The sequence below is a fragment of the Sulfolobus sp. E5-1-F genome (assembly GCF_009601705.1).
GTDB lineage: Archaea > Thermoproteota > Thermoprotei_A > Sulfolobales > Sulfolobaceae > Saccharolobus.
Window position 1 is genome coordinate 1,798,912 of record NZ_CP045687.1, and the last position, 54,482, is coordinate 1,853,393.

The following is a 54,482-nucleotide window of genomic DNA, read 5'->3' on the forward strand; positions in this document are numbered from 1 at the left end:
CTATCACTGCTTCAAAACGAGTCTGTAGCGGAATTAATCCCAGAAGTTTTGAGCAATTTAGCCTTTGCAAAAGCTAACGCTAAGAAGGAAGAAGATGTACTTGCAATTCCAGGGAGAATAACTAAAATTAGAAACTTACCAACACCCGCCTCTAAACCGATGTGGGGAGGAAGTAAACATTTAGCAAAGGTACTATTATCAGTGATGAAAAATCATCCCACTGTGAGATCGGTTATGAATATCAAGTATAATGAGAAAGTGGAAATGGTATTGAAGGAAATTGGTTATAAATTTAAGAAAGTAGGTCCTCAGAACGATATAGGTAATGATAGAATAGCTGAAACAATAGCCACAGTATTTGATGAAGGTACAGATGCGGTAATACATTTAGGCGGTACTGGTATTGAGGCCAACACTTACGTTTTTGGCAAAGATCCGTTAGAAGTTGTAAGGAAGATCATAAATATTGCAGTTAGGTATAAAGAAATTTCCTCGCCTTAAATGGCCAGAAATTGTATTTTTTCAAAATTGAGATAATTGCAGGTACTAATATAGGTCTAACTACAAAAGTGTCAAACAGAATTGAGACTCCTACACCTAGACCTATTTCTTGTAAAAATCTCATATTGGCTACCATTAAGGAGAAAAAAGCTCCAGCTAAAATCAAACCACAAGTAGTTACTACTAATCCAGTATTTTCTACCGATCTTATTACAGCGTTATTTATATCATCTTCATTTTTCATCTCGTCAAATAATCTTATAATTATGAACATATCATAGTCTATACCCAAACTGAAAAGAAGCGCGAAAATTACAAGCGGAGATAGCCAGTAAGGTGAGGTATAAACTAGTGTCACTGTAAATACTCCTAAAAACGAGCTTAAAGCAATAGTTAATGACAATCTTAAAGGAAGTAAAATAGAGCCGAGAATTATGAAAAGGTAAATTACGATTAAAGCTATAGTAAGTGGCAAGGTATAGCTAAAATATACATTAACAGTGTTGTTAACAATATCTATCCTTTGTGCATTGTCTCCTCCAACTAGGAATCCTTTACTTATAAGCCAATCTGTTAAATTTATAGCACCATCACTAAATACTGGATACTTTAGGTAAACTATCAACAAAGTGTAATTCCCTTGATGAAAGTGATCATACAAGTTAGTATTATTGGCAATAATCTGAGTACCAAAGGACATCGGGCCGTAAACTAAGTTACCTTGATCTATAAGGCTTTTAGATAAATTATAAATAAGAGTATAGTTAGCCCTAGGGTTTCCATACAATATTACATAGTCTATACTATAATTGTAAAGTTGATTAAGAATCTTAGTACCTGCAAGTGAATTAGCATAGGGCGGTAATATTTCATCAATATTAACATTAGTGTGTATCGTAGGAAAATAAAAGATAAAGATAACAATAGAAACTAACATTAGAATAACTAATAACTTATTGTGCCTTACTGCAAAGCTCGAAAGCTTATATAAGTATCTTTGCCTTATATCTGCAACACTCGGTAATTTTTTTCTAGGAAAACTAATATATCTTTGAGGAATTAGAAGCAATAACGTGTACGTAAAGAAAACTGCTGGTATTAACGCTGAAATAGAAGATGTTACTAGCGCTATTCCTATGTTTTGAAGCAATGGAGAAGGAGAAAGTATAAAGCTGGAGAATCCAATGGTGATACTAATACCACTTAATAGTATACCTTTTATTGAATTTTTAAGTGCATATAAGAGTGGGTCTGAGTTATTTTTACTAATTTCCTCAAAATATCTATATATGAATAATATACCATAATCGATGTTAAGACCAAATACTATTGGAGGTGCCACTAAACCTGAAATATAATATATCTTATAACCAAGAAGTGTTTCCACGTACATGAGACTATAAGCTAACAAAAGACTAGTTCCAGCACTAGATACTAAAATCAAAATTGGAATGATTGATCTAACTAACAGTATTAGTAATATCATTACAAGAATAATTGTAGTTATATCTATAATTTCAACGTTACTTTGAGTATAATATGCCGATTGAGCATAGTACGCCAGATGACCTACGACATAAGCGTTCTTGAGACTTTCAATAAATTGATTAATATTTGTTAGGCTCTCATTGCTAGGGACATTTATAATGAAAAACCATAAGGTACCCTTATGAAAGGACGAATTAAATACTGTTGTCATATTATAAATTATATTACTCTCACTAAAAGATGTTTTATTTTCAGTTTTAAGTATCCTCTCGATTAAACTAGTGTAATTACTAAACTGTATCAAAAACTTTAATGCCAAAGTATAGTTAGTATAATTATTAAATCCGAAATAGAAAAGAAATGGGTCTTTAAAAGTTAAGTACCCAGCATACCTAGCTTTATCTAGTAAACTTCCATTAATTTTGTTAAAATTTTCCTTATAAGTAGGGCATATGTTACTAGTGAAATTATGAAGTGGGAGTCCGAACGTAATATTTAACTGATATTCGAAGTACTGAAAATTTGAAAGTAAGTAAAGTTTCAAACGAGTAAGATTCTCATATATCTGACTTATTGTAGATGACAGATTCTTCTCATTTAAGCCAAGATAGCTGATGTATTCTGCCTTAAGCATGTTAATGTAATCGTTTGGAGTTATCACTGTAGCGTTTTTAAGAAGATATAAATTAGAATAAATTTCTTGTAAAGCTTGATCATAAGATGACGAATTGATAATAACATATAAATTGTCAACGTTTCCAATTTGGAAGTAATTGGTAACGATTTTATCAGCCCTTACACTTTGTATACTGTTCGATAAAAATGGGGAATCCGAATACGTAAATAGACCAGGAGTTTTGACTGCAAAGTGCAATAGTATTATAATCAATAGTAACCATAATACCAACGAGACAAGCCCATTTTTCACATTAATCCTAGACCTTATATAGAGTAAAAAGTACTGTGGAAATACCAATTTTACATTGGTAATCATTTTTTAGATTAAGCATTAACTAGAAATCATGGAAAGCATACAAGAGGTATTAAAGCTGTTAGAACAAATAGAGCGTATCATAAAGAATTATAATCCATCCGCTGAAGATAAACAAGTACTGGAAAAAGTATTGGCAAAGAACATGGAATTGAATGCTGAGATATACGCAAAATATATAAAAGTTTAATTCACAACAATTTATTTTTGTGAGATTCGAAGTTACTATAGATTATCTACAAGGTATAGGGAGAAAGATACTTACAAGTGAAGGGCATGTAATAGAGTTAAATCCATTGCTTGAAACAGAATTGTCCTTAATAGGAGTTTCGCCGAAACTTTTTGCAGAGGGAATAACAGATGCTGTAATTCAAAATGACGGAACTTATTCTTTTTTCCTGCCGGCTAAAAAGTTAAGTGACGACTGTGAAAATATCTTAAGAATATTTGAGATATGGATAACCACTATTAATCTGGCCAGAAAAATGCTAGTTATAGTTATAAATGTTGAAGGAAATGCACAAATAACGTTATTGAAACCTGAACTCTATAACAATTTCTCTAAAGATTTAATTGAAATCTTCGCGAAAAAATACATTTGTCTAAAAATTACGATGCCATTTATGTATAGATCAGTAATCTTTGATACTTTTAATTCCTTCAAAAGATTATTTGACATAATATTTGAAGGAATAATAAACTTAAGTGGAAATAATTACATGGCTACCATTAGTAATGACAAAAAAGCGTTATTATGGAAAATAGATAGCACAAACATTCAATACGTAAGCAATAATTTAATACCCTCAGAGTTGTTAAGATTAATAAGATAAGGTATGTCTTGGGATATAAGATACTTAGAATGGAAATTCGCTAATCTAAATGAGATCACTTCCTTTTTGCTTGCTGCCCTATCCTTAGCTGTGGCTTATATACGCCCAACCTCCATACTTTCAGATCCAATAGGTAGCGTTGTCATACCATATGTAGTAGCATTATTAGCTATAATACCACATGAAATAGGACACAGACAAGCTGCGAGAAGATATGGTTGTTTTTCAAGATTCACTTTAAGTTTTTCAGGGTTTTGGACAACGTTAATACTCAATATAATTGGTAGTTTCATAGGTATCTTAGTTTTCTTTTCGGGATACACATCAATATCTTGTGGATTTCTTAATAGAGATGTTGAAGGAAAAACAGCTTTAGCCGGACCTTTAACTAACATAATATTAGGATTTATTGGGCTTATTGGTGCATCATTAATGCCCTTTAGCCTTGTTGGCTTATTTTTCTTTGAGTTGGCCAGGTTTAACTTCTGGGTAGCGTTCTTTAACTTGCTTCCATTCTGGGTTTTAGACGGATTGAAGATCTTTAGATGGAACGTAATAGTTTGGGCAATATTAATAATCATTGCATTCGCATTAACATTTCTATAATGGTGAATAAAGTGATAATAAAAAAGATAATAAGTGCACCAACTTTTTTATTAATGTTTCTTGTTACTTTAGGTTTTATTATCGGTTTAACAGCGACTTTTATAAATTCAACTTCAGTGTATTATCTGGAACAATTAAATTACCTAGTACTTAAAGGATATTATTATGAACTATTTTCATCAATATTTGTAACTAATAGCTTTGTTGATTTTATATTTAATTTTATTTCATTATATTTCATATATCTAATTTTTGGTAGTAGAGCAGGAAAACATGAATATGTCATATTCATGCTAGCTGGTATTCTAGGAAATATACTAACTGTAATATTTTATAATCCTTTTACACTAAGCTCAGGAGCTTCTGGAGGAATATTTGGTTTATTAAGTTATTACACGTTTTACGATTTCTTAAAAAAGGATAATCTAGGGGTTTATGGTCTTATATTTTTAATATCAGTATTTGGAGTTAGTGGTCTAATATTCCCTAATGTAAATGTTATTGCTCATATTGGAGGTATTTTGGGAGGTATTATATACGCAGTAGTCCATTATCTTATAAGGAGTGGTAGAGCAATAAAATAATCATGATACTAGTAGAGGAAATACTATTAATTATCGGATTCTTGATGCTACCATATGGTTTATACGAAATTATTAGAAGCGAGGCAGATAGAACTGTGAAAATAACCCTTGTTGGGATTTCAATAGTTTTATTTGCAATTGAAACGATACTAGCAGTGAAGCAATGATAATAGTAGTAACTGGTACACCCGGTGTAGGAAAAACAATAGTCTCAAAGAAACTTTCTGAGATGCTTAACCTAAACTATCTTTCTCTTTCTCAGTTTGTAATGGAAAATAGACTTTATACGGAATATGATGAACTAAGGCAAAGTTATATAATAGATGAGGATAAAGTAAGGGAGGAATTAGAGAAGGTTATTTCCACTAACCATCTCGTAATCGAAACTATATATCCTTCCTTAGTATCTACTGCAGATTTAGTAGTTGTCCTTAGAAAGAATCCTTTTTCTTTATACAGTGAACTAAAAGGAAGGGGTTGGAGTAACATAAAGGTGGCTGAAAACGTAGAGGCCGAAATTCTAGGTGTAATCTCACAAGAGGCTAGGGAAGCCTTTAAGGATAAGATATGTGAAGTAGATACCACAGAAAAGAGCATAGAACAAATAGTAAATAAAATACTAAATAAACAATGTGATGGGTTAATAGAATGGCTGGTTGATACAAAAGTGCAACGATTTTTGGAGGAATTAGATAAGATTATTAGCTCCTATGAGAATGATATCTAGATGAGCAGTAATCCTTTTAGAATTCAAAATCCTCAGCCACAACCTCAAAGACAGCCCCGTGACTTAAGAAAAGTCAACCAGCAAATTCAGGCTGTTGATCTAAAAGTACAAATGAAGATGAAAAATATAAAATATAAGATTGGAGTAGTTAGTGGAAAAGGCGGAGTTGGTAAATCATTTGTTTCATCTAACCTAGCAATGGCTATAGCTGCGAGTGGTAGAAAAGTAGGTATAGTTGATGTTGATTTCCATGGTCCATCAGTGCCAAAAATGTTAGGAGTTAGAGGACAAATGTTAACTGCTGATGATAAGGGAATAAATCCAGTTATAGGGCCCTTCGGAATAAAAGTTGTTTCCATTGATTTTCTATTACCTAGAGACGATACACCAGTAGTTTGGAGGGGAGCCATAAAACATTCAGCAATTAAGCAATTCTTAGGTGATGTTAATTGGGGAGAATTAGACTACCTAATAATAGATATGCCTCCCGGGACTGGAGATGAAGCCCTATCCATTGCCCAATTAGTTCCAGGTATTACCGGATTTGTTATCGTTACAATACCATCTGAAGTTTCAACATTAGCTGTTAAGAAATCAATAAATTTCGCTAGAACTGTAAATACGAAAATATTAGGCGTAATTGAGAATATGAGTCATTTTGTATGCCCGAGTGATGGAAAAGTCTATTATATATTTGGAGAAGGTAAAGGTAAGAAAATGGCGGAGGAAATGGGAGTAGATCTTTTAGGTCAAGTTCCCCTTGATCCTTCCATAGCAGAAGCTAATGATGCTGGAGAACCTTTCTTTTTGAAATATCCTGATAGTCCAACTTCTAAAGAATTTCTGAATATAGCAGATAAAATAATTAAAATTGTTGAATCTAGTCAATAACTTTTAGACTTAAGTCGAAAATAAAATTTCTTTTCGTCATAAACTGGATATTTTTCTAACACTCCTTCTCTAACTAAATCCGCTAGAACTTTTCTAAATTCCAATAAATTAATCTCCTCTCCCATTTGAATTAGTTCATCCCTAATCTGTGTAGAAGTTTTATCACCTTTAGACAATATGTCAATTATTTTGCGTTTTAACTCGGTAGTCATGATAATATTTATTATATAAATGCAAATAAAAAATTGAGGGTTAATGAAGGAAAAACTTAAAAATAAAAAAATATTAAAGAAAGATTGGTGAAAGTTTATTGAGTATTGAAATTAGCGAAAAAAGTTTTTTATTAAAAAGGTTCTTGATAGTAGCCTATGGTCTATCAGAGGCGGACGTAGATGCCTTTATAAAGATACTAAGTAGCGAGACCGGAAAAGACGTTGATGCAATTGCTAGTGAATTAGGAATAAGCAAGAGTAGGGCAAGTCTAATACTAAAAAAGCTAGCTGACGCTGGATTAGTAGAAAAAGAGAAAACCAGTGTAAGCAGAGGAGGAAGACCCAAGTTTTTATATCGTATTCACAAAGAGGAATTGAAGAAAAAACTTATAAAAAGATCCGAAGAAACTTGCAGGGATCTACAGACTATTATATCTTCGCTTCTTTAAGTATTCCTTTAAGAAAGGAGTCTCATCTATTTTTTGCTTACTCAGATATTCTAAGTAAATTCCCTTTGGTTTTTCCCTTCTCCTATTAACTCTTATGAGCTTAGTAGGAGTTGCAATTATATCGATTGGTACATCAAAAGGTTCTGAAGGAACCTCGTCTACTATTTGTATGTCATGTACTGTAGTCGCAATAGGAGTGTTCTCATCTACTTTACTAAGCTCTCTCAAAATCCCAAACTCGAGCTCACTATACCCTTCGCCTTTACCAACTCTATTTCCATTTAAGTCAACAGCCACAGAACCAGCGACAATGAGATCAACCCTCTCTATCTTCTCTAAACTTACCTTTATTCCATATTTTTCAAAGCCGGATATTCGAGAGGCTTTAGGTATATCAGAAGAGGAGATTCTGATTGGATCTAATAAAAAGAAGTCTCCTCTTAATCTAGGGGTAGGGACTAGAACTTTTTTCCCTTGTCTCAATGCAATTTCTCTTACCTTATATTGCGGAGAATCTGGATTGACCTTAATAATCTCAGCTTCTTTGAATTCTTTACACTTAGCTAAATTTAAAGCTGCTTTATCAGCTCCTTTAAAATTGGGAATTCTGCCGTAAACTGGTCGGGGAAATAGTGCTATATTTTCCTCCTCCAATTTCTTCCATATCAATTCCCTTATCTCCTGTTTAGATAACATTCAGAATACCCTCATATAATAAGTAGACACCAAATGCAACTAATATAATAGATGAAACTATTTTTACGTATTTCACGTATCTTGCTCCTAACACATTTATTGCCTTAGGGAAAGCTATTATCCAAATTAATATACCCATAAAAAACCCGGGTATTATAGAAATCGAAAGAGATCTAATCATAGAAATTCCAACTGTAATCCACCAACTTATTTGGTAAGGATTAGTTAAACCCATGGAAAGTCCTATGAGGTAATTTCCTCTTATAGTGCTAGAAGGCATTTTAGCTTTAATCGTTAAATACGATAAATATAACATAAATATACCCCCAACTAGATATAAAGCATTTATAATTGGCATAGGAATGTAGCCTTGGATAAAGTAAACGATTATAAAGAAAATCAAATCAGCCGTCATTGCACCAGCACCAATACTGCTTCCGTGGAGCCATGATTTTGTAGACTCATTAGCGATCATCGCATTAACTGGTCCAGGGGGTGCAGCCATTGATAAACCTAAAATAATCCCTAAGCCGAAGTAAGTGAGAAACATTTATTTAAATTAACTTTCAATCATCCTTTTAAAACTTAAGGCATCGTCAAATGAGTAAACGTTATTGAAAAGAACGTAAATTAAATTTTTCTTTTCGGACATTATATATTCCTTAAGCTTCTCTAAATCGGCTTTAGTGTACTTGTATCTGTAATTAACCTTTTCAGATTCTAAACCATGGAGTCTAAAATACCCAATTTGTTTACTATCCAATGGCTTATTTTTAAATGGATCTACAACGTGAATTGCATCAATTTCAGAAAGTATTTTGGTTAGCATTTCAGGATTGAGATTCCACTCTCCTCTAGGCTCCCAACCGTAGATAAATGATCTATCTAATGTACTGAAAAAGTCTTTTAGATTCCTCATGTTTGTGTCATTAGGTTTAAAAGACGCTGGTGTTTGAAATATTATAATTTTAGAATTCAAGAATTTAGCTTCTTTCAACGTGATTTCCAGAGCTTGCATGACTTCTTTAGTCGGTCTAAAGTATCCATAGTTTTTAACATCTCCAATAATTGTCTTGGTTCTCTTATATGTGATTTTATTATATTCATGTGTAATTATTTGATTCGCCTTGATAGTTAATTCAACGTTGTTCTGTATAGAGAGTTCCCTCCATTTATCTAGTTTTTCTTCAGATAGAAAGTTGTAAAATGTCTCTTGTACCTCAAGCACACTGAAATAATTAAAATGCTTTCTCGTAAATCCACATGTACCTATTTTTATCATCTTTCATAGATTTTGGGAAAAGATTAATATAATTGGTTTTGCATAGACTTAACTCGTGAGTGAGGAAGAAATAATTGAAAAAGTTAAGAAAATGTATGAAGAAGGATTAAGTATTAGGCAAATTGCTAATCAATTAGGATTAAGTTATTCTAAGGTTCGTAGAATACTTATTAAAGCTAAGGTTAATTTCAGAGGGAAAGTGCCAGATGATAAAATACAACAAATTATAGAAATGGGAAAGCAAGGTTATAGTGCAAATAGAATAAGTAAGGAGTTGAATGTAAACTTTAATACTGTATTGAGAATCCTTAAAAAATATAATCTAGGTAAAAAAAGGAGAAAATTAAATATAAAGGAAATAGAGAAAATTAAGGAAGAGTACAGCAAAGGAAATAGTATATATAGAATTGCAAAAGAACTTAACATTTCCACTAATCTTGTAGTATATCATTTAAAGAAAATGGGTTTATATAAATCTATTCGTGAATCTTCTCCCACATCTGCTTAGCTAGTTTGCCATCATATTTAAATACGTGTACAAGCTCTTTTGCCTCTTCTCTTTTCCTTCTGTGTTCCTCTAAGAAATTATTTAATTTATCTATTAATATCTGCTTTAACTCTCCAGTTAACATTTTACCGGATCTATACTCTTCCTCGATCTCCTTAATCTTGTTATCATTTTCCTCAAAGAAGTAATATAACCACTGGAAGGGAACATCTATTTCTGGATTTCCGCCATATTTCCTATGCAACTCTATCGTCGGCTGTCCTCCTGAAAATGCATATTTCATTATTTTCCTTTCCACAGTCTTAGGATCATCTACAAGGTATATTGCAGTTTCTGGATTTGAAGAACTCATTTTACCCTCTAACCCTGTAAGTGGAGGAAGGAATTTGCTATGTATCTGCGCGGCCTTATAGTATCCAAGACTTTCCGCTATATCCCTTTGTAGTCTCCAATAGGGATCTTGATCTATACCGGCTGGTATTAAACATCTCTTCTTTTCAAACATGGTAGGAGCTATCTGTAAGGCTGGGTAAAATATAAGACCTATATTTGAGGACATGTCTAAGCCAAAGGTAGCTCTTACTTCTGAAAACGTTAACTTCTTTGCAATTTTTACTGCTATAGGATACATATTTCTTATATACTCTGTATCTTGAAAGATGAATGTTTTATCTGGATTAAAGCCAACTGCAATAATATCTAAAATGTTATCGTAGGCCCAACTTCTAGTCTGGTCCAGTGTATATTCTGAATTTCTCATGAACTTCTCGTCATCTGTTATCTCGATATATAGATTAACATTAAATTTATCTTGTAACCATTTAGTGAATATGAATGGTATTAGGTGTCCTATATGCATACCTAAGGAAGGTGCTCTTCCAGTATAAAGGAAGAACCCTTTACCTTTTTCGTAGTCATTTAGAACTAAATCTAGATCTCTATGAGAAAAGAATACATTTCTCCTAAGCATTACATGTAATTCTCCAACCAAATTCTTTATTCTTTGTTTCAAATCTTCTGTAATTTTCTGAGTACCGAATTGAACAATTAATTTATCATAATCAACTTTACCCTTAACTTCCCAAGGAGTTACGCTAAATTCCTCTGGCATTTGTAGTATGAAAATGCATGAAAATATAAAAGGTTAAAATTAAGTGAAATAGGTAGTTGTGGGATTTAGGAGTGAGATTTAGAGGCTAATCCAGCACCAACAGGTAGGTCTGGGAACTTCTCCTTCATTCTTTGTTCAGCAACAACAGAAGCTTCCTCTAATATCTTCCTTGCCTCTGGTGAGGAAGCTGCTGCATAAGATCCCATACCTGTGAACTCACCAGATTCAGTAACTATTTCTTGTAGCCCTTCTCCTAATTCAGCGAGTTCTAACGAAACTTCTGGCATTATACCTTTCAAGGCGGACTTTAATTCACTAATAACTCCTAATACTGGGATTAAGTTTACAAATATATCTCCTAATTCAGTTACTGTCTCTAATCTGAGTTGAACTTGCTCCAAGGCAATTTGAGTTGTTAATAGCTGTCTAGAGATCTTTCTGATTTCAGCTACCTCATTAGCGTACATTGCTGCCCTTTGCGTATCCTTAGACATTTGTGCTTCTACAACTCTTTCAAAAAGTATTTTATCTCTTTCTTGCATTCTAGAAATATAAGCGTCGAGCCTACTAATCATAGAGCTAATTTTATAGTGAGCATTAACTAGCCTATATTTTAAAGGCTCCTTAGAGCCCTTTATTTTAAATCTCTCTTGCTCATAACCCCACATCTTTTGGAAATCTTTTCCGAGCATGGCCAATATATAACTTGCTTCATTAAGTCTTATAAGCTCAAACGCATTATGTGAAGAGTTTAAATTATTAGAATCTAAAATAAGTAATATGCCAAACACGTTCATTAAAGAAGATGAAGATCCAGAATACGACATCTTAATATCAGCTAATAATGTAGTAATATACTTAGATCTTAGATGGAAAGAACTAGAATATAATAGGATAAATATAAATACTGATGGAAATAAGATTTATATAACTGACTCAATGAATAATCGAGTAATCAAAGTGATATCGTTACCAGTAAGAATAGATCCATTAACCTTAACTTACAAACATAAGAATGGAATATTTATATTACAAGGGAATAAGTTAAACTAGATGACAGAGGAACTTTACTTAAAAGACTCTTATATTAAAGAATTTGAGGGAAGAGTAGTTAAGATAGAAGGCAATTATGTAACGTTTGATAAGACTGCTTTTTACCCGGGAGGAGGAGGTTTAGAGAACGATACTGGCTTTTTAATAAATGAAAGAGGAGAGAAGATAGACGTTTATGAGGTAAAAAGAGGAGAGAACGGGGAGATTTTACATAAGATAGATCAAAATGTTTCTCTTAATGTTGGTGAAAAGGTTATAGGCAAAATAAATTGGGAAAGAAGATATAGGATGATGCGATTACATACCGCCTCGCATATAATTGCTGCATTAGCTTATAATAGATTCGGAGCTTTAATAACTGGAGGGCATATAAGTCCAGAACAAGCTAAGGACGATTTCAATGTTGAAAATAAGGAAGCTCTTATTGAGTTAATAAATGAAGCTAATGAAATAGCCAAAAAAGGAATAGAACTGAAGATCTATTTTTTACCTAGAGATGAGGCTTTAATGATACCAGCGATTGTAAAACTAGCTGGAAGAAATCCGCCACAAATTCCAATATGGCGTATTGTAGAGATTCCTGGAATAGATATACAAGCTGATGGGGGACCTCACGTAAACAATACCAAGGAAATAGGAGAAATAGTACTACTCAAGATTGAAAATAAGGGAAAAGGGAGAAAGCGAGTCTACTATACTGTCAAACCATAGGGAATTTATTTATTAGTTTGAAAAGAATAACTATTTTTATGTCATTAATTATCAGGCTTGCTAAGTTTGCCGTAGTTGGTGGATTAGGGACGATTGTAAATGAGGCAATTTATGTACTTGCTTCTAAAGCTATACCAATTGGAGTATCTTTAGCCATAGCAATTGAGATTTCACTTATCTTCAATTTCGTTTTAAACGACATATGGACATTTAAAGATAAGAGGAGTAATTCATACCTTAATCGTTTATTAAAATTCCATGGCTCTTCCTACCTCGGAAATATAGTCCAATACGTCGTCGCATTAATTTTATTAATATATTTGTTACACGTTACCTCCATCTCCCAAGCGGTATTTATATTGTTCTTTAGTAAACTTACCACCTCGACATTCCTCTTAGTTTTAACAAATTTCATTGGTATCGTGTCAGGATTTCTAGTAAGATTTATAACTAGCCTAAAGTACGTGTGGACTTAACTCCTTTTTCGGATATAATTTCATTTATGATATGAATTAATTCCATAACATCATCCTTTAAACCTATCCTTGCATGAGTATGCCTTAACCCTAAAAAGTTACTAGCATCCCTAATATAGCATTTGCATCTTCTAATTAGTTCATCATTAATTAAGCTAGAGGGAATCTCAAATTCCACCAAGAAAAATGGCGCATGGGATTTGTACATTTTGAACAACTTCTTCATATTTTCTAATTTATCATAAATTTCCTTCACTTTACTTCTACTAATCGCAAAGAAAGACCTCACTTCCTTAGGATTTAAGTTAGATATAACATAATAGGTTATGGAGTTAATTCGCCAAATTGGAGCAAGTCTTTCCAATTCCTTACTCTTATGTCCTATTGAAAAACCGAATCTTAAACCCGGAATTGCAAGACTCTTCGTAAATGAGTTTATAATCGTTAAATTAGAGAATTCATTAACTAGTCTAGACGCACTTTCCGCCAAGCTTATATCGATAAACGATTCATCTAAAACAAGTTCGTTGTTCTTATCTTTAAGAAAGTTCTCAATTTCATGCAATTTGATAACGGATCCAGTAGGATTATTTGGATTGCTAGTTATTATTCGACCTGGCCTTAATTTGAAAACAAATTCGTCTTCATGCTCCTCAGCAAAATAATAGCTACGAAATTTATATTCACTATAATTTGGCTGTGGAACAGTAAAGTTCTCATCAAGCAGATTAATAATCTCGGAAGCACCATTAAATATCCCTACTAAATCTTCATTGACTCCGTAAATTTCCCCAATTACACTTTTTATCTCTCTAAGACTTTGAGGAGGATAATACGTGTATATTTTAAGCTTAACAGCTTCATTGATCAATTCTTCAACGAACTTAGGAACACCTAATGGATTAAGATTTACACTATAATCTTTGATGTCTAAAGCAGGTTTCCCATTTCTCCATGGATATCCTCCATGTTTCATAGTTCTCTCTCTTCAAAATACGCCGTAATTACATTCTTTTCGGCTCTCCTTATAATCTCACTTAGGCTTGATGGACTAATGTTGAGCTTTTTAGCTAAGTCTTTCAATCCTATTCTTCTAGGATAGTCGAAAAATCCAGCTTCTAATGCTATTCTTAATATTTGTTCCTGCCGTGCAGTTATTGCGTCCTTCTTTTCAGCTTTCACAACTTTTAAAACTCTAACCTCTTTTGTAATGCTTATTAACGAATTAAGTAAATCCCTCAGCTCCGTGTAACCATTTAATATCAAAGTCCATAAGATTCCGTCATCTGTTAATGCACCGTTCATTATAATATATTGAGACAAGATCTTAATGAATTCAGTTGATATGTAATTTGTACAAATAAATTTATACTTGGAAACCTTGATAGGTTCTTCACAAACTTGCTTAGCGTTATTCTCGTCCCCGCGTACTTCAATTAGTAGCTTGCCTTTCTCTCCATCAACCCTTATATCGAGAATGTTAACTGTAACCTTATTAGCAATAACTTCTGGAAACTGAAGTAAATTAGGAGTTTTTATTACGACGTATAACAGCATTACATAATTACCTCTAAACTTATACTACTTAAACTTATCTACTAACAATTAAATTCAGCACTCAAGACCTTCATTCACCTTTCATAAACTACGAGGCTCATCATCAAGAGAACTATTACCTTACAAATAATTCAAGTCATGCAAAAAGAGGATAAGTATTAAAAATATTGTATGCGGCCGCCGGGATTTGAACCCGGGACCTCCTGCGTGGCAGGCAGGCGTCCTAATCCAGGCTAGACTACGGCCGCACTGTTTAATAATGAGAGTAGGAAGGTATTTATTTTTTTCCTTTTGGTAATCAGCTTCTCATTACTTTTAATCTAAGTTATTTGGGTAGAGGGTTAGCAAAAGTATACGCTATTAAGTAAGCTCACTGTAAGTTAGTAATATTAGAGGATAATAGAAAAATATATAAAAGGAACTTTGAATCAATATAAATTTTATATCCAAAAAAGTAAGGAAGAACAAAATAGAAGTTAGCTTGAAGGTAGCCGGGCAGGGATTCGAACCCTGGTCCCAGGGGCCAAAGCCCTGGATCCTTGACCACTAGACTACCCGGCTAATTTTATACTACTCCGACTTCTCATTTAAGCTTAACGCTTAATTTATACTGACCTCTCCCATTTTTAGATAAATAATGAGTAACATGGGAGAAAGATTTATAAGGAAAGAAATAGAAAAGTTTAAAAGGTTTACTATTCGTGGCACTATATAATTGGGGTGTTGTGTTTGTCTGAAGAAAATAAATCCGTATCTACTCCTTGCCCTCCTGATAAGATTATATTCGATGCGGAGAGGGGGGAGTATATATGCTCTGAAACTGGAGAAGTTTTAGAAGATAAAATTATAGATCAAGGACCAGAATGGAGGGCGTTCACTCCGGAAGAGAAGGAAAAGAGAAGCAGAGTTGGAGGGCCTTTAAATAATACCATCCATGATAGGGGTTTATCCACTCTTATAGACTGGAAAGATAAAGACGCCATGGGAAGAACATTAGACCCCAAGAGAAGACTCGAGGCATTAAGATGGAGAAAGTGGCAGATAAGGGCTAGAATACAGAGTTCTATAGATAGAAACTTAGCGCAAGCTATGAATGAACTAGAAAGAATAGGAAATTTACTAAACTTGCCGAAATCAGTTAAGGACGAAGCTGCATTAATCTACAGAAAAGCAGTAGAGAAAGGGTTAGTAAGAGGAAGAAGTATAGAAAGCGTTGTAGCAGCTGCTATTTACGCAGCATGTAGAAGGATGAAGTTAGCTAGAACTTTAGATGAGATAGCGCAATATACTAAAGCTAATAGGAAGGAGGTAGCTAGATGCTATAGATTATTACTTAGGGAACTGGATGTCAGTGTGCCAGTAAGTGATCCAAAGGATTATGTAACTAGAATAGCTAACTTATTAGGTCTAAGCGGAGCTGTTATGAAAACAGCGGCCGAAATTATAGACAAGGCGAAAGGTTCTGGCTTAACTGCTGGTAAAGATCCAGCTGGTTTAGCTGCAGCCGCTATTTATATAGCGTCATTATTACATGATGAAAGAAGAACACAAAAAGAAATAGCTCAAGTCGCGGGCGTTACGGAAGTTACTGTAAGAAATAGGTATAAAGAACTAACGCAAGAGCTAAAAATCTCAATACCTACTCAATAACTAGAATATTAGCTTCCGCATATCCCATTTTTATTAAAATTTCCCTAACTTTTTCTTTATGATCTCCTTGAATTAGAATTTTACCATCTTTTACTGTACCTCCAGCTGCTAATTTGGACTTAAGTTCAGAAGCTATTTTCTTAAGTTCAGTATCATTACCTCCTAATCCTTCTATTATTGTGACTTCTTTTCCGTATCTCCTTTTTTCGACTTTTATTTTAATAAATTGTTCTTCTTTTGAAAGCTGTTCACATATGTCTGGTGGAAGACCACCACACAGATTTTCTGCCATTCTCAGAAATTATCTTTATAAACACTCCCCTTTTAATCTTTCTATCGCTTTTTGTCAGATAACCTTATAAATGTTACCGTTAAGTAATTGTTACTATGGCAGTCTATAGATGTGGGAAATGCTGGAAGACATTTACAGATGAACAATTAAAAGTACTACCAGGGATTAGATGTCCATACTGCGGTTACAAAATAATATTTATGGTTAGAAAGCCTACTATAAAAATAGTTAAAGCGATCTAAATTTATAAACCGTTGCTGCAGTTTCTAGAATTATCCTAGAGGCTAGTACGCTAGTTATTCCTGAGGTGTCATAAGAAGGAGAAACTTCCACAACATCAAATCCTATAACTCTTTTATCTGCAATTAAGTTGATTATATCCAATAAAGTAGATGGGTCTAATCCATCTGGCTCTGGTGTTGCAACGCCAGGAGCATAAGCTGGATCTATCCCATCCATATCAACTGAAATATAAAGCGATTTACATTCTTGTGTTGAGGTAATTATTCTTCTTGCGGTCTCTTTAATCCCTAAAAGTTTAACTTGCTGAGGTGTAAAAAACAATATCCCCCTTTGTCTAGCATATTCTATTTCCTCCTTACTAACTGCTCTAGTCCCCACTTCAATAATTTTGACTCCATATTCAGATATCCTTCTCATGACACAAGCGTGATCATATCTATATCCCATGTATTCATCTCTTAAATCTAAATGCGCATCGAAACTAACTAAACATAATCCTTCTTTTTTCATTCCTTTTATTACTCCCGCGGTTATTGTGTGTTCTCCCCCTATAGAAATAGTGATCTTCCCGTTTTCTTGAAAATAATTTATCACACTTGATATCCTACTTAAATTCTCTTCAACATTTGAAGGATGTAGAATTATATCACCAACATCATTAAATCCTATTTCTCCCATATCCACATCATTCCTTATTGAATAAAATTCAATATATTGAGCTGCTTCTCTTATTGAAGATGGGGCAAATCTACTACCCGGCCTATAACTACTCGTAATGTCCATGGGTATACCAATTATTACAAATGGGGATTTTTCCTTGTTAAATCCGGCAAATTTCCTACTATTCTCATTTAAATAAAGTAATCTTCCGTCGCTCACTCGCTAATTTTGGTCATAGAACTTTATAAACTTGTTGTAATGTTAGAGAGTTGTGAGTGAAGTAATAGATAAAGTGATGGACTTAGCTAAAAGAAGAGGAATATTTTGGTCTTCATATGAAATTTATGGAGGAGTAGCAGGATTCTACGATATAGGACCTATAGGTGTAAAGATTAAAAATAGAATAATAGAGTTATGGCGAAAATATTTCGTGAAGGATAATAGTGACTTTGTAGTAGAAATAGAAAGTCCGATGATAGGACCCGCTAAAGTATTTGAAGCTAGCGGGCATGTGGAAAGTTTTACAGATCCCATAGTTGAGTGTAACAATTGTAAAAGAATATATAGGGCTGATCATTTAATTGAAGACGTATTAAAGAAAAGTGTAGAGGGTCTTAAGCCAGAAGAACTAACGAGGATAATAAGAGAGAACAACGTTAGATGCCAATATTGTGGAGGAGAGTTAGGAGAAGTAAGATTATTTAATTTACTTTTCACAACTAATATAGGTCCTTATACTGGTAATTTAGGTTATATTAGACCAGAAACAGCTCAAGGAATGTTCACTTCATTTAAACGTGTATATGAGACTACTAGACAAAAGCTACCTATTGGAATAGCTCAGATAGGAAGAGTGGGTAGAAACGAGATCTCACCTAGACAAGGGTTAATAAGAATGAGGGAGTTCACTATAATGGAGATTGAGTTTTTTATGGATCCAGAGGATAATAATATTGAAAACATACCATTACATAGATTTAAGGATAGTAAGCTTAAAATTTTGACCGCGAGCGAGAAAGAAAAAGGTGGTAAACCGCAAGAGTTTAGTTTAGAAGAGAGCGTAAGAGAGAAGATTATTATCCAACCTTGGATGGCATATTGGATGGTTGTGGCGTCGAGTTTTGTCAAGGCACTAGGTATTAATGAATTTTATTTTGAAGAGAAGCTACCTTATGAAAGAGCTCATTATTCTAAACAGACTTTCGACCAAATAGCTGTAATTAATGATATTAAGGTTGAGATCTCTGGGCATGCATATAGAGGAGATTACGATTTGTCAAGACATATGAAATATAGCGGACAAGATTTAACTATTTTTAGAAAATATAAAGAACCTAAATTGATTAAAAATAAGACTGTTATAGTTAATAATACTAAATTAAAGGATAAGGAGCTAAGGAAAAAAGTTATGGAGCTATTAAATGGGAAATCGGCTGAGGAAGTTGAGCAAATGATTAGGAACAACATGATGATAGATGATAGACCTTTAGGGGAGTTCGTAAGTATTGTTGAGAGAGAAGAGAAAGTTCATGGTGAGCATTTTATACCACACGTGGTAGAGCCTTCATTTGGAGTTGAGAGAACGTTATTCCTAACTATATTGAGCGCATATAGGGAAAAGGAGGGAAGAGTTTTACTATCCTTACCTAGACATCTAGCTCCTTATGATATTGCAGTTTTCCCACTTCTGGAGAGGGAGGAATTAATTAGAAAGTCAAAGGAAATACGAGAAAGTCTTTCCGAAAGATACGAAGTATTGTACGACGATTCTGGAAGCATTGGAAGAAGGTATGCTAGAGCTGACGAGATCGGCGTACCTTTTGCTATTACAGTTGATCCTCAGACATTAGTAGATAACAGCGTAACAATAAGGGATAGAGATAGTTGGAAGCAAGTTAGAGTTAAAATAGATGATCTTAAGATTTCACTGGAAAAGTTATTTAGAGGAGAAGCTTTTAATAAGATTGGAATTGAGGTGAATGATAATAATGAGTAGTAACGGGAACGAAAAGGAAGAGGAGAAAAAGGTTGATATCAAAACACTTGTTAGCATTATACCCCCAGCTTCAGCGTTAAAGGGGAATAAGGCTCCACCGAAAGAGAAAAGAATCAAGATAAGAAAGAGAAATGATGTTGATAAAGGGTTTGCGATAATTTCATCTAAACTAGCTAAAGATCTAGGTATTACTAATGATCTTGAAATATCAGTCAAAGGGAAAAGAATCAAATTAAAAGCCATATTGCAGGAGGGAATTCCTGAATTAGAGGTCTGGGCTAGTCCCCAAGATCTTGTCACATTAGGTATAGAGGATAATAGTACGGTAACTGTGAGGGCTTATAAATGAATGAGAGTGATATTGCAATAAGTAGAGTATTATTTGATTTTGAAGCAATAATAAATGATCATACTGAATACTTGAACGAACTAGAGAATTTAGTGGCTTTCCCAGAGCCTGACATAGGAAAAGCTAGTAGACTTGTTAGAAGAATGAGAAGAGTCAGAAAAGAACTCCTCCAAGGATTAGAAGTTATTATGCAAAATATAGATAAAACAAGTGATACCAAGATTAGAGAGGAGGCACTTGGTTTAGTTAATTATTTGATAATAGTGGGATTAAAGGATGAAAAAGAACTTCTAAATAACCTAAATAATTATTTAAAAGGTAAGGGAGTAAATATGGAAATAGATAAGGATTTGGAGCAAATAGACAAGATTATAAATAACATGTCACATCTTAATTTTTAAACTTTAATGACTGTTTTAAATCACAATGAGCGAGGGAATTGCTACACTGGCAATTGAAGAGCAGTTACAACAGATTTCGTTAAAACTATTGGATGAAATTAGAGTTTTATATGAATTTCTATCTAATAGCAATAGTGGAAATGTAAATGCTATGCAAATTTATTCTAAAGTAAATGGTATAAAAAACGATATAGAGGTTAGCAAATACAGGCTCGGTGAGTATATTTTCAAAATTAGAGAAGGCTTATTAGATAAGGATTTATATATAGAAATATTAAATAATTTAGAGAAGATTGCACAAAACTTAGACGCTGCAACGTACAGGCTAAGTGTTATGATTTCTAGGCAAATGAACATCGATGATGTAATAAATAGACTACTTATAGTTATCTGCGAAAAAATAATCACATCCATTACTTACTTTATAGAGGCATTAAGATTATTATCTATAAATTCTAAGAATTCCTATGAAAATGCTCGTAACATAATAAAATTGGAACAAGAAATAGATGAACTATACAGAAGTCTAGAGTTAACGCTATTTGAAAAGAAGCTTGTTGACTTCTCCTATATAATGTTGTTAAAAGATATAGCTGATAGATTGGAAGATAGTGAAGATTTACTAAAGAGTTCTGCTGACAATATAACTTATATCGCGTATGAGAGGATGTAAATGGTAAAAGCTTTATTGGTAGGATCTAAGGTATTAATTCCAAATGTAGATGAGTCAAGATATATTTATTCAAACGGCTTCTATGGAAAGCCAATAGGAATTTCTAAGCCTAAAGGCCCTAAAGATATAATTAGACCTTTAGAATTATCACTAATTGAAAGTGTCTATCTAGCTAAAAAAGGTTTAATTAAAGTTACAGACAAAAACGGCGAAGTTCTTGAATATGAGAAATTATATGAATATAGTTCTAAGGTTATAAATAAATTTGATATTATTTACAAAGTTTACGAAGACTTAAGAGAAAAAGGATTCATAGTTAGATCTGGAGTAAAGTACGGGGCGGATTTTGCAGTTTACACGTTAGGACCAGGATTAGAACACGCTCCTTATGTGGTTATTGCAGTGGATATCGATGAGGAGATTACTCCTCATGAGTTATTGAGTTTTGGGAGAGTCTCGCACAGTACAAGAAAAAGATTAGTATTAGCTCTAGTAGATCGTAAAAGTGAAAGTGTAAGATACATAATGTTTAAATGGGTAAAAATGTAAGTTTAATATGATTGTCTAAAAGTTTGGGGGTTTAAGTAATTTGAAGAATGGAAATAGAGGCTTTGAAAGACAGCCCTCGTTTACTGATGAACAAAAACCAATGCCTTTAGGAGATAAATGTAATTACCTATGTCCATATTTCAGATGTAATAAGAGAGCATTATTAATACAAGTAAAATATGCAAAGGGCAACCCATACAAAGTCGGCTATTGCAGATGGGTGGGAGATGTATGTATAACTGGGGAATGCCAATACGCTTATTGTGAGAAGAGAGCATTATTGCCCGGTAATAAATGTGCGTTTGCCATAAATAAGAAGAGTGAGAAGGATAACGAGATTGAAAAAGAACTTGAAAAAGAAGATTACGACGATAAAATGAAGGAGATAATATCAAAGAAATTTGGCAAAAAAGGATTAGATGTGCTATAATCCTATTTTTATCGCAAAAGATAAGAAATTACATTTATTTTATCCTATCCTTTCCATCTCCTATATATATCATGCTTTATTCCCAATAAATCTAAAGCCTTTCCAACCACGAAGTTAATCATGTCATCAATGCTTTTTGGTAAAATGTAGAAAGCAGGAGAAGCTGGCATTATGAGAACGCCTAATCTAGCTAACTTTAAGGAATTTTCGAGTTCTATTGCCCCTAATGGGGTTTCTCTAATTACTAAAACTAACTTCCTATTCGTTCTGATAAAATTCAATGCCGTTCTGGATAGAAGATTCGATCCAATCCCATTTGCAATTTCTGCAAGTGTTTTTATACTACATGGGATGATAACCATGCCTTTTGAAGTTATGGAAAAACTTGAACTAGAGGGTGCAGCTTCGATTTGAGATTGAGTATAGATATAAGAAGAATACTTTTTCAGCTCTTCAACTAAATTTATACCTAGCTCTCTTTGTGCTACTTTTTCTGCACTCCTAGAAATTATAATATGCGTCTCGTAACCAAGTTCTTTTAAAAATTGGACAGTCCTAATACCATATATTGTTCCACTTGCACCGCTTATTCCTATAATAACCCTCTTTGTTTTTTCCCTCCCGCTCTTTGTTCCTGCTTCTTCAACCAATCCGCCAACCATTGTTGATAACACCTATTACTACAAAAAACCCACGGTTTATTATTACAACATGTTTTAACTACTATTGGATTTTCTTTTATGATGATACCACACCAACTGCACTTCAACGTAATCGTATTAGTATTTAATTGTAGCGGCATATCTATCACTTGTAGTTGTTATAAAAAAACCTTGTCTACGTGTATAGTTATAAAAGTTAATTTATAAGCGAGTTATATCATTTTAGATTATGGAAGTTAAAATTAAACAAGTAGACGAAGTTAAGATAAGTAGGTACATAATTAAAGAAACAATGGAAGATTGGTACCAATTTGTAGAGTCAGATGTGGTAATAGTAGGAGCAGGGCCATCTGGATTGTCTGCAGCTTATTACCTAGCTAAAGCTGGACTAAGAACACTAGTATTTGAGAGAAGGTTAAGTTTTGGTGGAGGAATTGGTGGAGGAGCGATGCTTTTCCATAAGTTAATAATAGAGAAACCAGCAGACGAAATCTTAAGAGAAATTAATGTAAGATTGAAGGAAGTAGAGGAAGGAGTATATGTTGTGGATTCGGCTGAATTTATGGCTAAACTAGCCACTGCTGCAATTGATGCAGGAGCTAAAATAATTCATGGAGTTACAGTAGATGATGTAATATTTAGAGAGAATCCTTTACGAGTAGCTGGAGTAGCGGTGGAGTGGACAGCAACTCAAATGGCAAGTCTTCATGTAGATCCAATATTTATTTCCGCTAAAGCTGTAGTTGATGCAACTGGTCATGATGCTGAAGTAATTTCTGTTGCTGCGAGAAAAATACCTGAATTAGGAATAGTTATACCTGGCGAAAAGTCAGCGTATAGTGAGAGAGCCGAGGAACTAACAGTTATCAATACTGGAAAAGTAGCTGAAGGTTTGTATGCGGCCGGTATGGCGGTCACTGAGGTTAAAGGATTACCTAGAATGGGGCCAATATTTGGAGCTATGGTACTTTCTGGGAAGGCTGTAGCTGAGGCAATAATTAAGGATCTTCTAAAAAGTGAAATAAGAGCTTAGCGATAACGTTTAAAACAGTAAACCTTAAATTGATACGTATTTTTAAAAATGGTGAAACAGAATGGAGTCTCAAGCTAAAGTGAAGATCTCAGATAAGGCAGAAGGAATTATAGAAAGGGATATACAAAACGCTGTTGTAGGAAGACGTGAAATATCATTAAAAGTTTATCATATGGGTAGTGGAACCCCATCTAGGAAGGACATAATAAAAGCGATAGTTCAAGCTTTTGGTTCCCAAGAAAACCTAGTAGTAGTTAGAAAGATATCTACAAGCTATGGAGCTGGTATAAGTAACGTAAAATTACATATTTATAAATCACGTGAGATACTAGAGAAAATCGAGCCAAAATATTTATTAGATAGAGATGCCGGAACTAAACAAAAGAAAGGAGGAAGCAAAGGTGGCCAAGGAGCAAAAGGTTAAAGCAATAGTAAGAACTTATTATGTAATAGAAGGGAATAAGATTAAGCTAAAAAATAAGAAATGCCCTAGGTGCGGAAGCATAATGGCTCATCACTTAAAACCAAATGAGAGATGGTCTTGTGGAAAGTGTGGTTACACTGAGTTTATAGGCACTTCAAAGAAAAGATAAAATATGTTAGTTTTGGGTATTGAGTCTACCGCCCATACTTTTGGAGTAGGAATAGTAAAAGATCAACCACCTTATATACTGGCAAATGAAAGGGATACTTTTGTTCCCAAAGAAGGTGGTATGAAGCCTGGAGATCTATTAAAGCATCATGCTGAAGTCTCAGGAACAGTATTGAGAAGAGCTCTAGAGAAAGCTAACATTAGCATAAATGACATTAACTATATAGCAGTAGCTTTAGGGCCGGGTATAGGACCGGCATTAAGAGTTGGAGCTACCCTAGCAAGAGCGTTATCACTAAAGTATAATAAGAGATTGGTTCCAGTAAATCACGGCATAGGACACATTGAAATAGGGTATTTAACAACTGAGGCTAAAGACCCCTTAATCTTATACCTTTCAGGTGGAAATACAATAATAACTACATTCTACAAAGGGAGGTTTAGAATTTTCGGAGAAACATTAGATATCGCATTAGGAAACATGATGGATGTATTTGTGAGAGAGGTTAAGTTAGCACCACCATACATTATTAACGGAAAACATGTAATTGACATTTGCGCAGAAAAAGGAAGTAAACTAATCAAATTACCTTACATTGTTAAAGGTCAAGATATGTCATTTTCTGGACTACTTACAGCAGCGTTAAGATTAGTTGGTAAGGAAAAGTTAGAAGATATCTGCTACTCAATAAGGGAAATAGCATTTGATATGTTATTGGAGGCTACAGAGAGAGCATTAGCCCTTACCTCAAAGAAGGAATTAATGATAGTTGGAGGAGTAGCTGCAAGTGTGAGTTTGAGAAAAAAGTTGGAAGAGCTGGGAAAGGAGTGGGATGTACAAATTAAAATAGTACCGCCAGAATTTGCAGGAGATAATGGGGCTATGATAGCCTATGCCGGTATGTTAGCTGCATCAAAAGGCGTATTTATTGACATTGACAAATCATACATAAAACCTAGATGGAGAATAGACGAGGTAGATATTCCTTGGAGAAATTAAGGTTAATTAAGCGTGGTGCGGAATCTAACATATATGAAGGATATTTTTTAGGTATGCATGCAATATTTAAACAAAGAATTAAGAAAAGTTATAGAAATGCAGAACTAGATCACAAACTCAACTATGAAAGGACGATATTAGAGGCTAAGATAATTTATACTGCATTGAAAAATGATATAAATGTACCTGCAGTACTTTTTATAGATCCAAATAATTATTTATTAGTAATTGAATATATAGAGGGGGAGATAGTTAAAGATCTAATAAACGCAAATAATTCTGCCCAATCTTTATCGAAAATAGGGAAAAGAATTGGGGAACTTACGGGGAAGCTACATAGTATAGGAATAGCTCACGGTGATCTAACAACTAACAATCTCATTTTAAGTTCTGTAAATAATGATATTTTCATAATAGATTTTGGTTTATCAAGGAGAACTCAAGATGAAGAGGATCTTGCGACGGATTTACATGTGTTTCTAAGATCTCTAGAAAGTATACATTCTGACTTTAAGGATATAATCTACAACGCGTTTATAGAGGGTTACAGAACAATCATGGGTGGAAAGACTGATGAAATATTAGAGCTAGTAAAGGATATTAGGATGAGGGGAAGATATGTTGAGGAGAGACGTAAGAATAGGAGTGGTAACTAGTAACGAGAATAAGTTTATGGAATTGAAAGAAATTGCCAAAAATTTTAATATAGAATTAGAACATCTAAGGGGAGAAAAAATGGAAATACAAAGCGACAATTTAGAGGAAATATCTAAAACAGCTGCATATTTTGCATATTTGACCTTCAGAAGACCATTAATAGTAGATGATAGCGGATTATTTATAGAAATCTTACAGAATTTCCCTGGCCCTTACACGAATTTTGTCAAGAACACAATTGGCCTTAAGGGTATACTAAAATTGCTCGAAGGTGTAAGAGATAGGTCAGCATATTTTATGACTGTACTAACATTTACTGATGGAAAAATAATCAAAACATTTAACGGGATAGTAAAGGGAGTTATTTCTGAAGAGATAAGGGGTAATGCAGGTTTTGGATTTGACCCTATATTTATCCCAGAGGGAGAAAAGAGAACTTTCGCAGAAATGTCGTTAGAAGAGAAGAATAGATACTCTCATAGGGCAAGAGCATTTGCTAAATTTGCTGAATTCTTAACGAGCTATCTTGAAAAAGTACAAAATGAGCAGTTCTTGAAATAAACTATTTATACCTTAAAGTTTCTTTTATACTTTCTTCATTTAGATCTTCATAATATTTCTTGTAATATTCATTAATATATTTTAAATCATCTTCAGTAAGAATTGGCAAATTTTCCACTTTTACATATTCTTCTAATTCGTTTACCGAAGTTATATTAGGAACCACTGAGGATACATTCTTATTGGAGAGAATAAATTTCAGTGCCAATTCAGATAATTTCGTTCCTTTAGAATTAGCAAATTCCTTTAATTTTAAGCTTCTCCTAATTCCTTCATTTAGCCATCTGCTATCCTTTAATGATCTGTGCAATTTAGGATCAGAAATCAATGGCCATTTGTCTTCAATTAAGACATCAGAAGCATAAGGTACCCTTATTATATGTCCTATTTTCTCATACTTTAAGAATTTGTTGCCTGGCCTTTGCTCAATAATATTATATATGTATTCTAAGCTTTCGTATCCCATATTTATGGCTTCAATACCCTCTTCTTCCCAACCTAGCGTGGGCCCTAATGCAACACCATACATTCCTATTATCCCATCTTTCTTTAATGATCTAAGAAAAGATAAGATCTCTGTGTTTTTAATAACATTAATTTTAGGATTATGAATCATAAGTATGTCAATATAATCTGTTCTTAATCTTTCTAGGGACTTCTTCAGAGCAAATTCAAGATAGGGTATATCAAATCTTTGTCTTACCTTACCGCCTTCTTTATGATAAAAATCATATCCTATCTTAGTTAATATCACTATATTATCTCTCTTAGTCTCTAAAACTTTTGCAATAATCTCTTCACCCTTACCTTCTCCGTAAGTATCTGCAGTATCGTAAAAGTTAATTCCAAGTTCATACGCTTTTCGTAATATATCCTCTGCCTTATTTGTGTCCGCACCCCACCAATCGGTAACTAAGCTCCATACTCCAATTCCTATTTCAGATATTGTAATGTTAGTATCACCTATGCGTCTGTAGAGCATGTAATATCAACCATTATTATCATTGCATTTTAAATAATAAAAATAAAGGTGGTAGTGATGCGAGTTAAGGTAAACGAAAAGCAATTTGACACGATTATTGATAAACTTAAACTAATGGTCTACGAGTATAACACAAAGATAAAGGAATACGGTGTCTACTTAAAGCCTTATCATATTGTTTACAAAAATGGTAAGAGATATATCTATATTGGAAAATATTGGTATAAGCTAGAGAAAATTGGGGGAAAGTTAAAATGGATATATCTTGGCAAAAACAAGCCTATAGATAGTATGCCAAATCCCCCGCAGATACCAGAATCAACTATAATAAAAGAAGATAACGAATACATAGTAGATGAGAAAATATTATATGATCTCGAATGATAACATCTTCTTGATCTCTTCCTCCTTTAATCTTAAGCTTTTTGCATTGGCTATACTTATTAGATCTTCTGTATCGAGACGTATTAGTTCTGCTAACGCTAATGCTAAGGCAGGATTAAATGGTGAACTCATAAATACTAGCTCTGAACTCTTCCTGGCGTTAACTCTAGCTATTCTATACAAGCTAGCTAGTGCCTCATAAGTACTATTTACGTTAAGCATCTTTGAGTACTGAGTTCGTCTTAAAATGTCAAGTATTTCAGTATCACTTGTAGAAGAAGAGAGGTCTTTAAGTATCTCGGTACCGATTTTACAGACAGTATTCTCTACTGTTTTATGTTTGATCGCCAACGATATTGAGTAGTAATCCTTATAATAGCATATTATGTTTTCAGCAAGACTTTTCCAATCACCCTTAAAACCTTCTATAATTTCTGATAGTTTCTTTATGAAATAGATATCAAGCAACGAAAGAAGATAAGATACATTTTTTCCTTGTGCATCCTTGATAGCAAATGAAAGTGCATTAGCGTATATATTTCCCTTGAAACTGTTCATTAATTCCTCAAGTGTAGATGGTATTTGATCAAAGTATTTTCTGAAAAATCTTATTTTATTACCATTTGCATTACCAATGCCGTTAACTATGCTAACTATTATATTTTTCAATTCATCTAATGATAACATGTAAATATATAAATCAACTATATTATATGTTACTCTGAATATTGAAAAATAATTTCTTATCTTTTCTAATAGTGTAAGAGATCTAGCCTTAAGCATGAATTCAAAATCTTCTAAACTAGCCGGTTGTTCCTCAATTATTCCTCTTTCTTTAAGCAGTGAGGCAACGTTATTCCAACTTTCGCTACTTATTAATTCGTTAACTAAACCTTTTGTTAATAATGAGACCTTTTGTGTTCTAGAGATTGAATGTATAAAAGAGTAAATCGCATAACTCATTTAAAGACACCTAATAGTTGCCTTATAACCTCATTTACAACTTTATCAATATTCTTCTCTGCCTCCTTTCTTATTTCATCCAATTTGTTTTCTCGCTCAGAAATGTATTTATTTCTTATTTCATCCAATTGTCTTTTTTTCTCTTCATCCAATAATTTTTGAATTTGCTCCAATGATTTCTCGGCAGTTATCCTTAATTCGGAAAGATAAGAGTCTGAAAGGGAAATTAATCTTTTACTATCATCTGCTATCTCTCTTTTTATTCTCTTAATTTCATCCTCAAACTCTATTATTGCCTTGGAGTACGCGTTAAACTTAACTTCACTCATCAAATATACTCCACTAACAGTACCTTATATTGATTTCCTTCCCCTAATAATATAACCCGTATGCATAATACCTATATTTCTGGGCCTTACAGCGTTCTCTTTAACTTGATACTCTCTCAAAATAAGTTCTTCTACATGAATATCTATAATTCCAGAATTCTTCATTGCAAAGTATGTTTTCTCTATTTGATTTAACGTAGGAACGAATACAATTATTGTAGATGAAGGTTTTAGTGGTTCATAAAGCTTTGGTATAGCATTCCATGGATCAGGCATATCTAAAAAAATTGCATCTACATCCTTCTCATCTATACCTTCCCTTATGTCCTTCAGTTTGAACACTATCTTATCTTGAACACCTAACACGTTTGCATTAAATTTAGCTACTTTTTGCATATCTTCCCTTACATCATAAGTATAGATCTTAGCGTTTTCACTCAAACTTAAGGCTAATGAAATTGTTAGAAATCCAGATCCAGTTCCAGCCTCGATTATTGTCTTTACTTGATTCAGTGAAAAGGTAGTTAAGATATATCCTATATCTTTAGGATATAGAACTTGGGAAGGCCTCTTTAACCCTTTGGAATAGAGATCTTGTATAGTAGGTTTTAATAAATACGCTTTAATGCCAGTTTTCAAGACTAGTGAGGAACCATATTCAAGACCTATTAAATTGTCGTAAAATATTACTCCTTTGTCAGTCTCAAGCCGTTTACCTCTTTCCAGTTTGGAAATATAAACTCTTTTTGGGTCTATCCAAATTACTACCGGATCTCCTTCGCTTAATGGCATCATATAAAAGGAAAAATAGTGAGTTAAGTATCTTTCTACTTGATAAAAAATGCATCAGCTTTGGTGTCTTATATCATTTCATCAAAAATACCAGCCTTCATCATTTACTCTTCTGTAGTTATCCATAGTTCTTTCCGTATAAAATCACCTATTGCTGCTCTTATGACTTCACTTCTAGAACCATATCTACCTGTATTTACTAATTCGTCTATTGCTTCCAAAAACTGCTCTGGTAGTTTTACCGTTATTATTTTCATAGAAACTCAGATAGCATACTTAATTTTATAACATTTATAAGAGTTAGCCCGGTAATGTAGACCATAAATGATTAAAATATACTGTGCCAATGTCTATGAGATATTTGTGATTTGAAAACAGACCCGTTAATACATCATTATTCTTTATGATTAGGAGGATTGAGTCAGAAGTAATTATACCACTTCCAAATAGAGATTGAGCTCTTTTAACTTGAACAGATGCAATTTCTGGAAAATTTACGCTTTTATCCACTATTATTTTAGTTTCTGCCTTAAGCGAGTTGGCCTTTAATATATCTATAATGTCACTTCTCACAAACTCTTGATAGGATATTGCAACTAAATACATCTTGCTATAATCCTTTAGTAGCCTTAACGCACTATCCATAATGTTATCTCTTGGTATAACAACTATATTATATGCCATATTAGAAGAAAAAATAGTTGATATTGGTTCTATGAATTGTTTTTCGAACTCATCTAATTTCTCTTGAAAAGTGATTTTAATCTTATTCCATACATCCCTTAAAGGAATTGCTTCATAAACCGCAGGCCTTTTGTCTATTTTTATAACCCATCCTCTACCTTCAAGTTTAGATAAAATATTATATACTTTAGTGTATGGTAAGCTTAACTTATTTGAGACTTCTCTTGCGGTTGCTCTTCCATATATTAAGAGATATGAATATACCTTTAATTCCGATTTTGATATTCCAAAAACCGAGGCAAACTTCGATACTCTGCTGATTGTCTCTTCTAATAATTCAGATGACATCTATAATTTATTAGGAAGAATTGGAATTTAAAACATAGTGAGTAAGACATGGGTGGAGCTTCAAAGAAACCTATTTCCACAATGGAAAAGAGATTAAAGAAGGAAGCTGAAAAACAACAAAAAGCAGAAGAGAAGAAGAAAGGTCCATCAAAGACTGGAAAAGAGATAATTAGCAGGGCGGTAACTATAGATGAAGAAACTAAGAAGAGAGTCCTAGATGAAATAAAGAAAGAGAGTATTATAACCCCATATACCTTAGCAACAAAATCGGGAATAAGTATAAGTGTAGCTAGAAAGATACTAAAGGAATTAGAAAATCAGAATGTAGTTAAGTTATATTCTAAGAATAGAAGATTAGAAATATATGTTGCCGCTTCTTAAAATCTATTCCTCTTCTATTGTAGAAGCAGATCTCTTCTTTGCCTCTCCTTTAATCTTTTTTACACCTTTACAAAGACCATTTATAATTGGTTCTAGATAGGTTAATGATATCTGTTTTGATGATGATGTTAAGATTGAGCTTTCAACGAGCAATATACTATCATCTTCCTCAGCTTCTTTACTTATCAAATTATCTGGAGAGGTAATAAAAGTCGGTGAGTAGCCTACGATTTCTCCCTCTTCATCTTCTATACTTTCCCCCACTATCAAATAAGGTATTCCGTTCTCTACAGTCCTAGCAATTGCAAGATGTTTTATGACTTGCTGCTCTTTTCCTAAGGCTTTCATAGTGCCGATAACTATTTCTGAACCTCCCATAGCTAAGAGTCTACTGATCTCTGGCGAGAAAATATCGTCTTCAGCGATAATGCCATATTTTCTATCAAGAACTACATTAACTGGTTCCTTACCTGCAGATATACCCAGTCTTATATCCTTATCAGATAACACAGTTTTCCTATATTTTCCTATAATCTCCCCTTGTGGTGATATTATGAGTGAAGTTAAGAATATTTTAGGACCAGCTTGTTCCAAAATAGGGCCGACTATCACATGAACCTCCCCATCCATAGCTAGATTTATTAGAGCATCAGTATTATTGCCAGGAATTTTCTCTGCAAGATTTTTAATGAAACTCCTTAGCTTTTTATCGTTATCGTATATTTCAAACATGTTTCCAGAAGGGAACAGTGATGGAAGTATAACTAATTTCGCACCTTTATCTTTAGCTTGTCTTATTAGTTTTTTAGCTTTCTCTAGATTGTGTTTTCTTGATAATTCCTTAAGCCTTAAATGGATTAATGCTATAAGCATAAACTTTTTCACCAACCTTAACTAATTGTTTGTATTTCATTATATAATTCTTTTAAGAGTACTAAATAATCAACTTTACCCTCCTCTACCTCGTTCATCTTTTCGAGTAATTTCACAGTTCGTGTCTCAGATACTATTTGTTTATAATTTTCCATAAGGTACTCATTAACTGCAATACCTAATTTGGTTGGTATTATTTTCTTCAAATTTTTAGATTCTATAATGTATCTCCTTTTCTTTAACGTAGAGATTATAACTGCATACGTACTCGGTCTTCCGATCTGTTTACTTTTCATCTCACTTATTAACTCTCCTTCGGTATATAACTGTACATCACTCTTATTTAACGTACCTGTTACCTTACCAATAAGTTCTTTTCCTTTCATTTTTTCGTCAATAGGTTGATAAAGCTTAAATGTAGCATATATAGCATCTTGAAGCGCTTGTCTATACTCATCCCCTTCCTTTAGCCTATACCCAATAACAAGCTCCTTCGTACCCTCATCTAAGTCCAGTTCAGCATTATCATCAGTATACGCCCTTATTTTAATTATCTGTTTAGTTACTATTAATGGCGGCAGTTGACTAGTAATGAACCTTCTAAATATTAAATTATATACTCTAAAATGATTAAAAGTTAATTGTTTTGAGAGTTCCAAATCTCCTTGCTCTATTGACGCTTTTAACATCGTTTCATCTAAGGGTCTAGTGGGCCTGATAGCTTCATGTGCACCTCCTTCTCCCCAAGATCTTGGTCTAAATATCTTAGAAACATCAACCTGTTTGGACTTAAGATAACTTTCTGCTACACTTATACCAACATTAGATATCCTAGTACTGTCAGTTCTATGGTAAGTTATCAAACCTAGTTCGAAAAGGTCTTGAGCAATTCTCATGGTATCTGATGCAGGGATTCTTAAAAGATTAGCAGCATCGGATAGTAGCGTATCTGTAGTATATGGTGGTAAGGGACCAAACTCTTCTTCTTTTGTATTTATGTCAAATAGTTGTATAAATATCTGATTTTTCTTAGATAAACCATTCTTCTTTAAAGCTAATATACTAAAGGGAAAGATTGACTTATCTTCAGACTCTATAATAAGGTACTTTTTCTTACTTTCGTTATATTTTTGGTATCTATTGACTACCCAATCTAATACCGGAGTTTGAACTCTACCCGCACTCAGATTACGATTTTCTTTACATTCCGTTTCTTCCTTAGAAATAGATTTACAGTGTTGTTCCCAAAAGTCAGTTTGCAGTTTTCGTGATAATTTAAACCCAATCCATCTATCTTCAATCCTTCTTACAATTTGCGATTTAACTAAATTATCGTTAAATTCTCTTGGATTCTTTATTGCATTAAGTATTGCTCTTCTAGTAACCTCATGAAATTCCGCTCTCTTTATATTACTATTAAATGGTCGAATAGCCAAATATATATCCCAAGCAATTTTCTCTCCTTCAGTATCGGGATCGGTTCCTATAAGAACCTCATCAGCTTCAAGAGCTAATTTCCTCAATATATCTACTACTTCTGTCTTATCAGTAACTATTTTAGATCCACAAATAGGACATTTATTCTCGCTTAGATCCTTTACTATCTGATGACCCTTTTCGCATTTCTTTATAGTAGAATAAATTGGAACAAATTTACTATCTTCTACTAAGACTCCATATACATAATTGTCATTATGTCTTTTATTTTCATCCTCTGTTATTAGATCATAAATATGCCCCCCACTAGCAGCTACAATTAGGATCCTATCTCCAAGTACTGTCTCATAAACTCTGAGCTTACCATATGATCTTGTAGATGGTTTTGAAAAGAAGTTCGAAATAGTTTTAGCCTTGTTAGGAGATTCAACTATAAATAAAGTTGTCTTAACATTAAGAGCAGATGATTGTACACTTCCTTCTTTCTTCATTTTACTCAAATTCTCTCTTTCTTCAGCTATTTTAGTCAAAATACCATCTAAATTAACTTGTCCAAGCTTATCTGCATCGACATCTAACGGATACCATTTTACTTCATCCAAAATTAAATTTAGTTTTTTATTAAGCAACTCAAATAATTTAGAATTATCTATTAATAATACTGAAAGACCAGTAGTTAAATTAGCACCATAAAGCCTAGATGTTCTGCCACTAGCTTGAATATAAGTTAGATAGTCTGGCATTAGTATATAATCCCCTTCTATTACCAAATCTCCAACATCAGATATTTTTTTCAAAAACTCTTTATCTTTTAGATATTCATTCACTAAACTATACGCTTCCTTTAGCCTCTCATCATCTATCCTTCCTTCTCTTATATCCCTAGCTAACATCGATAAAGCTGCTGGGCTAATTCTTCTTAACTTCTTACGAATGTAACTAAGTAAACCCTTTATTTTGTCATCATTCTTAACTAAGTATGCTAAGCTTAGTAGTCTAGTTAACGCCAATGGATGCATATATTCACCAATTTTAAACTTAAATTTTGGAATACCTACGAAGACTGAATATTTTACCCTCCAAGGTAAGTCTATTCCCCTAACTAAAACTCCGTAATGAGTTGCTACGCCAACTAAAGTTCCTACCTCACCCCTCTCAAATTTCTCTAATTTTGAAATGGAAGATGACACAACAGATTCGGCATTTATCCCATGGTCTCTTAAATTTGAAGCTAAATACTCAGCATATTGAACACCTTTATCAATAGGCACAAAAACCAAAGTACCATCATTAAGCCTTTTAAGAACTCTAATAACGGTACCGAGCGTGCACTCATCAACATCCTGCTCCTTACAAGTTTGAGTCAGATCAATGTAGGAGTCATAAATATTCCTTAGATATATTACGGAACTCCCGGGCCTAAAGCCCATTAGTGATGAGAGAATTGGATTTCCTCTACTAATGGTTGCAGAGGAGAAAATTACTATCTTGTCCTTTAATTTATTTTCCCTAATTTCTTGAATTTTTCCGAATTTCTCTTCGTCTCCTATATTTTCTCTAAGTAGCTTCATAGTTGTTTGGATATCTTCATCAGTAAACCCTACCAGTCGAAGTATTGCCTTAGCACTCTTTCCAGATTTTAACGCAGCGTCTACATCATCCACAAAAATAAAGTCAAACTTTACATTTGACAATTCAGATAGATTCTGAATAACGTATCTACTGGTAGAAACAAATATGTCAAAATCCCCACTCTTAAGTTGCTCTAATACGTTCTCTGTCTGAGTAGAAGACTGCTTATTATAAAGTATTCTAGGTGAATACGAGTATGATTCAGAAAATTTCGCCAATTTATCTATCGTCTGTGATATTAAAGTTCTAGTTGGAAAAATAATGATTGATTTCTTATTATGAGTAGCATTGTATAGGGACATTATTAGACCAAAGGTTGTCTTACCTAGACCGGGAGGTGCTATTATTGCAAAGCTTTCTCCCCTTAAGAATCTTATTATCCATGACCTTTGAGGACCTATGGGTTTCGAGTTATTTAACAATTTACTGAATATTTCTTCGACTTTCTTATACTCTTCCAATATATCATATAAATGAGTAAGATTTTTCAGATTATTATTTTCATAAAGAATATTAATCAGGTCAGATAAATTGCTAAATTCTCTATCCTCCTTTAAGCACGATTCGCATACAGAACCACTAAATAGTCTCTGGGATGATATATTTCCTCCACAATTAGGACATGATCCAGTATATATTGAGGGAGGGACTTTCTCTATGCTCGTCAATCTCTCAATCTCGTATACTTTTAATGAGTAAGACTTATTTTAAACGTTTCGGAAAGATGAATAATATGTCCCAACAATTAAAATTGAGAGTGGTAGAAGCTAGACAAAGAGACGTCGGAAGGAAGGTTGCCAGAATAACTGATTACACTATGAGCAGATTAGGAATAGAGAACGGTGATTATATAGAGATTACTGGACCTTCAGGTTCTTCATTGGCACAAGCGTTAATAGGAGATGGAATAGCGGACAATGAGATAAGAATAGATGGTTACATTAGAAAATCCATAGGAGTGGGTATTGGAGATGAAGTTACAGTAAAGAAAGCACAAGTACAAGATGCTACCAAGGTAGTTCTGGCTCCAACACAACCTATTTCATTTAGCCAAAGTTTTGTAGAATATGTTAAAGACTGGTTAATGGATAAACCTCTAAGCAGAGGAGAAACGATTTCTGTTCCTACTTATGTTGGGTCCATAGATTTTGTAGTAGTTTCAACACAGCCCTCACTATCGGTAAGAGTTACCAGTAGAACCTCATTAGAGATAAGGCAAGAACCAGTAAAGGAAACTGCTGCAGTACCTAAGGTGACTTGGGAAGATATTGGTGACCTTGAAGATGTAAAGGAGAAAATAAGAGAAATAGTGGAACTTCCAATGAGACATCCAGAAGTTTTCCAGCATCTAGGAATAGAACCACCTAAAGGTGTATTACTGTACGGACCACCGGGAGTTGGAAAAACCTTATTGGCTAGGGCATTGGCTAATGAGATAGGTGCGTATTTCACTTCGATCAATGGACCAGAAATAATGAGTAAATTCTACGGGGAGAGTGAACAAAGACTAAGGGAAATCTTTGAGGAAGCAGAGAAAAACGCACCAGCAATAATATTCATTGATGAAATAGATGCGATTGCACCAAAGAGGGAAGAAGTTACTGGTGAGGTAGAAAAAAGAGTAGTAGCACAATTGTTGACTCTAATGGATGGAATTAAAGGAAGAGGAAAGGTAATAGTCATAGGAGCAACTAATAGACCAGATGCGGTAGATCCGGCATTAAGAAGACCAGGAAGATTTGATAGGGAAATAGAAATTAGACCACCTGACGCCAAAGCTAGAAAAGAGATTCTACAAGTACATACTAGAAATATGCCTCTAGCTGAAGATGTAGATTTAGATAAAATTTCCGAACAGACTCACGGCTACACTGGAGCTGATCTCGCAGCTCTAGCTAGAGAAGCAGCAATGAATGCCTTAAGAAGGTTCATTAATGAACGCAAAATCAATCTAGAACAAGAACAAATACCAGTAGATGTCTTAAAGGAATTAAAAGTAACGATGCAAGATTTCATTAACGCCATGAAGTTCATTCAACCAACACTCCTTAGAGAAGTATATGTAGAAGTTCCAAAAGTCAAATGGGAAGATATTGGAGGATTGGAAGAAGCTAAACAGCAACTAAGAGAGGCTGTAGAGTGGCCATTAAAATTCCCAGAAATGTTCGAAAAGCTTGGAATTAGACCACCTAAGGGTATATTGCTGTTTGGCCCACCAGGAACTGGAAAGACAATGCTGGCAAAGGCTGTGGCAACTGAGAGCGGAGCAAACTTCATAGCAGTTAGAGGACCAGAAATATTATCCAAATGGGTAGGTGAAAGTGAAAAAGCAGTTAGAGAAATATTTAGGAGGGCAAGACAAACGGCTCCTTGTGTAATATTCTTTGATGAAATAGATTCTATTGCACCTATGAGAGGCTTTACACACGATTCCGGTGTAACAGAAAGAATAGTAAATCAGTTACTATCAGAAATGGATGGAATCCAATCATTAAATAGAGTTGTAGTTATCGCTGCAACTAACAGACCAGATATTCTAGATCCAGCACTGTTAAGACCTGGTCGATTTGATAGATTAATATATGTTCCTCCACCTGACGAAAAGGCCAGAATAGAAATTCTTAAGATTTACACTAAAACACTACCTATTGATTCTAGTGTAAATCTAGAGGAGTTAGCAAAAAAACTTGAAGGATATACTGGAGCTGATATTGAGGCATTAGCTAGGGAAACCACAATGAAAGTATTAAGACAAAAGTACTATGAGTGTTTAAATAAAGCCAAAAAGGAATGTAAAGACCAAGAATGTAGTGATAAGACTATAAAGAATTGTATGAGCAATCTAGAAATAAAAATCACTATGCAAGATTTCCTAGATGCCATGAAGATTGTAACGCCTAGTCTCACTAAAGCTGATATTATGAGATATGAAAACATGGTGAAAGAAATAAAGAGATCGGTGATTGGATGAAACAATATAAGATTCTTTTAATAATTGCAGATGGCTTAGGAGACAGACCATTATCTAAACTAAATGGGTTAACTCCACTAGAAGCTGCCCATAAACCAGCCATAAGTGATTTACTTAAAAATTCAATGACTGGCTTGATGGATCCAATATCGCCTGGCGTAATTCCAGGAAGCGATACTTCACATCTATCAATATTTGGTCTAGATCCACACGTATATTATAGAGGAAGAGGAGCTTTCGAGGCATTGGGAGCTGGTGCTGTGCTAAATCATGGGGATGTTGCATTTAGAGGAAATTTCGCTACCGTGAACAATGATCTAGTAGTAGTTGATAGAAGAGCGGGTAGGAAGTTTGAAGAAGGAGAGGAGTTAGTAAAGGAATTAAATGAAAAAATTAAGGAGGTAAATGGCGTAAAGGTTAGATTTTATAAGGGAACAGAACATAGAATAGCAGTAGTATTATCCGGGAAAGGAATAAGTGATAAGGTTAGTGACACTGATCCTCACTATAATGGTTTGAAGGTTCTTGAAAGTAAACCATTAGAAGATTCTATCGAAGCTCAGAGAACCGCTGAGATTGTCAATATTCTTACGCGGAAAGTTTTCGACGTCTTAAACTCCTCTGAAGTAAACAAGAGAAGAATAGAACGAGGGGAGAAGCCAGCTAATATAGTATTGCTAAGAGGGGCTGCCCATTATGTTAAGTTACCATCATTTTCAAGCTATACTAAGCTTAAAGCCGCAGCTGTTTCAGCTACAGCACTTATAAAAGGAATATGTAGAGAACTTGGCATGAGTGTTGCAACACCGCCAGGTGCTACTGGAGGTATCGATACTGATTATAACGCTAAAGCTAAAGCGGCAATAGAGTTGTTAAAGGAAAATGACTTCGTTTTTCTACACATTAAGGCTACTGACGCTGCGTCACATGATGGGCTAGTAGAGGAAAAAATAAAGGCGATAGAGAGGATAGATGGAGTAATAGGAACTATTGTGGATAATGTTGGAACGGATAATCTAATATTGATGTTTACCGGAGATCACGCTACTCCAGTAGAGGTTAAAGAACATTCGGGAGATCCAGTTCCAGTACTTCTCTACGTGCCTTATCCAATTGTAAATGACAATGTAAGAGATTTTAACGAGAAAGAGGCTAGAAAAGGAAGTCTAAGAATAAGAGGATTAGACGTAACAAATATATTGCTAAACTACTCTAATAGAGCAGAGAAATACGGTGCATGATGACGCTCGGAAGGACGGAGTTTAAAAAATGAAGATCCTGCGCAGGGCTGATAAAGTCAGACTTTGGCCTCTAAGGCTAAAAAGAGTGTTAGCATTCTTTAACTATGGCTTTTTCTAATATGTCTCTTACTCTCCACCTTATCATCTCGTTCACTGTAATTACGACAGCTCCAGCATTAGGTTGTCCATAAATTACTATATCACCGTGCATTGCACTCAATATAATCGGAATGACAAGTAAATCCTCTTCTCCATTAACAAAAACTACTCCACCTTCACTATCTCTTAGGATATTCTCCATAATTTCGAATATCTCAAATCGAATTTTCCCTGCCTCATTTATCACCTTATATTCCTTATTCTTTACAATAGCCCTATGTTGTGATATATATCTCTTGGTTTTTCCATCTATAACTTCTAAGAAAGGGATTATACCATTTTCTTCTAATACTCTGCTTACATAATCTCCTACAGTTATAACCCGGGAACCTTGTTTTATTGATTTAGATACAAAATTTAAAAAGACATCATTATTTGTAAAAAGAATACCATATGGTCTAGAAAGTTCTTTTCTTAAATTATCAAAAGTGAAACATAGGTTTATTTTATTATTATTGCGTACCTCCATGGTTTTGGTGCCTCAGTTATTTTAGCTACTTCAGACTCTGAAGCAATGATAATAATCATACCATCCCACTCTTCTGTAAAACTAGTACTACCACATACTGGGCATACTTCCTTATCAGTCTCTATTAATGCTTTACAATTTTTACATGCTTTAAAGACTGATTTCTTAGCCATTTATACTCACTTCTTAGCTTGTGTTATCCACTCTAACTTACCTAAGTACGGTTGCCTCATAGTTAAAGCAATTCTAGGTAATCTACCTGTTGCCGCAGATGCAACACTTATCACCCTTGCTCTTACTTTGTCACCCTTTTGTATTACTTTCTTGGATTTCTCACCAAATATTATACCCCTTACATTGTCATATTTTAGTGTATCATCCGTTATTTGGGAGATGTGAACGAGACCATCCATTGGCCCTAAATTAACGAATACACCATAGTTATCAACTTGTAAAACCTCGCCTTCAACTACTTCTTGTACAACTGGTACATAGGTTATCATATCAAATTCAACCTCATGATAAGTAGCACCATCACCAAATACCAGTAACCCTTCCTCGCTGGTTTTAACATTTAGTATAGCTAAAACCAGACCTAAATCCTTAAGGATCTTTTCTTGATATTGTTGCCTTAGTTCATTTAAAGCAATCTCATTTAATGGTTTACCAAATTCATTGGGTGGGATCCTCACAATGCTACGTGCTTTAATAAGTTTATACATACGTTAGATAGGATATAAGGATTTTATAATTTTACTCCTATTTTGAAGAAATAAAACTCCTATCCCCTTTTTAATTGCATTATTTTTTAATTCCTTATCGTTAGTAAATATAAACATATTATGCCTAATGGCGGTCCTTATTAATGCCTCATCCGTAGGTAAATTATCATAATCATTTATTAAATTCCATGAGTTTTTATATACCTCCAAATATTTCATAGCAATTTTAACTCTAGAGGTAATAATAAATCCTTTTTTATTTCTTTCAGATAAAATATCTAACTCTCTTAAGACTGTAGAATGAATAAAAAAAGTCGGTTTATAATCTAGAAATTCCAATACCTTATTAAATGGATCTAGACCATCGTACACGTATAATAAAATATTAGTATCAACCAGTATTTTTAGATCTCTATTAGCCCCCATCCTATCATTCTCCACCTACCAGCTATTTGCCTACTTATAACAGTTCTAATATTATTAGACCATATTGCTACTGGTCTTCTTAATTCCACTTCAATCTCATCCTTCTTTACAGAAGTAACTATACCCAAAGTCGTAGATGAACCAACAGATAACATCAAAGTTTCCTTAGCTCTTATGGGATCCACCTTTAACATCTCCTTAGCTCCAACTACACGTTCAAGGAGATTATACTTTATTCTGATATTCCATAAAACTGGAACATTAGCATCAGCCAAGGTGATAATACTACCAAGCAAATTATCAGCCTTAGTCAACGAAGGATCTAAATATGTGCCTATTGCTACTAAACCTCCTGGTTTAGCCTCCTTAAATTCCTCATCTCCAAATCTTATGGATGAAATTTTTGTGAAAATAGGCTCATAAGATACTTTACCTTGTTTTTCTACTCTTAAACCCGGTAATATCTTTATTTCTTGGTCAACCTTAAATAAGCCTTGTATAATACTACCGCCAATCACACCACCCTTTAACTTATTAAATTGCGTACCGGGTTTATTAACGTCAAAACTCCTTATCACAAGCATAACAGGTTGTTGTGAAAGATCCCTATAAGGAGTCTTTATATATTCCTCTATACCTTCTATTAGGGAGTCTATATTAATCTTATGAAGTGCACTTACTGGAATTATAGGTGCATTTTCAGCCCAAGTTCCCTTTATAAACTGCTTTATTTGCTTGTACTGTGCCAATGCTTCCTCTTTGGAAACTACATCGACCTTATTTTGAACTATAATTAGATTTTTCACTCCTATTATACCTAGAGCCACGAAATGTTCTCTAGTTTGGGGCTGGGGAAAAGGTTCATTTGCAGCAACAACAAGAATTGCACCATCCATTAACGCCGCTCCAGATAACATTGTAGCCATTAGAACCTCATGGCCTGGAGCATCAATGAAGGAAACTCTTCTCAAAAACTTAGGCTCCTCATCAGATCCACATGATTTACATGAGGGTTCGGTTACATAAGCCTCTGGTTTTTTACAACTCTCACAAATACCTATATTAGCCTCTGCGTAACCTAATTTTATTGTCATACCTCTTTTTAGTTCTTCAGAATGTTTCGATGTCCAAATTCCCGTTATAGCTTGAACTAGTGTTGTCTTACCATGATCTACATGACCAACTACACCTATGTTAACTTCTGGTTGAGCTTTAGGCCATGCCAAAAACTACTTCACCTTACTATTATGGTATTAATTTGAACTATTTCTTGGCTAATAGTATTTCCTCTTATGGTTTTTCTTCTTCTTTCTCCGTCTTCATTCGGGTAAAATCCGGGAGGTCCACTTAACAATATTTTACGCTTAGCAGCTCCAGTAACGTCAAATCGCATTGGGAATCCCGAATTATCTGATCCTCCAGTTATCTTTAGCTTAACAGGTAATCCAATCAGTTGACTAGCTTCAAACGTATCACCTATTTTTAGGCCAATCAAATTTGAGGCCTTGTTTTGATCAATACTTATTTGTAACGTCTTAGTCCTATATGCAATAGCTTCAAAATCTTCCGCTCCAAACTTTTCTGCCATAGTTTTACTTATCCATACTTCATTATCTGGTACATTTTTATCTACTTCTACCTTAAAATGTCCTTTTACCTTTACTTTTTTATCGCCTTCTTGTTTGGTTATTTCCAATGTGACAAGCGTATCAATATTTAATAATTGTTTAGTGTTCTCATTAACTTTAGCTTGGGGTACAGCTTTTCCATCCTTTTCTCCAGCTATAGATTTAACTTGGTCATTTGCCTTTACTTTAACCTTTATTCTTTTAGGCTCTACAGATTGTGGATCTGAAATGACAATTTTGAAGTCCGGCATTTAACAATGCCACCTTTTGTGTGGTATACTTAAAACAAATATATAAAATCGCATCACTATAAGCTACATGAGAAACGTTGCTAGGAGTTTTATTAGTTTTACATGGTAGCAAGATACCAGAATGGAAAGATGTTGGAATTAAGTACGCTGAATATTTATCTAGGTATTTTAATTTAGTAGAATTCGGCTTCTTAGAGTTCAATAAACCTACCCTGAGTGAAGCCCTAAGTAATCTTTTAGCTAAGGGTGCTGATAAGATAGTAGTAGTTCCGTTATTATTTGCAACTGGAACTCATTTCAAAAGAGATATTCCAAAGCTACTAGGCATAAATAACGACGAAAAGAAAATACAATACATGGGGAAGGAAATTGAAATAATAATAGCTGACCCTTTAGGATTTGATGAGAAAATAGGGGAAGTATTAGTTAAAAGGGTTAACGAAACTTATAACAAAAACTACTAACTTGCGCCGGCTACTAATAACTCTGCCTTTGCAGGATCATAAGCCCATTCTTGCGGAAGCTTTCCAATTCTCTTATAATATTTAGCTAAACGTCTGATCTTTGACTCAACCTCTTCTAATCCTTTCTTGGCTGTCTTATCACGTGGATATTCGTTGATGTGCCTTCTTATATTTACTGCTTTCCTTATTAGGTTAAAGAGATCCTCCGGTAGTTGAGGAGCTAAACCCCTTTCTTCTAATATTTGGGTAACCTTTTTTCCAACTATTTGTCTAACTAAGGGAATTCCATATTGATCCCTCAATATTATCCCTATCATAGATGGAGTATAACCCCTTTTAGCTAACTCTTCAACTAGCATTTCAACTTCTTCCCTGGTTAGCCTAACCCATTTTGGTGCTCCTGCTCTAGCAGGTCTTATTGAATGTGATTTCCCTCTAGCTCTTCTCTTGTTCATCTATGCCTCACCAAATTACTATTTTTAATCTACACTATATCCTTTCCTTTTAAGTTCTTCTCTTACAATCATTGTCCCTTCTACCATCGAGATTAGTTTTTGATAGGCTATTTTTCTAGAAAGTAATTTCAGTCCACAGTCTGGATTTATCCATAACTTCTCTGGAGGGAAATACTCTAAAATTTTTCTTATATCATTAGCAACTTCCTCAGGAGTCTCAACCCTTCTATTATGTACATCAATTACTCCAGCTCCAAGCTCCTTATCGAAACCATGTTTCTTCAAAAGTTCTAAAGGCTTATAGTTATAAATTTTTAAGGCAAAATTTATCTGATCTACCTTAATCTCGTTCAAGTATGGCGCAACAAGGCTATAATCACCATAACATATATGCATAACTAGCTTAGCGTTTACGCCTTTTACTGCCTCATTTATTGCCTCTACACCCCAACTTACGTCCTCCTTTCTAGTGTGTAAAGCCGGCTCATCGATTTGTATTATTTTAGCTCCAGCTTCTACTAAGTTCTTTATTTCTTGATTTATTGCTTTCGCAAGATCAAAAACTAAGTCTTTCTTACTCCTATAGTATTCATTATATGACCATTCGGCTATAGTATAAGGACCAGTTATTGTTATTTTTAGGTTATCGGTATAAGAGACCGATTTCGCAAAAGCAAACTCGTCAACTAGCATTGGTTTTCTATACTCAATTTTGCTAACAACAGAAGGCTTTCTATAATATGCTGTTCCCCACACTCTTACTGGACCATAGAACTTGAATCCTTTCATCCTTTCCGCAAAAAATTCAACCATCTCATCCCTTCTAACTTCTCCATCTGTAGGTACATCAACTCCAGCATTATTGTGATCTTTAAGCACTGCAATCACAGCATCGTTAAAAGCTTCTTGTAAGTCCTCGTCGCTTATTTTGCCAGCTTTATGGAGTCTTATGGATTCTCTTAACCATTTAGGCCTAGGATAGCTTCCAATAACACTGGTGGTAAGTAAAGGTAGCTTACCCATTATTCTTCACCTTCTCTAATTTCTTTAAAAGTTTTAGTTTCTTTATAACAACAACCTCGGGTATAAAATCAAATAAGGTATTGTTGCCTATAATTACGTCACTTACACCTTTTCGCTTGACTGAGTTATGAACTCTAATAATTGTACTTATCCTTTCCATCTTAGTGTTCCTAGCATTTAGAATACCTAAGTATACTTTCCTAGAGGAGAAGTACGTATATACTCTCCCGAGTTTCTTCAAATTCTCAATTACATCTATACCGAAATAATCTACTGGTAGGGAGAAAAGTATATCCAATCTTTTTAAGTTATTGATTTCAAAATAAGTTATTAGATGCTTCTCTATTTTTACATTATTAAACATACTTTTGTATATTTCTGGTAACTTCTCCAAAACATCTCTCTTTATGTTATTATTAAATATCGCAGGTTCATGAATTTCTATAGCATCTACAACATTTGAAAGTTCTTGTGATAGTGAATTAACAGCTGATGCGTAATCACTCATTAGGTCTATTGGATTCTTATAATACCGATTATCAGATAGCACATAGTACGTTAATGGTCCTGGAATTACAGCTTTCAACTTAGAAGCTAAACTTAATTCTTCTTTAATTTTCCTAGAAGATTCTAAGTCTTGTAGGAAAACGTTCTCCTCCCTTGCCTTTACATTTATTTTCTCTTTAATTACAGGTTGCCTATAATAGAAGTTGTTATCAAAAAACCTTTGTAAAGGACCTTTTTCAGTACCGTTAATAAAACCAAATGTTACATCAATAATATCGTCCCATCTAAATAGCCCATTGCTAGTATAATCTAATTTAACATCTCCGGCTAACTCAAATAATTTCTTGACACTCTCGTTAATGTACTTCTCTAGCTTCTCCTTACCTATCTTGCCCATATTATACCATGAAATTACTTTCCCTAATTTGGGATTTTTTGGGAAACTACCCACTAAGGCTTTTTTCACATTCATTATCCAACTTTTGGAGCTAATAAATAAGTAACTTTCCCTCCTCCCTCCATATTAAAGGATAACTGAAGAGGTTTTTGGTCACCAAACGCTATCTTGACGAAATCTGAAAGTTTAGTTAATGATAAGACATCGTCTAGATATTCTGCAGAATATGAGTTCTTCGAATTTTTAGAAAATTCTAAATCTTGAAGACCACCGGTATCTTTAGAAAATTCAACTTCAATCCCACTTTCGCCCTCAGCCTTAATTAATATTTTATCTTCATGACCCTCAATAATTACATTCTCACTCACTGTTGAAACTTCTGATATTGCTGACTTAAAACCATCTGAAGAAATAGTGGCTGATATATCGAATTGAAGGTTAATTTCCGGAATATTTTCCTCAGATACCTCAAGGTTCCTAATATTAAACACCCTATTTGTGCCTCCTATAATATTTATGATAACGCTATCTGGAGATTCACTAGCTATTTCTATTGCCTCTTTTCTCTTAGCTACTTTCAGAATTTTCATCAAATATTGAGTATTAAAGCCAAACTTGAATTCCTCACTTACGTCATACTCTTTAAACATCTCTTTAGGCAAGTTTACTGATATAAGAGAAATACGAGCTCTATCCAACGCTACTAATTCCACATTATCCTCCTTGAACTTTAATATCGCTTCATCGACTAACTTGGCTAAAGCTTGTACAATATTTTTAAGAACTCTCACATCATCGTAAACTACTTTCATGTTAATCAATCTTATATTCCTTTCAAAAGATTTAAGACATATCATACTTTCAATCTTACTAAAGATTCAAAAGGTTTAACTATCCTTTTAGAGAATATACTTCTAACTATGAGAAGGATATTATTATCATCAGACAGAAGTGGATCAGGAAAAACGCTTATCACATCAGCAATAATGAGAGCGCTATCTAAAAAATACAGAGTTAGAGGTTTCAAAGCAGGCCCTGATTTTATAGATCCTGGGTATCACAAGGTTGCCACGGGTTTTCCTTCAATTAACCTGGACTTATGGATGATGGGGAAAAATAATGTAAAGAGAAGTTTGATAAAATATGGAAGAGAATTCGATATAGGAATAATCGAAGGAGTAATGGGTTTATATGATGGTATAGATACGCTTTACAGCACATACGAGCTAGCTAAAGTCACTAAGACTCCAGTAATCTTGATAATAAACTGTTCCAATATAGGAAGTACTGTAGGTGCAATTGTAAAGGGGTTAAAATACTATAGAAACGATGTAAATATACGAGGAGTCATCTTTAATAAAATAGCCTCGGAGACTCATTATAACTATTGTAAAAATGCAGTAGAAGATGTTGAGGTTTTAGGCTATGTTCCATTCGATAAAAATCTGGAAGTTAAGTCCAGACATTTAGGCTTGATCACGATTGAGGATAATAAAGAGGTACAGAACTTAATTAAATATACGTCAGAATTAGTAGAGAAATACGTCGATTTAGATAAAATCTATGAGATGGCTTCCGATGAAGATCTTGAAGTTGATCTTCCTAAAGAAGATGAAAATAAGGGACTAAAACGAAAAATAGCTATAGCCTACGATCCTGCTTTTAGTTTCTATTACCAGGAGAACTTAGATATATTGAAAAGCAGATATGAATTGGAATTCTTCAGTCCCTTAAATGACGAATACGTAGAAGATGCAGATGCCATATATATCGGAGGAGGCTATCCAGAACTTCATCTAAATGAGCTAGAAAATTCCATCAAAACAAAGAGTTGGATCAAAAAAATGTCTTATTCTGGAGTGAAAATATATGCTGAATGTGGTGGTCTAATGTACTTATCAAAAACTCTGGTAGATGAGAATAATAAAAATTACAATATGGTGGGTATTTTTGATATTGACATAAAAACTAAGGATAAATTAACAATTGGGTATACAGAATTAGAGGCAGTCAAGGAAAACTTCCTAGTCAATAAAAATAGCTTAGTTAGGGGACATGAGTTTCATATATCTAAACCCATAAGCGTCAACGAAGAGGAATTTGTATTTAAGGTTAGAATAGGAAAAGGTATTGTTAATAAATTAGATGGTTTAAAAAGTCATAATACTATTGCAAGTTACTCCCACTTACACTTTTCTAACTTTCAGCAGAGGATTGTTTTTTAAGCTCTATCTTCTTTACTCTTTCAATTAATTCAGCTACCTTGTCTATATCTTGTGAATAGAGTCTAACGTGGAATGGAAACTTCGATGATGACTTTATCTCAATGTATTTCTTATCCCTATTTTGAGAAATTTGAGCATCTACTAAATACTTTGATGGTAAAAATACTCCAGATTTGTCAGTAGCTATTACGCCCTTTTCTGTTATTTTATACGATGTAGGTGCCATGGGGATATTAGTCTGAAACTTTAGTACACGTCTATTCATTAAAAAGCTAACACCATATAACAATTCGAAATATAACACGAAAAATCCAAATTTATACAGTGTATTATCAATGCTAGTAACAAATCTAATTATTACATAATTGTAAATTAATATTAGTATTATCATATATAAGAACATGATACCCATTGAAGAGAAATTCTTCTTCATTACCTCAGTCGTTTCCTTTAAGTATTCTTCGTCCTTGTTAACTAGTTCACTTGCCTTTTTCTCTTCATATAACGTTCTAGCATTAGCTATCTCACCTATGGATCGCCTTTCTCTAAGTAAAGGATTCGAACGCATCATTATTACGGATGTTATACCCAAGTAAACTAAAATATATAGTATGTAAAATTCTATAAAATATTTTGGGAAAAAGCTAAGCACTAGAGAAAACAATAACATCATTACTTGCGATAGTACTACAAACTTCCAGTTGAAGGGATTATATCCAGTAGAGGACATTGCTACTATAACTTTAATAATATAGGCTTATATTTCTGTTGGGTCAATGATTTACAATTTCAAATAAATATTGTACTTAGATATGAGTAAATACTTTTTTATACTATCACAGTTCTGATATTCTTGGGATGGATTTTCTCAGTTTACGTAGAGATTTAGAGTCCGGAATACCACTATTAATATATGACTTTGACGGAAGAGAGGAAGAAACAGACATGGTATTTTATGCAGGAGCAATAAGCTGGAAAAGTATATACACTCTGAGAAAAGAAGCAGGAGGATTAATATGCTACGCAACTTCAAACAATAAAGCTAAAACACTAGGTTTGAACTTTATTTCAGAAGAGTTAAAACAACACGAAATATACAAAAAATTAGTAAAGAAACCTTCTTATGGAGATTATCCAGCATTTTCCCTATGGGTTAATCATATTAATACAAAAACTGGAATCTCTGACTACGATAGATATATTACAATAAGTGAATTACATAAAATAATAATAAAAATTGAAACAAATCCAGAAGAGGCAAGAAGAGAATTCTACGAGAATTTCATGGCACCAGGTCATGTGCCAATACTAATTGCAAGAGACATAAGGGAGAGAAGAGGTCACACCGAGTTATCAATTGCGCTGTTACAAAAGTTAGGACTAGAAAGCAGTGCGGTAATAGCTGAAATGCTGGATGAGAAATCAAGTATGAATAAAGAAAAAGTAAAGAAGATTGCGAGAAATTTCGGATTTCACTTCATTGAGGGAAAAGATATTTTTAAAGAGGTGGTTATATGACGAGAAAATATGGAATAGCTGATACTACATTTTCTAGAGTTGATATGGGAAGTATAGCATATAAAGTGATAAGAAGTGAAGATAGTGAAGCAGAGATCATTAGGTACACTGTACCGGGTATTAAAGATTTACCAGTGGCTTCAAAGAGATTAATAGATGAAGGTTGTGATGGTGTAATAACCCTAGGCTGGGTTGGTAAAACTATGTTAGATAAGTATAGCTACTTGGCTACAAGCATAGGCTTAATAATGGTTCAAATTCTTACTTCTAAACACGTAATCGACGTAACAGTACATGAAGATGAAGCAGATGATGAAGAAAGGCTAAAGGAAATAGCAGTCGATAGGGCTACTAAACACGCTAAAAATTTAGTTAAGCTAGTAAAGGAAGGTAAAAACGCATTAACTAAATACGCAGGGAAAGGGTTGAGGCAGGGGTATAGCGATGCAGGAGAAATCGATTAAATTAGGAATAGTAGTAGCCGAGTTTAACTACGATATAACACAATTGATGTTACAAAAAGCATTATCACATGCCAAATTCTTAAATGCGGAAGTGAAAGTGGTTGTAAAAGTACCTGGAACATTCGACATGCCTCTTGCAATTAAAAAACTTCTTGAGAAAGATTTCATAGACGCCGTAGTGACTTTAGGAGCAGTAATAAAGGGAGAAACTAAACATGATGAAATAGTTGCAAGCCAAACTGCAAGGAAAATAGTTGATCTCTCTACAGAATTTAATAAGCCTGTAACACTAGGAATAATTGGTCATGGAGCGACTCATGAACAAGCTGTTGAAAGAATTGAAGAATATGCCACCAGGGCAGTAGAAGCTGCAATAAAGTTGGTTCAAAGGACGAGAAAAATAGACGAGTTGAAAGAGGTTAAGGAGATGGTGGTTATAGAGTGAAGGTATTAGCGATAAAGCTTGTAGGTTATAGGGAGTGGACTGAGAGATTAGGATATGATAGGGAATGGTTAATTCAAAAAATTCAGAATAAATTTATGATGAAAATTCATGAAATAGCATCACAATATAACACATTTCCACTTCAACTTAGGTTTGATAATTTTTTAATGATAGTCGATGGGATAACTAATACTCAACTCGTATATATGATAAACGATATGCGAGAAAACCTTCCAGTAGGAATAAAGACTTGCTTAGGTTATGGTAAAACTCCGTTAGAGGCGCAATGGAATGCATCAGCTTGCTTAAATAGTCAAGACGACGAAATTAAGGAATATGTAGACGAAAAAATAGCCGCATTGCATTTCGATATAAACTTCAATACGGAATCATTAAAATATACGTCCGTATACGATTCATTTTTGGAAATAACTAATACATATGTAGACTTATCAAGATTTCTATACAAGATAGGCGGAATACTGCAATATCTAGGCGGAGATAATTATTTAGGCTTTGTATCCACTCATAGCGTCAGTAATGTAATTGAGGAATTTAGTGATAATAATAAAATAAAGGTAGGAATAGGGATAGGACAAAATGCAAGGACAGCAATAAAATTAGCTACTACTTCTCTAGAGAAAATAAGGAACAACAGGGAAAAGACTTGGCATATGGAGATAGAATAATATTAAACGTAAGATTAGCTCTAGTAGGAGAGGAGCTGGAGATAAAAGAGAACGTTAATTTAGAGATAGAAGAAGGTATAATAACTCATATAGGGAATGGCTTCTCGACAGAAGGTATAACATTTAAAAACGGAATTTTAATTCCTGGACTGGTTAATGCTCATGTTCATTCTGCCGACTTCATATGCCAAGAAATGGGATATAAAATGCCAATAAGTGAAGTTGTTGGAGATCCATATAGCATTAAATATGAGTGTTTAGGTAAAAATACGAAAGAATTAATAATGAACTCGATAGAGAGATTCATCATGAGAGGAAGAGAACTAGGTTCAAATGTAATGATTGACTTTAGAGAGCAAGGATTAGAGGGAAGCTTAATTTCAAGTATTGTTAAAAATAAAATGGCTGTTAATGGAGTAAAATATTACTTTCTAGGAAGGCTTGAAGAAGATGAATTTAAGAACAGTTATAATTTAAATGGTTTGTATCAAATAGCTGACGGTTATGGGTTATCTAGCTCTTCTAGTACATTTAAAATTGAGTTAGTAAGAGATACATTTAAGGATAAAATTAGGGCAGTCCACATATCTGAAACTATAAAGCATTGGTTAAGAGATGATTTAGAATACGTAATGAAGAAATATGAGCCAAATCTGATAATACACGGGACGCATCTAAGTGAAGAGGAAATTAATGTTATAAGAGATCGGAAGGCATCACTAGTTTATTGTCCAAGGAGCAACCTCTGGTTCTCTGTAGGAATACCAAAAGTGATAAACGGGCTAAAAAGTGGAGTTAACATAATGATTGGAACCGACAATGGTGGAGTATTAGATCCAGATATGTGGAAAGAAATGGAAACCTTACTCCTAATTTCCAGAATTCAGGATCCGCTTTCCGACTACTCTTTAGAAATATTAAAGGCCAGTACTATTAACGCTTTCAGATTTTTAGGGATTAAAGGATGGATAGAAGAGGGAAACCCCATTGAAGCTGGTTTATTAATTCTTGAGGGAGAGAATTCTGGTATATTAAGCTCAAATAATAAATATATGGGAATTATAAAAAGAGGCAATAAAATAATTTATAACCTTGGAGCTATCCAAAAGATAATATGACCTCCACTTACTGCTTCTACATCAATTTTCATAGGAAGATTCTCACCAAAGCTCACCATTGTTGGCACTGAAAAACCTCTTATACCTGTTATAGCATCTTTAAACATTTCAGCGCTATAAGAAGATGAAGCTGAGGCGTCTATAGAGAGTTCTTTTAAAGGTTTATCTTTCATAAGGAATGCAACGTACTTTTTACCTTCCTCACCAGCTTCTATCTTTATCCTATCCTCTTCTGTTGAAATCCTCATCTCTTCTCCGACTAAAGATACATCTGCTGCTATCACATTAAGTACGCTCTCATCTGTAGTGAAATTCACGGTCAAATTAACTTTTGGTTCCGTTAATTGTTCAACTTGACCCTTTTCCGCTTTAAGATAAATGGTGCTTTTCGTACCACTTTTCTCATCTCTTATTATAATCTTTAATCCACTATCTGTCTCACTTAACTCAATCGTGGCTTTCTTAGACTTAGCTTTTGAAAGAATCCTCTTTACTGAAGAAACGTCTAGTTTAACTGAAGTGGGACTATCAATACTATATTCACTCAAAACGTCTTTGGGTATTCTCATAATTGCCATTAATACTTTATCTTCAGTTAAGTGTCTCGAAAATATTCCATCTTCCGTAAAGTTTAGAACAATAGAGTCAGTAACTTTAGTAATAGAATTAATAAACGAGAAAAAGTCCTTCGCATTAGGGTAAATAACCTTAAACATAACTTTAACCCTCTACACTCTTTTCTTTTTTCTTGGTCTTTTTAACCTTTTTACTAACCGCCCTTTTAGTCTTTCTTCTAGAATCTCTCTTCTCGTATTCCTTATAATTGTCCTCAAATAACTTCTTAGCTTCCTCTATAGAGATCTTGCCATTTAATAAACTATCCCAGATTTCAGTATTTTTCATTAGTAACTCTATATCTTGTATTGAAAGCTTTGGAAGCTCCTCCTCTAATGCCTCTTCAACCTCTTTCTCCTCACTAACCTCTTCATCATTAGTCCCTTCCTTTTCCTCTGATGACATACCAGATACCATTTATTTTAAAGAATTAAGCTTTACTAAAAGTATATCTCTACTATCTCCGCTTATAGTAACTACGTGACCCCTTTCTAAAGATCGAATTGCTTGATAAATAGCCTCGTATTTATCTCTATCACTCCCTCCCAATGCCCTACTTAAGTAGTCTAACTCTTTCGGCTCAACAACATTAAATATAAAGATATAACTTGAATTTTGGAAAATATTCTCTATATTTTCCGTTATCTGAGATATCAAAATCATCCCCACTCCAAACTTTCTAACCTCAGCGAATAACCTCTCAACAATTTCCAACCCAGTCTCTTTACTTAGTATAAAGGGAGCCTCATCTATTACTAAAAATTTCCATAAATGAGAAATTCCCCGTCTATATAGATAATTTCTAAAATCTCTAAGTATGGTCTCAATCAAAATGTATTTTAGTTCATCCGTGGCAACTTTAGAAAAATCCAGAATTATATTACTCTCAAAGATCTTTTTCATATCTAAACTATTCCCACTTAAAATTTGATTAGACAAAAATTGTATATAAGGTTCTATCGAAGATAGTCTAGAAAGATCTTGCGAATTTTCAACTAGTTTCTTTCTCTTTTCTATCATCAATAACACATCCCTAAAAGTGGGTGGTGTTAAATCCCAACTACTCTCATCGTTCTCATCAATCCCCTTCTCAGCATAGGTATCCATTATGATATTAAAAATATCTATAGTTTGCAAATTGCCAAGCTTAAAAATAGACCTTAGCATGTAAGCAACTTCCAATGCCCTTTGTCTAGGGGATGCACCATTTAAGGAAAGTGGATTTAACGAATTCTTAGAGATATCAATCCTTTCTGCATTTTCAACCTCATACTCGCCATGTAGATCAAATACTAAATAACTAATATCTGAAAACTTCTCAATAATACTTTTAGCCAAGGTAGACTTTCCAGACCCACTCGTACCCAATATTACTATGTTATAATTCTTTGATTCGTCAAAATTTAAATGAAATTTCAAATTAGAAAGTTTTCTCCAACCATACTTAGTATTAGATATCCTATTAA

General features: G+C 33.9%; 72 protein-coding genes and 2 tRNA genes (2 of these 74 only partly in view). 38 read left to right on the top strand and 36 right to left on the bottom strand.

Annotation, left to right across the window (positions count from 1 at the left end; translation table 11 throughout):
* Positions 1-501 carry the 3' portion of a thiamine-phosphate synthase family protein gene (locus tag GFS03_RS09225; RefSeq protein WP_181443750.1) on the top strand. The gene continues 420 nt to the left of window position 1, outside the view, so the window shows 501 of its 921 coding nt (coding positions 421-921); its start codon lies off the left edge, out of view; its stop codon occupies positions 499-501.
* Here the strand turns inward: GFS03_RS09225 and GFS03_RS09230 are convergent.
* Complete coding sequence (locus tag GFS03_RS09230) at positions 473-2,983, bottom strand: MMPL family transporter (RefSeq protein WP_153423702.1); 2,511 nt, start codon at positions 2,981-2,983, stop codon at positions 473-475. The two genes, GFS03_RS09225 and GFS03_RS09230, sit on opposite strands and share 29 nt — an antisense overlap.
* 28 nt (positions 2,984-3,011) lie before the next feature.
* Between GFS03_RS09230 and GFS03_RS13350 the strand changes: the two genes are divergently transcribed.
* The 7 genes from GFS03_RS13350 to GFS03_RS09255 are packed head-to-tail and all read left to right on the top strand — an operon-like array spanning position 3,012 to position 6,621.
* Positions 3,012-3,170, top strand: coding sequence for a hypothetical protein (locus GFS03_RS13350; protein ID WP_167738489.1), 159 nt, complete (start codon positions 3,012-3,014; stop codon positions 3,168-3,170).
* Between the two features lie 19 nt (positions 3,171-3,189).
* Positions 3,190-3,813, top strand: coding sequence for a hypothetical protein (locus tag GFS03_RS09235; RefSeq protein WP_153423704.1), 624 nt, complete (start codon positions 3,190-3,192; stop codon positions 3,811-3,813).
* A 3-nt stretch (positions 3,814-3,816) separates the two neighbouring features.
* On the top strand, positions 3,817-4,419 hold the full coding sequence (locus GFS03_RS09240; RefSeq protein WP_153423706.1) for a site-2 protease family protein: 603 nt from the start codon (positions 3,817-3,819) through the stop codon (positions 4,417-4,419).
* Entirely contained in the window at positions 4,359-5,003 is a 645-nt protein-coding gene (locus GFS03_RS09245) for a rhomboid family intramembrane serine protease (protein ID WP_181443751.1), read from the top strand. The genes GFS03_RS09240 and GFS03_RS09245 overlap by 61 nt, the downstream gene beginning before the upstream one ends.
* Before the next feature lie 2 nt (positions 5,004-5,005).
* Positions 5,006-5,170, top strand: a complete 165-nt coding sequence (locus GFS03_RS13355; RefSeq protein ID WP_167738490.1) for a hypothetical protein — start codon at positions 5,006-5,008, stop codon at positions 5,168-5,170.
* The gene (locus tag GFS03_RS09250; RefSeq protein WP_153423709.1) at positions 5,167-5,730 is read left to right on the top strand and encodes an adenylate kinase family protein; all 564 of its coding nucleotides are present in this window, start codon (positions 5,167-5,169) and stop codon (positions 5,728-5,730) included. The genes GFS03_RS13355 and GFS03_RS09250 overlap by 4 nt, the downstream gene beginning before the upstream one ends.
* Positions 5,731-6,621: an Mrp/NBP35 family ATP-binding protein gene (locus GFS03_RS09255; protein ID WP_153423711.1), complete on the top strand. Its 891-nt coding sequence runs from the start codon at positions 5,731-5,733 to the stop codon at positions 6,619-6,621.
* On the opposite strand, the gene GFS03_RS09260 is transcribed toward GFS03_RS09255, so the two are convergent.
* The gene (locus GFS03_RS09260) at positions 6,615-6,833 is read right to left on the bottom strand and encodes a hypothetical protein (RefSeq protein ID WP_153423712.1); all 219 of its coding nucleotides are present in this window, start codon (positions 6,831-6,833) and stop codon (positions 6,615-6,617) included. The genes GFS03_RS09255 and GFS03_RS09260 overlap by 7 nt on opposite strands.
* Before the next feature lie 98 nt (positions 6,834-6,931).
* Between GFS03_RS09260 and GFS03_RS09265 the strand changes: the two genes are divergently transcribed.
* Entirely contained in the window at positions 6,932-7,282 is a 351-nt protein-coding gene (locus GFS03_RS09265) for a helix-turn-helix domain-containing protein (protein ID WP_153423713.1), read from the top strand.
* Here the strand turns inward: GFS03_RS09265 and GFS03_RS09270 are convergent.
* From GFS03_RS09270 to GFS03_RS09280, 3 genes are read right to left on the bottom strand one after another with little or no spacing between them, the layout of a single operon-like run.
* Positions 7,253-7,978 carry a 5-formyltetrahydrofolate cyclo-ligase gene (locus GFS03_RS09270; protein ID WP_153423715.1) on the bottom strand — a complete coding sequence of 242 codons (726 nt, stop codon included), beginning with the start codon at positions 7,976-7,978 and terminating at the stop codon, positions 7,253-7,255. The genes GFS03_RS09265 and GFS03_RS09270 overlap by 30 nt on opposite strands.
* On the bottom strand, positions 7,968-8,528 hold the full coding sequence (locus GFS03_RS09275) for a LysE family translocator (protein WP_153423717.1): 561 nt from the start codon (positions 8,526-8,528) through the stop codon (positions 7,968-7,970). The genes GFS03_RS09270 and GFS03_RS09275 overlap by 11 nt, the downstream gene beginning before the upstream one ends.
* 9 nt (positions 8,529-8,537) lie before the next feature.
* The gene (locus tag GFS03_RS09280) at positions 8,538-9,260 is read right to left on the bottom strand and encodes a DUF72 domain-containing protein (RefSeq protein ID WP_153423719.1); all 723 of its coding nucleotides are present in this window, start codon (positions 9,258-9,260) and stop codon (positions 8,538-8,540) included.
* Positions 9,261-9,315: 55 nt separating this feature from the next.
* On the opposite strand from GFS03_RS09280, the gene cbp1 reads away from it, so the two are divergent.
* Positions 9,316-9,768 carry a CRISPR DNA repeat-binding protein Cbp1 gene (cbp1, locus tag GFS03_RS09285; protein WP_153423721.1) on the top strand — a complete coding sequence of 151 codons (453 nt, stop codon included), beginning with the start codon at positions 9,316-9,318 and terminating at the stop codon, positions 9,766-9,768.
* Here the strand turns inward: cbp1 and GFS03_RS09290 are convergent.
* Both GFS03_RS09290 and cdvB1/B2 read right to left on the bottom strand, forming a co-directional pair.
* Positions 9,737-10,879 carry a tryptophan--tRNA ligase gene (locus tag GFS03_RS09290; protein ID WP_153423722.1) on the bottom strand — a complete coding sequence of 381 codons (1,143 nt, stop codon included), beginning with the start codon at positions 10,877-10,879 and terminating at the stop codon, positions 9,737-9,739. The genes cbp1 and GFS03_RS09290 overlap by 32 nt on opposite strands.
* 65 nt (positions 10,880-10,944) lie before the next feature.
* A complete protein-coding gene (gene cdvB1/B2, locus GFS03_RS09295; protein ID WP_153423724.1) occupies positions 10,945-11,706 on the bottom strand; it encodes a cell division protein CdvB1/B2 in 762 nt (253 codons plus the stop codon).
* Between cdvB1/B2 and GFS03_RS09300 the strand changes: the two genes are divergently transcribed.
* The 3 genes from GFS03_RS09300 to GFS03_RS09310 are packed head-to-tail and all read left to right on the top strand — an operon-like array spanning position 11,660 to position 13,119.
* Positions 11,660-11,932 (top strand): hypothetical protein, encoded by a 273-nt coding sequence (locus GFS03_RS09300; RefSeq protein ID WP_153423726.1) that lies wholly within the window; start codon positions 11,660-11,662, stop codon positions 11,930-11,932. The genes cdvB1/B2 and GFS03_RS09300 overlap by 47 nt on opposite strands.
* Positions 11,933-12,643, top strand: a complete 711-nt coding sequence (gene alaXM, locus GFS03_RS09305; protein ID WP_153423728.1) for an alanyl-tRNA editing protein AlaXM — start codon at positions 11,933-11,935, stop codon at positions 12,641-12,643.
* Between the two features lie 38 nt (positions 12,644-12,681).
* A complete protein-coding gene (locus GFS03_RS09310) occupies positions 12,682-13,119 on the top strand; it encodes a GtrA family protein (RefSeq protein WP_153423730.1) in 438 nt (145 codons plus the stop codon).
* Here the strand turns inward: GFS03_RS09310 and GFS03_RS09315 are convergent.
* From GFS03_RS09315 to GFS03_RS09330, 4 genes are all read right to left on the bottom strand, one after another.
* On the bottom strand, positions 13,094-14,095 hold the full coding sequence (locus tag GFS03_RS09315) for an aminotransferase class I/II-fold pyridoxal phosphate-dependent enzyme (RefSeq protein ID WP_153423732.1): 1,002 nt from the start codon (positions 14,093-14,095) through the stop codon (positions 13,094-13,096). The genes GFS03_RS09310 and GFS03_RS09315 overlap by 26 nt on opposite strands.
* On the bottom strand, positions 14,092-14,676 hold the full coding sequence (locus GFS03_RS09320; RefSeq protein WP_153423734.1) for a helix-turn-helix domain-containing protein: 585 nt from the start codon (positions 14,674-14,676) through the stop codon (positions 14,092-14,094). The genes GFS03_RS09315 and GFS03_RS09320 overlap by 4 nt, the downstream gene beginning before the upstream one ends.
* A 172-nt stretch (positions 14,677-14,848) precedes the next feature.
* Positions 14,849-14,924, bottom strand: a tRNA-Gly gene (locus tag GFS03_RS09325).
* A 240-nt stretch (positions 14,925-15,164) separates the two neighbouring features.
* Positions 15,165-15,237, bottom strand: a tRNA-Gln gene (locus GFS03_RS09330).
* Positions 15,238-15,396: 159 nt separating this feature from the next.
* On the opposite strand from GFS03_RS09330, the gene GFS03_RS09335 reads away from it, so the two are divergent.
* The gene (locus GFS03_RS09335; protein WP_181443752.1) at positions 15,397-16,326 is read left to right on the top strand and encodes a transcription initiation factor IIB; all 930 of its coding nucleotides are present in this window, start codon (positions 15,397-15,399) and stop codon (positions 16,324-16,326) included.
* Here GFS03_RS09335 and GFS03_RS09340 read toward each other — a convergent pair.
* Positions 16,316-16,618, bottom strand: a complete 303-nt coding sequence (locus GFS03_RS09340) for a translation initiation factor (protein ID WP_153423735.1) — start codon at positions 16,616-16,618, stop codon at positions 16,316-16,318. The two genes, GFS03_RS09335 and GFS03_RS09340, sit on opposite strands and share 11 nt — an antisense overlap.
* Positions 16,619-16,713: 95 nt before the next feature.
* On the opposite strand from GFS03_RS09340, the gene GFS03_RS09345 reads away from it, so the two are divergent.
* The gene (locus GFS03_RS09345; protein ID WP_153423737.1) at positions 16,714-16,860 is read left to right on the top strand and encodes a DNA-directed RNA polymerase subunit P; all 147 of its coding nucleotides are present in this window, start codon (positions 16,714-16,716) and stop codon (positions 16,858-16,860) included.
* Here GFS03_RS09345 and speB read toward each other — a convergent pair.
* Positions 16,847-17,740 carry an agmatinase gene (speB, locus tag GFS03_RS09350; protein WP_153423739.1) on the bottom strand — a complete coding sequence of 298 codons (894 nt, stop codon included), beginning with the start codon at positions 17,738-17,740 and terminating at the stop codon, positions 16,847-16,849. The genes GFS03_RS09345 and speB overlap by 14 nt on opposite strands.
* Before the next feature lie 52 nt (positions 17,741-17,792).
* On the opposite strand from speB, the gene glyS reads away from it, so the two are divergent.
* From glyS to GFS03_RS09380, 6 genes are read left to right on the top strand one after another with little or no spacing between them, the layout of a single operon-like run.
* Positions 17,793-19,517: a glycine--tRNA ligase gene (glyS, locus tag GFS03_RS09355; RefSeq protein WP_153423741.1), complete on the top strand. Its 1,725-nt coding sequence runs from the start codon at positions 17,793-17,795 to the stop codon at positions 19,515-19,517.
* Positions 19,501-19,866, top strand: coding sequence for a hypothetical protein (locus GFS03_RS09360; RefSeq protein ID WP_153423743.1), 366 nt, complete (start codon positions 19,501-19,503; stop codon positions 19,864-19,866). The genes glyS and GFS03_RS09360 overlap by 17 nt, the downstream gene beginning before the upstream one ends.
* Positions 19,863-20,267 carry a hypothetical protein gene (locus tag GFS03_RS09365; protein ID WP_153423745.1) on the top strand — a complete coding sequence of 135 codons (405 nt, stop codon included), beginning with the start codon at positions 19,863-19,865 and terminating at the stop codon, positions 20,265-20,267. Before GFS03_RS09360 ends, GFS03_RS09365 begins: the two co-directional genes overlap by 4 nt.
* Before the next feature lie 25 nt (positions 20,268-20,292).
* A complete protein-coding gene (locus GFS03_RS09370; protein WP_153423746.1) occupies positions 20,293-20,940 on the top strand; it encodes a phosphate transport regulator in 648 nt (215 codons plus the stop codon).
* Positions 20,941-21,489 carry a tRNA-intron lyase gene (gene endA / locus GFS03_RS09375; RefSeq protein WP_153423748.1) on the top strand — a complete coding sequence of 183 codons (549 nt, stop codon included), beginning with the start codon at positions 20,941-20,943 and terminating at the stop codon, positions 21,487-21,489.
* A 40-nt stretch (positions 21,490-21,529) separates the two neighbouring features.
* Complete coding sequence (locus GFS03_RS09380; RefSeq protein WP_153423749.1) at positions 21,530-21,919, top strand: hypothetical protein; 390 nt, start codon at positions 21,530-21,532, stop codon at positions 21,917-21,919.
* A gap of 44 nt (positions 21,920-21,963) precedes the next feature.
* On the opposite strand, the gene GFS03_RS09385 is transcribed toward GFS03_RS09380, so the two are convergent.
* The gene (locus GFS03_RS09385; protein WP_153423750.1) at positions 21,964-22,581 is read right to left on the bottom strand and encodes a UbiX family flavin prenyltransferase; all 618 of its coding nucleotides are present in this window, start codon (positions 22,579-22,581) and stop codon (positions 21,964-21,966) included.
* 229 nt (positions 22,582-22,810) lie between these two features.
* On the opposite strand from GFS03_RS09385, the gene GFS03_RS09395 reads away from it, so the two are divergent.
* From GFS03_RS09395 to GFS03_RS09420, 6 genes are all read left to right on the top strand, one after another.
* The gene (locus tag GFS03_RS09395) at positions 22,811-23,614 is read left to right on the top strand and encodes a sulfide-dependent adenosine diphosphate thiazole synthase (protein ID WP_153423753.1); all 804 of its coding nucleotides are present in this window, start codon (positions 22,811-22,813) and stop codon (positions 23,612-23,614) included.
* 61 nt (positions 23,615-23,675) lie between these two features.
* Positions 23,676-24,038 carry a 30S ribosomal protein S24e gene (locus GFS03_RS09400; RefSeq protein WP_153423754.1) on the top strand — a complete coding sequence of 121 codons (363 nt, stop codon included), beginning with the start codon at positions 23,676-23,678 and terminating at the stop codon, positions 24,036-24,038.
* A complete protein-coding gene (locus GFS03_RS09405; protein WP_181443753.1) occupies positions 23,980-24,207 on the top strand; it encodes a 30S ribosomal protein S27ae in 228 nt (75 codons plus the stop codon). Before GFS03_RS09400 ends, GFS03_RS09405 begins: the two co-directional genes overlap by 59 nt.
* Positions 24,208-24,210: 3 nt before the next feature.
* A complete protein-coding gene (gene kae1, locus GFS03_RS09410; protein ID WP_153423757.1) occupies positions 24,211-25,206 on the top strand; it encodes a KEOPS complex N(6)-L-threonylcarbamoyladenine synthase Kae1 in 996 nt (331 codons plus the stop codon).
* Complete coding sequence (locus GFS03_RS09415; RefSeq protein WP_153423758.1) at positions 25,167-25,862, top strand: Kae1-associated kinase Bud32; 696 nt, start codon at positions 25,167-25,169, stop codon at positions 25,860-25,862. The genes kae1 and GFS03_RS09415 overlap by 40 nt, the downstream gene beginning before the upstream one ends.
* Positions 25,825-26,424: an XTP/dITP diphosphatase gene (locus tag GFS03_RS09420; protein WP_153423760.1), complete on the top strand. Its 600-nt coding sequence runs from the start codon at positions 25,825-25,827 to the stop codon at positions 26,422-26,424. The genes GFS03_RS09415 and GFS03_RS09420 overlap by 38 nt, the downstream gene beginning before the upstream one ends.
* Before the next feature lies 1 nt (position 26,425).
* Here GFS03_RS09420 and GFS03_RS09425 read toward each other — a convergent pair whose 3' ends face one another.
* Entirely contained in the window at positions 26,426-27,406 is a 981-nt protein-coding gene (locus GFS03_RS09425; protein WP_153423762.1) for an aldo/keto reductase, read from the bottom strand.
* A gap of 48 nt (positions 27,407-27,454) precedes the next feature.
* Here GFS03_RS09425 and GFS03_RS09430 point away from each other — a divergent pair, with 48 nt between their 5' ends.
* Positions 27,455-27,790: a hypothetical protein gene (locus tag GFS03_RS09430; protein WP_153423763.1), complete on the top strand. Its 336-nt coding sequence runs from the start codon at positions 27,455-27,457 to the stop codon at positions 27,788-27,790.
* On the opposite strand, the gene GFS03_RS09435 is transcribed toward GFS03_RS09430, so the two are convergent.
* The 5 genes from GFS03_RS09435 to GFS03_RS09455 form a co-directional block, all read right to left on the bottom strand.
* Positions 27,773-28,753 carry a V0D/AC39 family V-type ATPase subunit gene (locus GFS03_RS09435; protein WP_153423765.1) on the bottom strand — a complete coding sequence of 327 codons (981 nt, stop codon included), beginning with the start codon at positions 28,751-28,753 and terminating at the stop codon, positions 27,773-27,775. The two genes, GFS03_RS09430 and GFS03_RS09435, sit on opposite strands and share 18 nt — an antisense overlap.
* The gene (locus tag GFS03_RS09440) at positions 28,750-29,082 is read right to left on the bottom strand and encodes a hypothetical protein (protein WP_153423767.1); all 333 of its coding nucleotides are present in this window, start codon (positions 29,080-29,082) and stop codon (positions 28,750-28,752) included. The genes GFS03_RS09435 and GFS03_RS09440 overlap by 4 nt, the downstream gene beginning before the upstream one ends.
* Before the next feature lie 24 nt (positions 29,083-29,106).
* Positions 29,107-29,877: a tRNA (adenine-N1)-methyltransferase gene (locus GFS03_RS09445; RefSeq protein ID WP_153423769.1), complete on the bottom strand. Its 771-nt coding sequence runs from the start codon at positions 29,875-29,877 to the stop codon at positions 29,107-29,109.
* A gap of 101 nt (positions 29,878-29,978) precedes the next feature.
* On the bottom strand, positions 29,979-30,131 hold the full coding sequence (locus tag GFS03_RS09450) for a ribbon-helix-helix domain-containing protein (RefSeq protein ID WP_009988754.1): 153 nt from the start codon (positions 30,129-30,131) through the stop codon (positions 29,979-29,981).
* A gap of 43 nt (positions 30,132-30,174) precedes the next feature.
* On the bottom strand, positions 30,175-30,906 hold the full coding sequence (locus GFS03_RS09455) for a TrmB family transcriptional regulator (RefSeq protein ID WP_153423770.1): 732 nt from the start codon (positions 30,904-30,906) through the stop codon (positions 30,175-30,177).
* A gap of 48 nt (positions 30,907-30,954) precedes the next feature.
* On the opposite strand from GFS03_RS09455, the gene GFS03_RS09460 reads away from it, so the two are divergent.
* Positions 30,955-31,287, top strand: coding sequence for a 30S ribosomal protein S25e (locus tag GFS03_RS09460; RefSeq protein WP_153423772.1), 333 nt, complete (start codon positions 30,955-30,957; stop codon positions 31,285-31,287).
* A gap of 3 nt (positions 31,288-31,290) precedes the next feature.
* On the opposite strand, the gene GFS03_RS09465 is transcribed toward GFS03_RS09460, so the two are convergent.
* Positions 31,291-32,160: a carbon-nitrogen hydrolase family protein gene (locus GFS03_RS09465; RefSeq protein WP_153423773.1), complete on the bottom strand. Its 870-nt coding sequence runs from the start codon at positions 32,158-32,160 to the stop codon at positions 31,291-31,293.
* Positions 32,161-32,177: 17 nt separating this feature from the next.
* A complete protein-coding gene (gene rgy / locus GFS03_RS09470; RefSeq protein WP_153423775.1) occupies positions 32,178-35,897 on the bottom strand; it encodes a reverse gyrase in 3,720 nt (1,239 codons plus the stop codon).
* Positions 35,898-35,920: 23 nt separating this feature from the next.
* Between rgy and GFS03_RS09475 the strand changes: the two genes are divergently transcribed.
* A complete protein-coding gene (locus GFS03_RS09475) occupies positions 35,921-38,200 on the top strand; it encodes a CDC48 family AAA ATPase (RefSeq protein WP_153423778.1) in 2,280 nt (759 codons plus the stop codon).
* Complete coding sequence (locus GFS03_RS09480; protein WP_153423779.1) at positions 38,197-39,441, top strand: 2,3-bisphosphoglycerate-independent phosphoglycerate mutase; 1,245 nt, start codon at positions 38,197-38,199, stop codon at positions 39,439-39,441. Before GFS03_RS09475 ends, GFS03_RS09480 begins: the two co-directional genes overlap by 4 nt.
* An 88-nt stretch (positions 39,442-39,529) precedes the next feature.
* Here GFS03_RS09480 and GFS03_RS09485 read toward each other — a convergent pair whose 3' ends face one another.
* Genes GFS03_RS09485 through GFS03_RS09510 form a run of 6 tightly spaced genes read right to left on the bottom strand, consistent with a single transcriptional unit; the run spans position 39,530 to position 43,096 of the window.
* On the bottom strand, positions 39,530-40,069 hold the full coding sequence (locus GFS03_RS09485; RefSeq protein WP_153423781.1) for a GTP-dependent dephospho-CoA kinase family protein: 540 nt from the start codon (positions 40,067-40,069) through the stop codon (positions 39,530-39,532).
* Entirely contained in the window at positions 40,042-40,242 is a 201-nt protein-coding gene (spt4, locus tag GFS03_RS09490; protein ID WP_153423783.1) for a transcription elongation factor subunit Spt4, read from the bottom strand. Before spt4 ends, GFS03_RS09485 begins: the two co-directional genes overlap by 28 nt.
* Before the next feature lie 6 nt (positions 40,243-40,248).
* On the bottom strand, positions 40,249-40,791 hold the full coding sequence (locus GFS03_RS09495) for a DNA-directed RNA polymerase (RefSeq protein ID WP_153423785.1): 543 nt from the start codon (positions 40,789-40,791) through the stop codon (positions 40,249-40,251).
* 3 nt (positions 40,792-40,794) lie between these two features.
* A complete protein-coding gene (locus GFS03_RS09500; RefSeq protein WP_153423787.1) occupies positions 40,795-41,217 on the bottom strand; it encodes a PIN domain-containing protein in 423 nt (140 codons plus the stop codon).
* Positions 41,196-42,443 (bottom strand): translation initiation factor IF-2 subunit gamma, encoded by a 1,248-nt coding sequence (locus GFS03_RS09505; protein ID WP_153423789.1) that lies wholly within the window; start codon positions 42,441-42,443, stop codon positions 41,196-41,198. Before GFS03_RS09505 ends, GFS03_RS09500 begins: the two co-directional genes overlap by 22 nt.
* An 8-nt stretch (positions 42,444-42,451) precedes the next feature.
* Positions 42,452-43,096, bottom strand: a complete 645-nt coding sequence (locus tag GFS03_RS09510) for a 30S ribosomal protein S6e (protein ID WP_153423791.1) — start codon at positions 43,094-43,096, stop codon at positions 42,452-42,454.
* A 77-nt stretch (positions 43,097-43,173) separates the two neighbouring features.
* On the opposite strand from GFS03_RS09510, the gene GFS03_RS09515 reads away from it, so the two are divergent.
* Positions 43,174-43,560 (top strand): CbiX/SirB N-terminal domain-containing protein, encoded by a 387-nt coding sequence (locus tag GFS03_RS09515; RefSeq protein WP_153423793.1) that lies wholly within the window; start codon positions 43,174-43,176, stop codon positions 43,558-43,560.
* Here GFS03_RS09515 and GFS03_RS09520 read toward each other — a convergent pair.
* Genes GFS03_RS09520 through pcn form a run of 4 tightly spaced genes read right to left on the bottom strand, consistent with a single transcriptional unit; the run spans position 43,557 to position 46,799 of the window.
* Positions 43,557-44,015: a 30S ribosomal protein S15 gene (locus GFS03_RS09520; protein ID WP_153423795.1), complete on the bottom strand. Its 459-nt coding sequence runs from the start codon at positions 44,013-44,015 to the stop codon at positions 43,557-43,559. The genes GFS03_RS09515 and GFS03_RS09520 overlap by 4 nt on opposite strands.
* A 24-nt stretch (positions 44,016-44,039) precedes the next feature.
* Positions 44,040-45,038 carry a methionine synthase gene (locus GFS03_RS09525; protein WP_153423797.1) on the bottom strand — a complete coding sequence of 333 codons (999 nt, stop codon included), beginning with the start codon at positions 45,036-45,038 and terminating at the stop codon, positions 44,040-44,042.
* The gene (locus GFS03_RS09530; RefSeq protein WP_153423799.1) at positions 45,031-46,017 is read right to left on the bottom strand and encodes a hypothetical protein; all 987 of its coding nucleotides are present in this window, start codon (positions 46,015-46,017) and stop codon (positions 45,031-45,033) included. The genes GFS03_RS09525 and GFS03_RS09530 overlap by 8 nt, the downstream gene beginning before the upstream one ends.
* Positions 46,017-46,799, bottom strand: coding sequence for a proliferating cell nuclear antigen (pcna) (gene pcn, locus GFS03_RS09535; RefSeq protein ID WP_153423801.1), 783 nt, complete (start codon positions 46,797-46,799; stop codon positions 46,017-46,019). The genes GFS03_RS09530 and pcn overlap by 1 nt, the downstream gene beginning before the upstream one ends.
* A 63-nt stretch (positions 46,800-46,862) precedes the next feature.
* On the opposite strand from pcn, the gene GFS03_RS09540 reads away from it, so the two are divergent.
* Positions 46,863-48,167, top strand: a complete 1,305-nt coding sequence (locus tag GFS03_RS09540; RefSeq protein ID WP_153423803.1) for a cobyrinate a,c-diamide synthase — start codon at positions 46,863-46,865, stop codon at positions 48,165-48,167.
* On the opposite strand, the gene GFS03_RS09545 is transcribed toward GFS03_RS09540, so the two are convergent.
* Positions 48,139-48,897 carry a DUF2208 family protein gene (locus GFS03_RS09545; protein ID WP_153423805.1) on the bottom strand — a complete coding sequence of 253 codons (759 nt, stop codon included), beginning with the start codon at positions 48,895-48,897 and terminating at the stop codon, positions 48,139-48,141. The genes GFS03_RS09540 and GFS03_RS09545 overlap by 29 nt on opposite strands.
* Positions 48,898-49,025: 128 nt before the next feature.
* Between GFS03_RS09545 and GFS03_RS09550 the strand changes: the two genes are divergently transcribed.
* From GFS03_RS09550 to GFS03_RS09570, 5 genes are read left to right on the top strand one after another with little or no spacing between them, the layout of a single operon-like run.
* The gene (locus tag GFS03_RS09550) at positions 49,026-49,685 is read left to right on the top strand and encodes a 3,4-dihydroxy-2-butanone-4-phosphate synthase (protein ID WP_153423807.1); all 660 of its coding nucleotides are present in this window, start codon (positions 49,026-49,028) and stop codon (positions 49,683-49,685) included.
* Positions 49,682-50,149 (top strand): riboflavin synthase, encoded by a 468-nt coding sequence (gene ribC / locus GFS03_RS09555; RefSeq protein WP_153423808.1) that lies wholly within the window; start codon positions 49,682-49,684, stop codon positions 50,147-50,149. The genes GFS03_RS09550 and ribC overlap by 4 nt, the downstream gene beginning before the upstream one ends.
* Positions 50,130-50,594: a 6,7-dimethyl-8-ribityllumazine synthase gene (ribH, locus tag GFS03_RS09560; protein ID WP_153423809.1), complete on the top strand. Its 465-nt coding sequence runs from the start codon at positions 50,130-50,132 to the stop codon at positions 50,592-50,594. The genes ribC and ribH overlap by 20 nt, the downstream gene beginning before the upstream one ends.
* Positions 50,591-51,283 carry a GTP cyclohydrolase IIa gene (locus GFS03_RS09565; protein WP_153423811.1) on the top strand — a complete coding sequence of 231 codons (693 nt, stop codon included), beginning with the start codon at positions 50,591-50,593 and terminating at the stop codon, positions 51,281-51,283. The genes ribH and GFS03_RS09565 overlap by 4 nt, the downstream gene beginning before the upstream one ends.
* Positions 51,262-52,401, top strand: coding sequence for an amidohydrolase family protein (locus GFS03_RS09570; RefSeq protein ID WP_153423813.1), 1,140 nt, complete (start codon positions 51,262-51,264; stop codon positions 52,399-52,401). Before GFS03_RS09565 ends, GFS03_RS09570 begins: the two co-directional genes overlap by 22 nt.
* Here GFS03_RS09570 and GFS03_RS09575 read toward each other — a convergent pair.
* The 3 genes in view from GFS03_RS09575 to GFS03_RS09585 are tightly spaced (at most 4 nt apart) and all read right to left on the bottom strand, a layout consistent with a single transcriptional unit that may run on beyond the window.
* Complete coding sequence (locus tag GFS03_RS09575) at positions 52,368-53,117, bottom strand: DNA polymerase sliding clamp (RefSeq protein WP_153423815.1); 750 nt, start codon at positions 53,115-53,117, stop codon at positions 52,368-52,370. The genes GFS03_RS09570 and GFS03_RS09575 overlap by 34 nt on opposite strands.
* 4 nt (positions 53,118-53,121) lie before the next feature.
* Positions 53,122-53,433, bottom strand: coding sequence for an RNA polymerase subunit Rpo13 (locus GFS03_RS09580; protein WP_153423816.1), 312 nt, complete (start codon positions 53,431-53,433; stop codon positions 53,122-53,124).
* On the bottom strand, positions 53,434-54,482 hold the 3' portion of the coding sequence (locus GFS03_RS09585; protein WP_153423818.1) for an ATP-binding protein. Its footprint extends 670 nt past the window's final position; 1,049 of the gene's 1,719 nt are visible here — the last part of the coding sequence; the start codon falls outside the window, past its right edge; its stop codon occupies positions 53,434-53,436.

What these genes read in the sequence shown, in the direction of transcription:
- GFS03_RS09230 (WP_153423702.1), bottom strand. Translation starts at nt 2,983, where the DNA reads ATGATTACCAATGTAAAATTGGTATTTCCACAGTACTTTTTACTCTAT.
- GFS03_RS13350 (WP_167738489.1), top strand. Translation starts at nt 3,012, where the DNA reads ATGGAAAGCATACAAGAGGTATTAAAGCTGTTAGAACAAATAGAGCGT.
- GFS03_RS09240 (WP_153423706.1), top strand. Translation starts at nt 3,817, where the DNA reads ATGTCTTGGGATATAAGATACTTAGAATGGAAATTCGCTAATCTAAAT.
- GFS03_RS09245 (WP_181443751.1), top strand. Translation starts at nt 4,359, where the DNA reads ATGGAACGTAATAGTTTGGGCAATATTAATAATCATTGCATTCGCATT.
- GFS03_RS13355 (WP_167738490.1), top strand. Translation starts at nt 5,006, where the DNA reads ATGATACTAGTAGAGGAAATACTATTAATTATCGGATTCTTGATGCTA.
- GFS03_RS09250 (WP_153423709.1), top strand. Translation starts at nt 5,167, where the DNA reads ATGATAATAGTAGTAACTGGTACACCCGGTGTAGGAAAAACAATAGTC.
- GFS03_RS09255 (WP_153423711.1), top strand. Translation starts at nt 5,731, where the DNA reads ATGAGCAGTAATCCTTTTAGAATTCAAAATCCTCAGCCACAACCTCAA.
- GFS03_RS09260 (WP_153423712.1), bottom strand. Translation starts at nt 6,833, where the DNA reads ATGACTACCGAGTTAAAACGCAAAATAATTGACATATTGTCTAAAGGT.
- GFS03_RS09270 (WP_153423715.1), bottom strand. Translation starts at nt 7,978, where the DNA reads ATGTTATCTAAACAGGAGATAAGGGAATTGATATGGAAGAAATTGGAG.
- GFS03_RS09275 (WP_153423717.1), bottom strand. Translation starts at nt 8,528, where the DNA reads ATGTTTCTCACTTACTTCGGCTTAGGGATTATTTTAGGTTTATCAATG.
- GFS03_RS09280 (WP_153423719.1), bottom strand. Translation starts at nt 9,260, where the DNA reads ATGATAAAAATAGGTACATGTGGATTTACGAGAAAGCATTTTAATTAT.
- GFS03_RS09290 (WP_153423722.1), bottom strand. Translation starts at nt 10,879, where the DNA reads ATGCCAGAGGAATTTAGCGTAACTCCTTGGGAAGTTAAGGGTAAAGTT.
- GFS03_RS09300 (WP_153423726.1), top strand. Translation starts at nt 11,660, where the DNA reads ATGCCAAACACGTTCATTAAAGAAGATGAAGATCCAGAATACGACATC.
- cdvB1/B2 (WP_153423724.1), bottom strand. Translation starts at nt 11,706, where the DNA reads ATGTCGTATTCTGGATCTTCATCTTCTTTAATGAACGTGTTTGGCATA.
- alaXM (WP_153423728.1), top strand. Translation starts at nt 11,933, where the DNA reads ATGACAGAGGAACTTTACTTAAAAGACTCTTATATTAAAGAATTTGAG.
- GFS03_RS09310 (WP_153423730.1), top strand. Translation starts at nt 12,682, where the DNA reads ATGTCATTAATTATCAGGCTTGCTAAGTTTGCCGTAGTTGGTGGATTA.
- GFS03_RS09315 (WP_153423732.1), bottom strand. Translation starts at nt 14,095, where the DNA reads ATGAAACATGGAGGATATCCATGGAGAAATGGGAAACCTGCTTTAGAC.
- GFS03_RS09320 (WP_153423734.1), bottom strand. Translation starts at nt 14,676, where the DNA reads ATGCTGTTATACGTCGTAATAAAAACTCCTAATTTACTTCAGTTTCCA.
- GFS03_RS09340 (WP_153423735.1), bottom strand. Translation starts at nt 16,618, where the DNA reads ATGGCAGAAAATCTGTGTGGTGGTCTTCCACCAGACATATGTGAACAG.
- GFS03_RS09345 (WP_153423737.1), top strand. Translation starts at nt 16,714, where the DNA reads ATGGCAGTCTATAGATGTGGGAAATGCTGGAAGACATTTACAGATGAA.
- GFS03_RS09360 (WP_153423743.1), top strand. Translation starts at nt 19,501, where the DNA reads ATGATAATAATGAGTAGTAACGGGAACGAAAAGGAAGAGGAGAAAAAG.
- GFS03_RS09365 (WP_153423745.1), top strand. Translation starts at nt 19,863, where the DNA reads ATGAATGAGAGTGATATTGCAATAAGTAGAGTATTATTTGATTTTGAA.
- GFS03_RS09370 (WP_153423746.1), top strand. Translation starts at nt 20,293, where the DNA reads ATGAGCGAGGGAATTGCTACACTGGCAATTGAAGAGCAGTTACAACAG.
- endA (WP_153423748.1), top strand. Translation starts at nt 20,941, where the DNA reads ATGGTAAAAGCTTTATTGGTAGGATCTAAGGTATTAATTCCAAATGTA.
- GFS03_RS09385 (WP_153423750.1), bottom strand. Translation starts at nt 22,581, where the DNA reads ATGGTTGGCGGATTGGTTGAAGAAGCAGGAACAAAGAGCGGGAGGGAA.
- GFS03_RS09395 (WP_153423753.1), top strand. Translation starts at nt 22,811, where the DNA reads ATGGAAGTTAAAATTAAACAAGTAGACGAAGTTAAGATAAGTAGGTAC.
- GFS03_RS09400 (WP_153423754.1), top strand. Translation starts at nt 23,676, where the DNA reads ATGGAGTCTCAAGCTAAAGTGAAGATCTCAGATAAGGCAGAAGGAATT.
- GFS03_RS09405 (WP_181443753.1), top strand. Translation starts at nt 23,980, where the DNA reads ATGCCGGAACTAAACAAAAGAAAGGAGGAAGCAAAGGTGGCCAAGGAG.
- kae1 (WP_153423757.1), top strand. Translation starts at nt 24,211, where the DNA reads ATGTTAGTTTTGGGTATTGAGTCTACCGCCCATACTTTTGGAGTAGGA.
- GFS03_RS09415 (WP_153423758.1), top strand. Translation starts at nt 25,167, where the DNA reads ATGGAGAATAGACGAGGTAGATATTCCTTGGAGAAATTAAGGTTAATT.
- GFS03_RS09420 (WP_153423760.1), top strand. Translation starts at nt 25,825, where the DNA reads ATGTTGAGGAGAGACGTAAGAATAGGAGTGGTAACTAGTAACGAGAAT.
- GFS03_RS09425 (WP_153423762.1), bottom strand. Translation starts at nt 27,406, where the DNA reads ATGCTCTACAGACGCATAGGTGATACTAACATTACAATATCTGAAATA.
- GFS03_RS09435 (WP_153423765.1), bottom strand. Translation starts at nt 28,753, where the DNA reads ATGAGTTATGCGATTTACTCTTTTATACATTCAATCTCTAGAACACAA.
- GFS03_RS09440 (WP_153423767.1), bottom strand. Translation starts at nt 29,082, where the DNA reads ATGAGTGAAGTTAAGTTTAACGCGTACTCCAAGGCAATAATAGAGTTT.
- GFS03_RS09445 (WP_153423769.1), bottom strand. Translation starts at nt 29,877, where the DNA reads ATGATGCCATTAAGCGAAGGAGATCCGGTAGTAATTTGGATAGACCCA.
- GFS03_RS09450 (WP_009988754.1), bottom strand. Translation starts at nt 30,131, where the DNA reads ATGAAAATAATAACGGTAAAACTACCAGAGCAGTTTTTGGAAGCAATA.
- GFS03_RS09455 (WP_153423770.1), bottom strand. Translation starts at nt 30,906, where the DNA reads ATGTCATCTGAATTATTAGAAGAGACAATCAGCAGAGTATCGAAGTTT.
- GFS03_RS09460 (WP_153423772.1), top strand. Translation starts at nt 30,955, where the DNA reads ATGGGTGGAGCTTCAAAGAAACCTATTTCCACAATGGAAAAGAGATTA.
- GFS03_RS09465 (WP_153423773.1), bottom strand. Translation starts at nt 32,160, where the DNA reads ATGCTTATAGCATTAATCCATTTAAGGCTTAAGGAATTATCAAGAAAA.
- GFS03_RS09475 (WP_153423778.1), top strand. Translation starts at nt 35,921, where the DNA reads ATGAGTAAGACTTATTTTAAACGTTTCGGAAAGATGAATAATATGTCC.
- GFS03_RS09480 (WP_153423779.1), top strand. Translation starts at nt 38,197, where the DNA reads ATGAAACAATATAAGATTCTTTTAATAATTGCAGATGGCTTAGGAGAC.
- GFS03_RS09485 (WP_153423781.1), bottom strand. Translation starts at nt 40,069, where the DNA reads ATGGAGGTACGCAATAATAATAAAATAAACCTATGTTTCACTTTTGAT.
- spt4 (WP_153423783.1), bottom strand. Translation starts at nt 40,242, where the DNA reads ATGGCTAAGAAATCAGTCTTTAAAGCATGTAAAAATTGTAAAGCATTA.
- GFS03_RS09495 (WP_153423785.1), bottom strand. Translation starts at nt 40,791, where the DNA reads ATGTATAAACTTATTAAAGCACGTAGCATTGTGAGGATCCCACCCAAT.
- GFS03_RS09500 (WP_153423787.1), bottom strand. Translation starts at nt 41,217, where the DNA reads ATGGGGGCTAATAGAGATCTAAAAATACTGGTTGATACTAATATTTTA.
- GFS03_RS09510 (WP_153423791.1), bottom strand. Translation starts at nt 43,096, where the DNA reads ATGCCGGACTTCAAAATTGTCATTTCAGATCCACAATCTGTAGAGCCT.
- GFS03_RS09520 (WP_153423795.1), bottom strand. Translation starts at nt 44,015, where the DNA reads ATGAACAAGAGAAGAGCTAGAGGGAAATCACATTCAATAAGACCTGCT.
- GFS03_RS09525 (WP_153423797.1), bottom strand. Translation starts at nt 45,038, where the DNA reads ATGGGTAAGCTACCTTTACTTACCACCAGTGTTATTGGAAGCTATCCT.
- GFS03_RS09530 (WP_153423799.1), bottom strand. Translation starts at nt 46,017, where the DNA reads ATGAATGTGAAAAAAGCCTTAGTGGGTAGTTTCCCAAAAAATCCCAAA.
- pcn (WP_153423801.1), bottom strand. Translation starts at nt 46,799, where the DNA reads ATGATATGTCTTAAATCTTTTGAAAGGAATATAAGATTGATTAACATG.
- GFS03_RS09540 (WP_153423803.1), top strand. Translation starts at nt 46,863, where the DNA reads ATGAGAAGGATATTATTATCATCAGACAGAAGTGGATCAGGAAAAACG.
- GFS03_RS09545 (WP_153423805.1), bottom strand. Translation starts at nt 48,897, where the DNA reads ATGTCCTCTACTGGATATAATCCCTTCAACTGGAAGTTTGTAGTACTA.
- GFS03_RS09550 (WP_153423807.1), top strand. Translation starts at nt 49,026, where the DNA reads ATGGATTTTCTCAGTTTACGTAGAGATTTAGAGTCCGGAATACCACTA.
- ribC (WP_153423808.1), top strand. Translation starts at nt 49,682, where the DNA reads ATGACGAGAAAATATGGAATAGCTGATACTACATTTTCTAGAGTTGAT.
- ribH (WP_153423809.1), top strand. Translation starts at nt 50,130, where the DNA reads ATGCAGGAGAAATCGATTAAATTAGGAATAGTAGTAGCCGAGTTTAAC.
- GFS03_RS09575 (WP_153423815.1), bottom strand. Translation starts at nt 53,117, where the DNA reads ATGTTTAAGGTTATTTACCCTAATGCGAAGGACTTTTTCTCGTTTATT.
- GFS03_RS09580 (WP_153423816.1), bottom strand. Translation starts at nt 53,433, where the DNA reads ATGGTATCTGGTATGTCATCAGAGGAAAAGGAAGGGACTAATGATGAA.